Source organism: Pseudomonas sp. DF5, assembly GCF_058148225.1.
Map to the genome: position 1 here is coordinate 1 of NZ_JBYVYM010000033.1, position 57,671 is coordinate 57,671.

Here is a 57,671-nt window from a genome sequence, read left to right on the forward strand (position 1 = left end):
GTACGATTGTCCTTCAGGGCATAGCTACCGACCATCAACGTTAAGGGGTGCGTACCGAGCACAGCAGCAATGTCGTCGAGTTTCTCGATAGTCGGAGCGTACAAACCTCGCTCCAATGTGCTGATGTAAGTTCGACTGCTTAGGGTGGAAAAGTCCTCCTACGTCCGGCCTTGTTTCACACGAAGCCACCGAAGAACTGTCCCGAAAGCACTTTTCAATTCCACTTTGCATGCCCTGCAAAAGGAACGATAAGGCGCTTTCGAACAGTATATGACTACAATGTATACTGTTCACGCTGAGGGTTCGCCATGTTCATAACCAATAAACAGGCAGAAGTGAAAGGCTCTCAAGCAATGCTGGAGCCTGGCCACCAAGGTTGGCATTTTATTCAACAACACCTGATGTCACCTTGGTTTCATACAACGATAGTCAGATGCGAGGACGGCCTAGAACTCCACGATGTAGTGTTTGTGGATGGCTTGCAAGCGCTAACGTCCCTTCTGGAGCTAACGGATACGGGAGTCCAAGTCAGGTCGGTACAGCTGGTGTCACCTGGGTGGCTCAACGGCACCGGTGACTGGCACATGGATATACTGTTGGAAATCGCACGAAGCCAGGATGGGGCCTCGCTGCGGTATACCCTCCATGATGGCCGCCATTTCTATTTCCCTGAGGCTCTGCCTGAGGCCTCACTGAAATACAGTGTGCTGGTATTTCCAACACGGGAGGACGATGGATCGTAGCCTTCAGATTTAAATGTTGCTGATCGACGCATGAAGAATCTTAGCGGTACCCACTCAACCCAATCCTGAAAATCAAAGCCTCGGGGGCCCAAACTGTGGTGTACTAAGACCTTCCTCCTGGGCGTAATTGAAGAACATCCTCAGGAGGCGCCGGCGAAACTATGAATTGACGCTACAGAACCATGATCACAACCAATATCGACCTAAGAGCTGCTGACTTCGAATGTTGCTTTCAATACGGTTCCGCAGAAAAAATTGAACCGAACGCCTTGACGGCGACATATAGAAATCGTGCTTGAGCGAGCGCCCCCCCTTCAGCAAGAAGCGCTTGGTAGAATACTTGGCTCTCAAGGTTGGACTACAGCTCTCGGCGAAGCCTTCATAATTAATCTCTAGCATATGCTAGATTAATTCGGCAGACGCTTACCTAGTTTTTCGGGGAAATGCATGACAACAGAGCACCATAGCGGTAACGACGCTAAAACCCTAGCTTCGGGAATAGCCTCTGGGATTTTAGAGAAAGTTTGGGACTTTAGCTGGTGTTTAAAAGCAATCTACGTGGGGCTTTTTGCCGACACAGCATTGATTTTTTTAACGGGCCAAGGACTAGCCAATTCCTCGTTTAATTCCGAAGCTGCACTTGCCAATGCAGGCAAAATACTTTGCACATTGCTCGCATTCGTGTCCTTCGTTTCCCTAATCATCCCAGTCGTTATCCATATCCTCAACGTCGTCGCTCAGCGTCCTTCTGAGTACCATCAGTTGCCTCCAGATTGCGTATCCCCCAACGATTTAAAGAGACTAGCGCTAGAGGAGAAAGATGATTTCCTGTTAAAACTCTACCTTCAGCACAACCAAGACGTTAAAGAACTGCAGAACAAAAAATTCAATGCAAGAACGCTGCTCGTCGGCCTGACAGGCTTGGTTGTGACAGACCACTTCGTTGGATGTATCTATCAAACTGCGTCAATTATGACACAGCTCCAGTCACATCTAACCTGGGGCGTGATCGTCATATTGCTACTCGCTCTCTATTACGGAATTACGTGGACGTATGAAGAAGACGTAAAGAACAGGTGGATTTTCTATCCTCCACTTGCTACTCAACAACGCAACGCAGAGAAGGAAGCCGAAGATCGCTTGCAGGAATGTCGCCGGAGATATGAAGAACAACAACGGGTTATACGTCAGTCAGATGATTAACACTGGGTGCAGTTAGATGGATGAGCTATTCCCCAGAGCCTTGCTTTCTCTTTGGCAGGACGCAATTTGTCAAAATTTCGTAAGCGTCCAGCCAACTCACCTTGCGTAAATTCAGCCCAGTGGCAGACTCCCCAGAGTTTTAAAGCGAACGCAATCACTTTATCCCCGCACTAGACCGGGTCAGCTTCATGTAGCGGCTTGAGTACGATTGCACCGTTGATCAATCCAAAGCGCATTAAAAAATGTTGTTATGCATTCCATACTTCGTGCTGCGAGGGCATTCTAGCTGAAGCAGATACACCGAATAGCCATGGTCGGGGTTAGCCATAGTCTATATCGGTGCGTCCGATTGGCAATGGGGAGCTTAGAAGGATACTCTCTGAAGACGAGGATCGAGTCGGATAGACCAATATTCACTATTACCGAGTGAGAAGGTAGTTTGGTGTTCCATCTCAAAATCTTCGGAAAAAGCTTCAGACGCACCTTCGATAAATTTTCCCAAGGCGCGATAGGGCTTCATTAATTTCTTAATTTTCGGATGTGAGTCATTAAGCGAGCAAGCCCCTCGATCATCAATGTGAATCAGTTGCTGGCCAGCAGCCTTCTCCAGATCGTCAGCCAAATCGGGGTCTTTAAAGCTGTTTATTACTACGCTTTGTCCAAGACCTATTTCCTTGCATGCTACGTAAGAAACACACCTCGGGAGCTCTTCTAACTGAATTCCCACCTCAGTTTCAAGCTCTTCAAGGACTTCCGCTTCGCCGGAATACATACGCTTAATATCAGCCACCTCCTTCTTGTCCTTAGCCTTTTCAAGCTTGGCAACCAGAGCTTTTAGCTTATCCAGCTCTGCTTCTTGATCTACCATATACTGCTTCACGTCGACCAGCTCACTCACGACTTTAGCATGAGCCATGGCTGTAACTTGATCAACTTTTGGTAGTTTTTTAAGGATTTTCGGGAGCTTTAGAAGGAACGCATTGCGCTTGACCTCCCAGCGTGCTGACTTGTCACCTTTTAGTCCCAATGCTTTGTTGAACTGATCTCGCAACTCCGATAGGGACATCGCGCTGTTAATTTCCGTGAGCTGCACCCCGGTAAGCACACCTTTGACGTCTTCGAAAGTTAGCGGCTGTACTAAGAGCGGGAATAGCTGGTGATACATGGCCCAAGCAGCACCCAACTCGCACAGGCAAAACTGCGACGCAAGATAATTCGGAGTAATCAGAGCCAGAACTGCCTTAGGAGATTGAATCTCATTTTTTATGTGATCGACAAAACTCACCCCGCTCGGTATACCTAGGCTTTCTAAAGAGGAACAGAAGATTTGGTCTGAGTTAACGCCAAAGCCTGTCTGAAGCAAATCAACAAGAGCATCTGCTAGTTGCTTATCTTTAACGGCATGACTGATAAAAACTTCTTTCGACATAGTTCTCCCTTACGCTTCCATGGTGAATTTCAGGCTCAGATCTAAAGCTAAGACCGTTAACTGACACGAATGTCACTCGAGAAAGTAACATGCAGCCAATGCAATGAGTCTTTGAGATTCATTTCAATATAAAGTTGCTCCGCAGCATTAAAACTCTTTTGCATTTTATCGCGCTCACCCTGCGCTCTATAAGCCAATGCCAGGTTAGCCAATATATTTGCTCTAAGCTTAGGAAAATTCCAACCTTCGATAAGAAGAGCTTTCTCCAAATAACTTTGAGCAGAGTCAAATTTATTATCGTCGTTATCCACAGACCCAAGATTCGTTAGCGCTGCTAATTGCCCGCGTATATCTTCAAGTTCAACAGCTATCTCATATGCTTTCATACCAAATTCACGAGCACGGCCATAATCGCTCTCATTTTGATAAGAGTTAGCTAGATTCCCATAATTGCGATATAGAGCTTGAGAGTCACCCATAGAACGCGCTAGATCGATGCCTTGCCTGTAAAAATCACGCGCTTTCTCAGGCTCATTTGTGTATTTGGAAAATATCCCCAAATTCGTCAGCAGGTTTGCTTTTAATGACCGATAGATTTTGAGCGTCGCCTCATCTTCAGAAATCAGCATCTCCTCATCTAGGAGATCACGAGCTTCATACAGGTGAGCACGAGCATCATCATACTGTTGCATATTTATGTAGCAGCTACCCAAGCCATTTAAGTTCTTGACCATACCTAACAAATCATTTGAATTGCGCGCAATCGAAATCGACTGCTTGAAATAATCCACTGATTGCTCATAGCGGCTATTATTTTTACATAGAAACCCTAAGTTACCTAAAAAGCCTGCACGGTCGCGCACGCTCAACTCTGGCTCTCTAAGCCACTCTTTGTATATTGATTCCGCCTTTACAAACTGGCCTTGCTGCATAAGTCCTATAGCGTAGAGATTTGCTTTAGTGGCGCTCCTTGGCTCCAAACTCATCGCACGTAAATAGTAGATATCCGCCTTATCAGACTTCAACAAAGAGTATAGACTCGCGATATCATAGAAATGTTGAGCCACAACCGTCGTGTATGATGCTGCATATTCATCAAGTAGCCGCCGCGCCTCACCAGCTTCATTTTTCTCAATTAAAAGAATTACTCTAGCTTTGATTGACTCTCCTTCTCCGAAGGATCGCTCTAACAATCGATTACTCTCAGCACTTGCTAATTCAGCATATGCTTCACGCCCCCCAAAAGCTGCTTTAGAGGTTTCCGAGATCCAATTCTTACCTGGCCAGTCCCCGAAGCTTTTGACAACAACAGCATGAACACTTTCGAGAAGCTCTGGTCCTGTGGAGCTATTACTAGCTAAATTCAATACCGTGTCATAGTCCCAGATATTTTCTTCAGAAAAGCTGATCCCTGGACAATCAGCATTAATCGTGTAGCTTTTCTGCTTTGACTGCAGCAAAAAAATTATGAGCTTATCAATACTTGACCTAAGCGAGCTTTTCAAAAGCTTTTTTATAGTTGAATTAATCTTGCAGCTTGTTTTATCTGAAGAGACTTGAACACCGATTCTGCATTCGCTATCAAGGAGATCAATACCCGCTATATTTGACACTTCACTATTTACATTTTTCAGTTTCCATCCATAGAGGGCATTTAGAATGGAGGCTACAAAGTCTTCACTGTGCACATGAGCATCGTATCGTCCACGCCTACCACTTTTGGCGACAATATAATCTAACACGCCGAAATAAGCTTCGAGCTCTGAAATCAATCGCTTCCGTTCTAACATCGCCACTCCTTAGGTAACATATATGCGTCCGGCCAACCCATATTACGTGACTAAGCCTGACGCCACCGATGCGGTAGCAGCTCCGCAATCTCACTGGCCCGCTGCATCGACAGACGCGTCAGCACATCTTTGAGATAGGCATACGGATCATGCCCATTGTTACGGGCCGACTGGATCAAGCTCATGATTGCAGCCTCGAGTTTGCCACTGCGTAACGATCCAGAAAAGAGCCAGTTCTTTCGGCCCAGTGCCCACGGACGGATCTGGTTCTCACACCAATTATTATCAATGGGTACCGCCCCGTCATCGAGGTAGCGCGATAGCGCCGTCCAGCGTTTCAGGCTGTAATCCAGAGCTTTGCCGATCACAGAGCCGTTGTGCACGATATCGCGCTGGGCAACCATCCAAGCATGCAGTGCATCCATCACTGGCACCGCCTTTTCCTGGCGTACTCAACGGCGTAGATCGGGTTCCAGATCTTTAATTTCACTTTCGATTTCGTACAGCGGCTGGATGTAGCTCAGGGCCTGCTCAGCCAGCGTGCTCTTGATGGTCGCATGCAACTCAAAAAACTTGCGCCGCGCATGGGCCATGCAGCCGATTTCTGTCACGCCGAGTTCGAAGCTGGCCTTGTAACCGCCAAAATCATCGCAGACTAGCTTGCCCTTCCAGTCTTACAGGAAGTTGCGTGCATGAGGGCGACACTGGAAACGGAGGCTCCGGGTTGCAGGCATTCCTGAACGACCTGGGCCTTGAATGGTTTTGGGTCAGAGCTTCTTTGGCGCATGGAAATCCTGGCGATAAGGATGATCGCGTCCGCTTAAAAATACGCGGACACCATCGGCCTTAATGCTGGAGTTCGGAAGGCGGGTTTGCCGGACGCTTACAAAGTTTCTCCTCAAACGAAACTTTGGCCAAGTGTCACGTAGTTATCTATGACACTGCCCCGCACGTCGCCGGGTGATTACAAGTCATATACAGGGGCTTCGGTAGGGAAGCTGGTCACGTTAGGGATGACAATTACCTGCCCCGCTCAGATCCGTACGTGCTGAACTACGGTATCCGCCTCGGGTACCCAACCCAGAAAAGCCAGGACATGGTGCACACTCATTTTAGGTGGACACCATCGTCTAAATCGGAAGGTGTGTTGCCCGGACGGTTACCTTTCTTTTCGATGGCGACAAGCTAGACAAACATGGCACCCACCTTCAGCGTTTCGCTGAACCTGTCAAAGGTGTTATCTCTGTGCAGCGCTCTCACCTGCCAAAGATAAAACGATCGCACCACCCCTTCCGTCAAGAAAATCCCTTTCCGGTACCCCGTGCCTCGCGAAGTGAGGGCGGTACCGCAGTTACCACCGAACTGCATCGGGCGCGCGACTCCCCAGCCCGCATTCCAATAACAAAAGTCCGCTACCACCTGCTCGTTCACCTTGATCTCCAACTGCCCGTCACGAGGGGTCAGCTCGGCTTGGTCGGAACCTGGTAGCGTTGGAAGGAAGAGCCGCCCAGGATATAGGTCGTGCTGAAGATAGCCTAAACGGTCGAAATCAAGCGGCGCGGCTAGCGGCCAGGCCTTGCTCCGTCCCTCCATTAGTCCGCCAAGTTGGGGGGCGGCCAAGAAGGTCGTCGTGCTCAATGGTTCGGGAGCAGCACTGCGGAGCATCCGCCCGTGGGCCCAGAAGTTCTCCAGATGTGCAGCCAAGTCCACATCGGCGATGCTGCTGCCCGCCGCTTGCGACCATCGGACAATCGAAATTTCCACACACCGCACCATCGACATGACGATTGGTGAACTGAATGCGATCAGTTCGTCACCCGGCCGTGCTGTTTGTACTCTGCCAACCAGAGCTCGCAAGGATGTTTCGATCGCCTCGTTATCGCCCTCGAAGTCGTTTGTCGCAGGAAACCAAACCGGGCGCTGAGGCCTGAGCAAGGCTAAGGTCGGATGGACAGGCAATGCCAAGAGTGCCCTTTCTTCCGCCCGATCCGTTGGCATGCCCCAGAACTCCTCAGCCACCGCCAACGTGCGCAGGTATGCAGAGATAGCGCGAAGGGCTGTCCGCGAGGAGAGGTGTCCGACAAAACCATCGCCCAAGGGGCGCGAGAAGTGCCAGGGGTCTCCTTGGAACGGGGCGTCTGGGTAGACGGACCGATTCGCCGTCCACTCAAAAGCCATCTGCCGGACAAATGGTAGCCCAGTATGGTTCTCGAGCTCGCCCATGGATGTCCGAAAGATCCTGGGCAGATCTGAGCCTTGCACGCCGTCAAAGTCTTGGGGGATCACGAACTCCTCGGACACCTCCTCCAGTTCTTCATCGTCGCCTTCGGCAAACATACTAAAGCTTTCCAGTAGCAGGTCCGAAAGGATGGATGACCTCGGGATGCTCTCAGCCAGCTTAGGAGTGGGTGAGTAGCCGTAGGCTTGTGCCGCCATCCAGTAGATACACAGGACCTCGATTACTTCAGCCTCAAGCTTGCGCGTAGTCAGCAGTTGGAGCAGTGCGGACTCGGTTTCGGCCCTCGAAGCTGGCTCATTTAGACGAGCGGCCAGTTCCTGCATGGTCCACCACCTTGTAGACGTCGACGGCCAACCAAGCCGGGCAATGAGGATGCGAAGTTCGTCCATCAAGCCTCCAATCCCGTTGAGGAGTTCAATTCCGCCGCCCAGCGCGGCCGCTCCAGTGGCAGGGTTCGGGTGTCTTCAATGACGCAGTTGACCATCGTCTCGGTGAACTTCACGGCCTCCGCGATCCGCTTTTGTCGTGCATAGAAGTAGACCATCAACTCCGTAGGCGCCACACGCGGCGGTTCGGGGTTGCCGAACATGCCGTAAGTTGTCGCAGCCACGAATTCGTCGCAGCGTTGTGGATAATGCTTGACGGCGAGATCGAGCCTTCTGCAGGTAGCCTCTTCTCTCTCCACAAATCCGACCCAGGCACCGTTATGGATGTGCGCTTGGACGAGGTACTTCCATGCCGCCTTCGCGCCACTCAGCTTGCGTCTTGTCTGAAATGCCAAGTCAGACAGCTCCAAGACGCCTTGGCGCCTGCCCTCTCCCGATAGAAGCAATCCGTCGAGTGCCGCGAGCAGTCGTTTTCCTTGCCCAGCCTTGTCCCAATGTTGATACCAGTCGCGAAGAAGCCTCAATTTCTCGTTGTAGCTGGTCGATAGACTGTCGAGCAGGTCGCCGAGTTGTTCGGGTGCAAAGGTCGTGACATCTCCCGTGTACGGTTTGCTCTCGCTATTGCTGCCAGGACGTTCCGTTCGCTGTAGCAGGCCGATGTCCCAACCAACGTGCTCCCGAAGTACGCGAAGTCGCTCCACAGCGCTGGAGTTGCCCTCCCGAGCAATTCGATTCAGCGCGTCATGGATCTCCGGATGCAGACCGGTTCGCATCAACGCGTCAAGAGGCCAACCATCCCTGACGCCCTGCTCCACGTATTCCCGCAGACTGTCTTCTGCCTGCGACCAGTCGCCTGCATGCACATGCTCCTCGTACTTGGTCACCAAAGCTGACGGTTTCAGCTTCGCAAGCAGCCGATCGACGGCCGCCAGAACATGTCTAGTGCCCTTCCCATCGGTGTAGTCCAGGACGTGGTGGACCTGCGGCGCGATAAGGCCGAGCAACCGGCGGGCGTCGTTCGGTGCGAAATCGACCAGGTAGCCGATGGCGTCGACCGTGTTGTTCAGCGTAGGGTCCTTGCGATGCGCATAGCCGGTTGTCAGCTCCCACGTCTGCTTGCACAACTCGCGAGCACTGGTACTCAACTCATGGGCTAACGCAATGGCGCAGAGCTGGAGCGGCGTCTGAAGATGTACGCTGGTTTCCTGGCGGATCTCTGCATCAAGCAGGCTACGCTGGGACTGGACGAACGCCGCCGCCGCATCGTCGCTCATCCTCGTCAACGTTCCGGTCGCGTACTGGGTGCGGAAGGACGCGCTGTCAAACCAATCCTGTTGCCCGGCCGCCTCCATGGTTTCTTCGGTCAGGACCACATCGTCGAAGTTGTCTAGTAGGATGCTCCCAAGACGAATGTCGCAGGCAATGCGATGTAGCGCGCTCCTGAAGTCTTCGGCCGCGGAGCTCGCGTCATGGCTTTGCCTGAAACGCCTGAACTCAACCGTCTTGAGCAACTCGAACAGCTGATGGAAATCCACGAACTCTCCCCGCCACCAATGATGCGCAACCTTCGCCGCGGCCACAGAGAGCGCGTTGAGGAAGTCGGTGATGTTCTTCCTGTCTTCGTAGACGGGGGCCCGCACGAACTCAAAGGCAGTTTGACCTTCCGCAGCCATGCACAGGCTCAGTTGAACGGCGCTGAAAAACCAGTGGTGCGCGAGTGTCGCCAGATCTTCCTTGCGCTCGTAGTAGTCGCCCTTGAGCCACTTAATGGGGATAGGCGCTGTCAACGATTTGGAGGCCCGCGTGCTAGCCGCTTCTACGGCAGCGACGAATGGGGTTCGCTCAAGCTCGTTGAAGTCATCGCGTTCCGCGATATTCACTCCAGCGGTCGCCGCCGCACGGACGCACGCATCGCTGATGATGTTCTTGCTTTCACCAGAGGCGAGCGAAGCAGCGACCGCCATCAAGTCATCTAAATTGCCTTCTTCAACAAGCATCTGGACTCGCGGCAGCCAAACGACTGGCCCGTTTTCGGAAACTAGCTGGGCCAGCGCTGTCGGGGTTGCACCGATGGCACCAAGCCGCGCAAATGCGTCGATGAGGAACTGGAACTCATCTGAGCCGGCGCTCGACGAGTACCTGTCGGAGAACCGGCTCAGGCCTCTGAACCGTCGCAGCGCCTCTTCTCCACACGCTTCGGCCACAATCTCGTCGCCCCGAGCACGCAGGGCCAATCCGAGCGCGGCAAGCCGCAAGATGTCCGCCTCATGCCTAGAGGCCACAGCCTCTCGCACGACCCCCTCCTCTTCGGTCAGGATCAACGTGAACGAGATCAGCCTGGCCATGTCGTCGTTCTGCATCTGGTACTGACTGCCACCGACCATTCGCGCTTTAAGGTGCTCTAGGCGAAAGGCTTCAGCGAACTCGTTAGTGTCCAGCGCTGCGACCAGAGCATCGGACAGCAGCGTATCAAAGAGCGGCTCTGGATATCCCTCTTCCAGGCGGAGCATGATCCAATCGCGGGTGAGACCCGCGATAAGATTCTTGGGGTCACCCAACCTCGCCTGAACCGTCCAGAGCCAGTTCACGCGTAGCGAGGTGGGCGCAGTGCTCTCCAACCAGCTTGCAACAGCAGGCATCAGTTCGTTGATACGGTCGGCGTAGCCTGCGGTTGCACGCACGAAGACTGCCAAACTCTCGTGGAAAACCTTCAAACCAGCCGCCGAAGAGTGAAGCAGATGCTCCACTTTGGCGACGTCCGGCTCCGCCGCGCCGACTTTCGCGGCGATCTCTCCGAATGCAGCCCTAGGCCAGAAGAACGAGAAGGCACATACGAGCCGCAGCGTGTCCTTAAGACTTGGAGGAAGGCCTTCCCAAAGCGATGCGTAGTAGAACTTTGCATCCTTGCTCAAGTCGCCCTTCAGTTTCTCGACATCCCACTTCGACAGGCTGCGACCGGCATGCTCAAGCTCCGCGGCAGCATAGATGACGTGCAGAGGATGGCCATTAGTCTTCGTGCGAAGCGCGGTTGCGGTCTCTTGCAGTTGCGCTTCCTCCCCATCCTTGCCCTCGAAGTCGGTGGTAAGCCTGCCTTCCTGAAACGCCTTACGTAAATAGGACAGGACTGCGTTCTCAGACATCGCCGGTAGCGTACGCCACTCGGCCTTGGGCGCGAAGGCAAGCAGGTCCGTCGGCAATTGGGCGTCGTCCACAGGTTGGGTGCCAACCAGCAACACCATGTTGTCCGGGCATGGGATTACCTGGGAAAACACATCGTCCAGCGGCCGCTTGTCCTCAGCGTTAATGCGCCAGACGTGGTCTAGGCCGTCCAGGACCAGAACGAATGGCTTGGCCAGTTTCTTATAGTGGGAAGCACACGCGTCGAGGAGCGAGCGCAGGTCGCCCGCTGGGGCCTGAACATCAGGATGGAACCGTTTGACCTGTGCTTCGATCGACTGCTCGACCATGTAGCTGTTCACCCGGTCGCGCCCCCGCTCCGTCGTAGAGAGGAAGTAGTGGTGTCGGACTGTGGGAATATCCCGCTCGGCGAGCGTGTCGCACAGCGCGCTCAGATAAGTGCTCTTTCCACGGCCTGGCGGTCCCGTGAGCACGATCGCGCTCCCGGTAGCACCGACGGCGTCACGGACGAACTCCCGATGAAATGTCTCGTCGGGCACCTCGTAACCCAAGGGGACAACGAAGTCCTCAGGTAAAGGTGCCGGCGGTGTCGACCGCAGGATGGTGCGGACCTGCTCCAGCGTGATCCAACCGTCCGGAGGCGGGAAGTTCTTACGCGTTGCCCAGTTCAACGCAACGTTCTTGAGGGTAGCAATACCCTCAAGAGTGCCGTGCTTGCGAAGTCTTGAATCAACCTCTTGCTCCAGCGTGTCGAACCCCTTGTCGCTGTGAAGAATTTTCAGTTGGCTGAAGAACTCCTCACAGTCTTTCTCACCACCAAGTTCGGCAATGACCTCAGAGCGCCGGGGCTCAGGGATCTTGGCGAAGGAGATCCTACCGCCGTCCAGGCAAGCTTCAATATCGGCGTCCGGCCGGCGGTTAGTCGTCAACGAGAGCACGCCAGTACGCGCCGGGGCTAGCGCCTTGAAGGCATCGAACCACTTGCGCAGCATCGACCTTGATCGCGCCGTCTTGCCGGTTTTCTCAAGCATCCAATTCCAGCAGAGCAAATGCACGTTTGGGGCTGGGGTGAACTTGACCTGCTGGAGGTCAAACATGCCATCTGAGCGCTCAACAACAATGTCATCCAGCCCCGTCGGCGCGACGGCCTCGTCGTCGCACTCAAACCTCACCTGGGTGTAGCGGGCCGGTGCGTCAAGCCAATCGCAGAGGACTCGGAGTCCTTGCCGGTTCTGGTAGATGTAACCTGCGGCGGTGATCGCGGTGTTCTTAATGTCTTCAGACATGGGCGGACTCACCCTCAGAGGCAGCCACGATACCGTCAGCCCGTACCGCGAACTCGGTTATGCGACTGAAGACAACAATACGCGGGTTGTCCGTTACCACCGGGAAGCACGAGATCAACATGTGCTGCACAAACTCGACGCCCAACTTCATCCTCAGAAGGTGCTCCCGATTTTGCTCTTTCATCAAAGCTCTCTCATATGCTCGCACGAGACCGCGATTGTAGCGGGCAAAAGCGGACGCAGGGACGAGGATCGTTGCGGCCGAGAGCGAAGTCATTCAAGCCTCGACGCAGTAGAGGCGACCGCTGGAGCGCCTACGACCTGTTGTGTGGGCCAGGCATCGAATACATCGATTCGGGGAACGATTATGTAAAAATCCGGCTACGTTTTCATCGCAGAAAAGAACGCGTCTGAGATTGAAAGCCATGTTTTGTGCAGGAAGATCACGACTAAGACTTGACGTGGCAGCGTGTAAAAAAGACGCCGTCACTGCTCAAGGCTAGGGCAGCCAGACTGGGCCGATATTTTCAACACAATCGTCCAAACGCGTCTAGCTTGCGAAGAATATGGCTCAGGGTGTTGATACCAATCTTCACGGACGCTAGCCTGAGCAAGCTCGAATCGGCACCCACGAAGGGCTGAGTGGTTAACACATCGATCTGTGCCGCCCCACACACAAAAGGATATTGTTATGGCAACTACCATGTACTTTGAAGAAACGATCAAGGATCAAGGTAACAGAACCTCGATGGACGTAGAAATCGGTCGATCTTCTTTCTACCCAGAAGACAGCATCTACATTAATGTCGATGGAAAATTGGTAATAATGGATCGAGCTACTGCCAAACGATTTGTTGGAGCGGTCGTATCAGTCGGTTTTTATCATGGATTTACTGAGTAATCAGTGGCTAGTCTCCCTGTTCTAGCTATTAGCTACGTCTACTGGGGTGAGGCATGCCTTTCTCTCGGTCACGTTGCTGGGGTTTGGGGAGCAATGGAGCAGAAAGAGCACTTAAGCCCAGCGCCTGCCCACAAACCCTTGATGCGTAGGCAGCTTGACGTGTTTGGCCTGTAGCCTTATGATCTCCGCAACAGGTGATACGCTACCTTTAAGTGCGAACTTGAAATCAGGTGATACGCTACCTTAAATGCGAGCTTGAAATCGGGTGATACGCTACCCTAAGTGCGAACTTGAAATCAGGCTCTCGCCGCCTCAAAGGCGAGTAAAAAAGTGGCGAAAGCCACTTTTTTTTTGCCTTGGCGAGGGGATTTATGAGGTTTTACACGGTAACGGACGACTACATCGCCTTCTTGCAGCAGTTCGATGGAAAGGTCCCCAACAATGGCGGTGCAGGGTACAAAGGCAAAAAGGTCTACGTCGGTGTAGTGCTGGAGATAGGCAATCACAAATTCTTAGCCCCTCTGACCTCTTACAAGCCCGCCCAGGATCGCATCCAGTCGTCGTCCTGCTCTGCTTTCAAGCTGCATGAGCGTACCAATCCAGACAACAAGCTCGGCCTCATCGCCCTGAACTACATGGTTCCTGTGCTGGATAGCGAGCTAGTCGAACTAGACATTGACGCCCAGGAAGGGCGCTACAAGCAGATGCTTTACCGCCAGTACGAATTCATCAAGGCGAACCGCCAGGAAATCATCGACCGCGCATCCAAGCTCTACGAGCATGTGGTCATCAAACGCAGCGACTTCTTCGTCAAAATTTCCTGCGACATCCCGAAGCTCGTGGACGAGCACAAGAACTACAAGAAGCCAGAATAAGCCGGTTAAAGTTCGTAAAGGCCTGCGAGTAATCGCTTGGCTTAAGTGCTCTTTCTGCTCCATTGCTCCCCAAACCTCACGCTTGAATCGCCCAGGATTTCTAGATGCGCATAAACGGCTGCTTCTGGCCGATTGCTTTCAGGGAAACAGGCAGAAATCGGCTGAAGCGGGCATGCGTATCCAGTAAAGAACTTACTGTGCATCTAGTGATGCAGTGAACGGCCATTCCCCCATAAGATATACATATGCCAATTGAGGCTTTCCCCAAATCCCCTGAGCTCCCAGCAGGGGTCAAAGCCCCTCATCTGTTTGTTCGGGCGAGTGCCTTTCGAGAAACGCCCGATACAGTTCATCGTAATCTGGAAGTAGTTCGTTGTGCCGAGCTACCCGTTCATCAGGCAGGTCAGCAATCGCGCGGAACCTGTGATAAAGGTTTCGCGATTGGTTCGAATCAAGCTTTTGGAGAGCTTTTTTGGCTTGTCGCGAAAGGCGTTGTGGCGACCAAATCTGGCCCCGCTCGTCTATTACGACCACCAGCGAACGATAAGTGAAGGCGCTGGTGTCACCCATGCGTCCGCTAGACTTTCCTCTATGATACTTTTGCAACTTGAGCGCAACGACAAGACTACTGTCGGTCTGCTTGAGCAATGAAAGCAGCGTGCAACGGGTGACAAGCAATCGGTATCCAGTGTCACTCCAAGCATGCTCACCCCGTCCACCCTCGGCCCCCCAGGCCTCGGCACGATATGCTTCTTTCCCATCGATCCACCAGTGACGGGTCACCTCATCATTCGCGACTGTTCCCAGCAGGTCTCGCGTCCAATCCGATGGGAAAGGCCGGCAGAGGGCGGTAGTGGAACCGTAGGGATCATGCCGATCTAGCTGCAGCTCGGGGTTCGGTGTCGTTGTGATCCATGACTGAATCGTATGACCATCGCAGCCGAATTCACGGGTAATCTCTTCTTGATCGCCGGGTAGCCATCGAAAAAATGCTTCGTCTGACAAAATCGCCATGACCACCGATTGCGCATCGCGTTCATTCGCCAGCACGCTTTGAAGCGTAATAGTTGTGTCTGGGCCGATCGACCAGCGTCCTGCAGCCGGGATCCAATTTGCTACGACCTTGCCCTCCAATAAGCCCACTAACGGACCTAGCAGATTGCCGTCTTCGCGGATGGTGCTGGTCTTACCACTCTCCGGCATGGGTATCTCCGCTTCCTTGGTAAGGTCGAGCGGAAACAGATCGGTGAGATCCGCAAGCCAGAGACCGTCGTCTCGTGACAGCGTATATTCCCTCAGGAATGCCGCCCAAGCATCGCCGCTCCAGTCCTCTCCGACAACCGTACGTGTTGCCAGTAGATCACCGGCAACAAGCATGAGGGCATGCCAGCCGAGGTATCCACCATACCGATCTCGGTCGGGAACGGATCCCGACGACCAGGATTCGTCATGACTACTGCTACGTGGACAGTCGTGCATTGCTCGAACGTTTGTGTCCCATCGCCGCACCCATGCGTTGATTTGGTCTGCCACATCCCAGCCTGGACAGCCGAAAACACGGCACAAGCCTTCAACATGATATTTGTTGAAGTCGTAGTCGAGGTAAAAGCTATCCTCCGGTTGTGGTGATACGTCTGGCCTAGGCGCATATCGAAGCTCGCGATGATCAGTACTCGGAGCGTATGGAAAAGGCGACCGGTTCGCTGGGGCAAGTTTAGCGATAAGCTTTTCCTGCTCTTCGGATGCCATTGTCTGCGCGAGCTCACGAAGTATGTCGATCGCGAAGGCGCGCATAACGATATGCGGAAACTCAGTAGAAAAGGCGACTCGCTCGAAGAAAGCGCGATGAGGGACTAATGCAAAAGCAACGTCTTTTGCCACGCGAGCGAGAGCTATCAACAGCCAGAGCTGCGCATGCATTACATAGAAAGGGAGCTTCGCATCACCAAAAGGTAAGCTCCATACAGACTCAAAGCGCTCAATCAGTCTTTCAACTACATCAAACCGTCCGGCTGCCACGAAGCGCCTTACCGCATGAGCAGCGCGCCAGCGCATTGCCGCAACTGGATGGCCAAGCCTCGCCCACACTAGCCCCGATACGAATGTCGCCTCGTCGAGCGGAACCGCAAAACGAGCGTCCCACGGTCCGTCGCCAACTTCGGACGGCAGCTTTTCACCTGTATTCGCTAGAAACCGTTCGAGACCTTCCGAAATTGCACTGGGACTAACGTCAGGCGCAAGCCTCGCGGCGAGCGCAAGCCACGCATTACCTCCAAGGCTATTCGCAGTGCTCCGAAGGGCCGCAACTACGTTCTCGACAAGAGTTGCCCGGTTGACATGAAAACATTGCTCCAGCCCCCTCCAGTCGCCCCATGCGTCGGTGCTAGAACTGGCGAGCTCGGCAGCGTGCTTGGTCGCCAATCTCACCCCTAAGTCAGGGAGCGCATCGCGCATCGCTGCCGACGAATGACTCCACGCTTCCAAGTTACCGTCCAGCGCCCGGATTTTGTCGGCAAGTGTAGCAGCCGTTGCTTCAACGACAGCGCGTACGAACCCAAGACGGTCAGCAGGAGAGTTTGCTTGCTTGGCCAAGTCAATCAGTGTTCGAACCGGCCATCGTCGTCCAAATCGGTCAACCTCCTCGTTAAGTATCTGACGGTCGATATCATCTGGATCTGTGAGGTCAATCGGGAAGACAAGTGGCGGTTCTATCGGAGTCGCTGGAGACGGGACCGACTGCGTTGCGAGCTTAGAGCCGACGCGAGCGAGTAACTCCTGGATTCGTATTCGCGCTAGGGAGGAGACAGGGAGATTGTGCTCAGCTAAGTCATGTAGACCTTCGATCGTTTTTCTTTGAGGCGACAATTGATCATCGCGATCAAGCTCGACTAGGAGCAGATTGAAGAACCATTCCCTTAGCTCTTGTGGCAGGCGGCGAATGACCTCTGATGCGAAGTCCGAGATATACCACGTCCAGGTTTCGATTGGAGCAGCCAAACCAAACAAAGCGGCGGCAGACTCAACCGATATCTTCGATTCGTGAATGAGGAAAGTTAGCGCTGGGCCGAGTGACAGTCCGAGTCGAGCTACGTCACGATCATCTAAACGCGCCAGAATTGCCAACGTGGCTCGACCGGCAGTCGGCACCATAGATTTGGCATATTCGGCCCAAGGGAGTTTGCTGTCCTCATTCAGATTCAATTCGAGAATGCGGGCTAGGGTATGCGCCGCCGCCGGCGAAAGTTCGCCCCCAGAATAGTGGCCCGTCAGCTCAAGCAAATGGTTAGTACGATCGAAATCATCCGATCCAATCGCTTCCGTAAGGTCGAGTGCACGACGAAAATAGGCTGCGGCCTCTTCAGTGCTGACTCGCCAGACTGCGCGAGCAAGCCCTCCGTAGGATGAAACCTTGCTCCCAACATCGGTATCGAGCTGAATTTTGCGCTCGATATAACCGGCAAGGACGAGCGCCGCATCGTGACAATCGAGGATGCGTGACAGTCGAGCGACCGTATTGGTTAGTTCCGGCGTGAACAAGCCCGGGGCGCTTGCTGCCCACTCGACCATTCGCCTCGCAAGCGTAGCGTTCAGCTCACCTAATATGTCGGCGAGATCAAAAAACACTCGAAAACCGATTCGTGCAAGATAGGCTTTCCCGTCGCGATAGGGGTAGTTGGATGACTGCTCGACATCGCGAACAAGTCTATCAAACGCAGCGGTTACCACCTCGCTTCGCGTCTTTCCACGTGGTGGGCGAATGATGTCGGTAACATCCTGCGCGTAGTTCAGCAGCGGTAAGACCCGGCCGCTAAGCGTACGTGAATAGCGAGATCGCTGCTCCTCATCCAGGCCATTGCGCCTCTTTCGGCGAGAGCGAGTTCCATCGAACTTCGGAGCCTCCAGCTTCTGGTTTAGCACCCGACCGAAGGTTACACCACCCCGTGACCGCGCACTCGCTGGAACTAACTCAATAAGTTCGGTCGGCGCTATATCGATCAAGGCGGGATGTTTCCGGTTCAAGGAGGCTCGAACTCCCGCAGCCAGCACGGTCACATGGATTATGGGCGCGATCGGATACTGACTTGAATAGTCATAAATGGTCGGCGGTGTAAGTGCAGCTGCGGCAAGGATGGTTGCTGCTTCTTTCTCCAAGCCAAGATCAATTGCCAGCGCCGACGCCAACACGCTGGCCATTTCCAAACCATTGTTTTTTCCATTTTCAGGAATGACGGCCGCCAGCGCTTGTACGAGCCTGCGGGCATGGGATGGGTCACGACCGACGAATGGAAGCGCGGCAGCGTAGAGCGCTGGAGATGGGAGTCGGCAACGCAACAATCGGGTTGCAATGCGAGTACTGGGTGGGTGCGGCGAACATTGGTGTCGATCCAGAAGGTCGAATAAGTCCTGAAATTTGGCGAAGGCATCGCCATCGGCTCGACGAGCGAAAAACTCCGCAACGCGCACGTCATTACCCGCCAGCATTTCGACATAGGCGAAGCCAATATCGTCCCATTGCCCTGAAGTGGTCGATTTTTTTAAACGGTCGCTGCGTTTGGTCTGCGCCGCCCAATTGTGCCAATCGATTGATCGCCGAGCGTGCCGACGAGCCTCCTCTCGGTCGCCTAGGAATACATTCGCAAGTGCAAGAGCAGAGTGTTTCCCCCCAGGCCAACCAACATTTGTCGCGGACAGCCGTCGTAGGGCTTCGGCGTCGCCAGCTACGGCTGCAAGATCGGGATGCTCGTACAGAAAGCGGTCGGATCGTTCATGTCCCGCAGCAACGAGCGATGCCTCCAGTAACAGGCGCATTAGATCATCGCGCCGGTTTAGTTCTCCCGCCAGTCCTATCGCAGCTGTAATCCGCGACAAGCGGATGTCGCGTACGCTTACTTGTGAAGCACCCCGTGGAGCACGTGGATCATAGGCCAATTGAATGAGTTGATCGGCATCTCGTAGAGAGGTAAGTAACGCTGGCAGGGCTCGCGCTGCATAGTTTGAGGTGAGCTGGCGCTCTTGGAGGGCGGCGATAACGCGATCTCGACCGGCTTGGCTAGCGCCGTAGTTGGATCGGATCAAGGTCTCGGTCGGTTCATCGCGGAACATCAAGCCGTGTGACGTTCGTTCAAGTAAGGGAGCAAGGTCGGCGGCAAAACTTTCAACCTGCTCCGCGACCAAGCCATGTGCCGCAGCAAGCTCTTCGATAGGAACTGGTGGGGCCAGCAAGGCGATGCCTGTGAGTAGAAGATCGATGTCTGCATCGCTTGCACCGCGAGTGCGTGCAGTTTCACGCGCATCGTTGAGTCGCTTGCGAATCAGGACGTCGAGCAGATCCTGCGGCTCATCAAGGGCGTCAGGAAAAATCACTGGATCAAAAGGCCGCCCGGTGGTGATCAGGTTGTCGAGACAGCGTGGGTTGCGACCTGAGCGGGTCAGCAGAGCAGCAATCTCGTCGGCAGAGGAATCCGGCACCCGCCGCTCGACAAGGGAGCGTACTTCCGTGTCAGTAAACAATGGAAGTGCGAAAGGGCGATGCGAGGTATCGCCGGTTGCCAGCCTGAGCCGCTCAGTCCGGCAGGATGCAATAAGGCGAACACCATCGATAGGGTCGACGCTGATGCTGCGCATTAGAAGATGTGCGAATGAAGATGTCGCGGTTTCCTGCGCGGCAAGCCCTGCATGGTCTATCGCGTCAAGCACCAGTGAAACACATGCGTTGCTGCGAGTTCGCCGCGCTGCTTCTACCGATTGGGCAAGCCTTCGGCGGAATGCCCTCATCAAACCCGTCACGTCCGACACTGGTAGCAGAATGTCGCACAGGCCTTGTCCTGCCATGAGATTGGCAAGATGGACTAGCGTCCTTTCCGGAAGGTACCGGCCGTCGGCTGGATCCCGCCAACGACCTGCGCCGAAACCATCAAATAGCACGATGGGCCCATCGGCTCGCAATCGGTCGGCGAGGCCTTGCATTAATACAGTCTTACCCATGCCACCTGCAGCATGAACGACGAGAGGAAGACCTGGTTCGCGGGCGAGCATTGCAATGTCGTCAAGAACGTTGCGCTGAATGACTACCTCAACCTCGGGGAACGCGTCAGGCGTGGGATACAGACGGTCCTCGTGCTCCACTTCCAGCTCAGCCAAGACCGCTACCCGATCAACACGCTTGTCCGTCTCGCTACCGGGACCCGCCTTAATCCTGATGAGATTTCGTAACTTGAGCAGGCGTTTCTCTGCATCTGGATCGCTAGGTTCGCTCCATGCGGCCAGCATTACTGAAACTGCACGCTCCGCCTCGGCCAAACTTCCCTTGCTGCCGACCAACTCCAATCGTCCCAGCAAGTCAGCAAGGGGGTGGGGATATTCTTTCAGAGCTTGTGCTATCTGGCCTGCTTGTCGACCTATATCACCGCTTTCTTGTGTACCCGCCACAACCGCTGAGATTGCTTTCCCTAAGTTCTCGTGGATAGGCCTGTTCGTGGCAAACTCATACCTGACCACGGCGATAACGTGGTCATCGCCATACATTGCCCGGAGCTCGGCATCGGTCGTGGCAAACTTGGCGAGAGTTGATGCAAAGTCAGCAGCTCGAACTGCAGTTTCGGCACTCGCGATCGAGTATTTGAACTGAACGACCGTAACCAGGTGCGCTCCGGCAACATCAGTGGCGCCGTGGTATCGAACAAGGTCGGCGATCTCGACTGCACCGGTTCCCAAACACTGCTCGTCTCGCTCATCGAATCCTTCGAGCGTTATGGCAGTAAGGTCGGTTGACGGCGGCAGAAGTTCAAGGGCTGTCCGCGCGGCCCAAGCCTCATGAAAAGCATGCCCCGCCTTTGATGCGCGAACTTTGTCGATTGCAATCGTTGCTGTACCAGTTTCGTCGTCACTCATGATTGGCTGATGCATCCCGTCTATCATCCTGATTTCATACGCCAGCCTAGTCGCCTGCGGCATCAACGGCAGATCGTATAGGACTGGTTAAAAGTCCCATTGGCTTGGTATCGACAATACCACGCAGTGTGGCGGTAGATCAGAGGCAAGAGCTTAAGCCGTCGAGTGGAGTGATGAGCTTGGGCGTCCAAGCGCAGATCATCAAGTCTGGGCAATACGTTGCCTAAACAGCATTTCATGGCTTGCCCGCCGGGTCCGCTTTTGGCCGATTTTGTTGAAAAAGCCGGCCATTGTTTCCGCAGGCAATCAGCCGTTCTCTCCCGGTCGTGGTTACGACGCGCCCTGGTCAAATCCGATGCAAATGACGGGGCAAGTCAAATGCAAGTGGGTGGGCAAGTCCGTTCGATTAACTAACGTTAGAACGACCCTTACCACTACTGTGGTATCAGTGTAAAAGTGATCCTGTGACTACGTATTCACTGCATTCGAGTGCTCAGCTCAGCACTCAGGCTCTGACCTTACCTTATGGATGACGCATCGAAGCTACGGCGTCGCTGAGCTGCATCCGAGTTGTACCTATGGACTAGCAAAAGGAAGATTGCATGCACATTGAACGTCTTGAATTAGAGAATTTTCGATGCTTCGGCCCTCAAAGAACTCAGGTTACTCTTGACCCTTCTCTCGTCGCATTTGTGGGGGATAACGGAACTGGTAAGACAGCGCTGATGCAAGCCCTGCAGAGAATGTTCGGCATAGCCTCCGAGCAGCGACGAATACGCAAACAAGACTTCCATGTTCCGTGCGATGAAGTTGAACGGCCTGCGGCACGTACGTTCGTGATCGAAGCCATCATCGGGTTCCCCGAATTGGATGCAGACGCTGAGAACGTTGCAGTGCCAGCATTCTTCAGAAACATGGCTGCAGTAGAAAATGGCGAGCTTAAGGTGCGGCTCAGACTGCAGGCGAGCTGGGTGGATGACGGAACCTTGGATGGTGCAATTGAAGAGTCTTATTGCGCTATCCAAACGTTCGGCGACTTCGATGAAAACGACATGCAACAGATTCGCGGAGCAGACAGGTCTCGAATCCAACTCATCTACATTCCCGCGACAAGAGATGGGTCATCACAGGTCACAGCCTTCGTTCGCGGTCGTTTGTGGAGGGCCATCAACTGGTCGCAGGAAGTCAAAGAGTCGTTGGCTGGTGCGGGCGAGGAGGTCAATCAGGCATTCCTAGCAGAAACTGCCGTATCAAGTATTAGCACCGCAGTGACTCAGCGCTGGCAACAGCTTCATTCGGCTGGTACGGATTCAGTCCCCATCTTTCGTCCTGTCGACACTCGGTGGCAAGAGTTCATCCGCAGAGTTGAGGTTGTATTTCACCCCACGGAAGATGGCCATGACCGTGCACTCGAGGATCTCAGCGACGGTCAGCGCTCCTTGTTTCATATGGCGATGGCTGCCGCAACGCTAGACATTGAGGCCAGGCTAGCGGGTGCTGATGCTCCTCAGGGGTTTACTCAGGCAGGAGTTCCTCTTCCTGCGCTCACCATCGTGGCCTTGGAGGAGCCTGAAAACAATCTGGCACCGTTCTACCTGTCCCGCATCATCAAGCAGGTGCAGGAAATCGCATCCGGCAGCAACGCCCAAGCTATCGTCTCAAGCCATTCACCCAGCATCCTCGCCAGGGTCGATCCTTCGAGTGTCCGGCACTTTCGCCTCAACCCTCAAAATCGTTGTTCGGAGGTGCGACAAATTGATCTTCCGATAGGTGATGAAGAGGCTTCGAAGTTTATCCGAGAAGCTGTCAGGGCCTACCCAGAACTGTACTTTGCGCGTTACGTGATTCTAGGTGAGGGGGCTACGGAAGAGGTTGTGCTGCCACTGCTGGCCAAAGCGATGGATTTTCCCATCGACCGATCTTTTGTCGCCGTCGTGCCGCTGGGCGGTCGACATGTCAACCACCTATGGCGGTTGCTATCAAATCTTCAAGTGCCCTATGCGACCCTCTTGGATCTCGATTGGGGGCGCAGCGGTGGTGGCTTTGGCCGTATAAAAACTGTGTGCGAGCAGTTGCTGAGCGTAGGTAAGACACCTGAACAAATTTTTGGTACTGCTTTGTCGTCAAGTACGTCCGAAGCAATTCTCACTGGTTTTCCAAGTCGCAATCAGGCAGATATCCAGAGCCTTCGTAAATGGACAACTTGGCTAGAACGTTTCCAAATCTACTTCTCCGATCCGCTCGATCTGGACTTTACGATGCTGATGGCATATCCGACTGCGTATCGGACGCTCGAAACTGAGATGAGAGGGCCCTCGGCAAGGGGGGAGCCGAGAGAGGCCGTGCTTGGCGAAGAAGGTAACCCCGCGTTCTACGACACAACCGCAGACGATGCGCTACGTTGGTATCGATATCTCTTCCTGGGTCGCGGTAAACCAAGCACGCACGTGAGGGTTTTGAGTCGCCTTCCTCAGGAGCAATTGGCTGGTGCCATTCCACAGCCTTTGCAACGCATGCTGGCTGATATCCGTGAAACTCTAGAGGGAGGTATAGTGCTATGAGCTGGCGGCCTGTCTCGCCAGAGGACTGGCTGCCTCGCGGCATAGCCAACCTTGAACCTAACGCTTGGGAAGCCCTACGTCGAGAGGGGGCGACGTCAGTTGTCGCAGGCCCGGGGGCCGGCAAATCTGAGTTTCTGGCGCAACGCGCGGCGTATCTGTTGGAGACTGGGTTATGTAAGCCACCGCAGCAGATTCTTGCAATCTCGTTCAAAACAGATGCGGCCGCCAACCTCGCGGCGCGCGTGCGCAAGCGTTGCCCTCCGGAGCTAGCTGGGCGTTTTACGTCCCTTACATTTGACGCTTTCACCAAGAGCCTCGTTGACCGCTTTCATGCGTCCATTCCTCCGCATTGGCGTCCCACTCGACCCTATGATATCGATTTCCCAACTCGGCGCGACGTCGAGGACGAGTTGCACCGTATTCGTGCTATGGGGCAGCCTGCTTGGCAGGCAAGGCTTGCGGACTTTTCCCCTGGTACTTTTGAAGCCCAATACATCGGAGGAAATCGCCTCGCCTTGGAGGTTCCACAGCAGCTCACGACAGCAGACGATTTTGCCCGCTATCATTGGTTGCATCAGCAACTGTTCGGCACTGAGCCGTCAAAGCTGACGTTCGTCACCCTCAATCGTCTGGCCGAGTTGATTGTGCGAGCAAATCCAAAGATCGCTCGCGCGCTGCGCATGACCTATCCCTATGTGTTTGTTGATGAGTTTCAGGACACTTCTTTTGCTCAATATGACTTCCTGCTCTCTACCTTTGGTCAGGGTGGAGCGGTCGTCACCGCCGTCGGTGATCATAAGCAGCGCATCATGGGCTGGGCTGGCGCGCGTCAGGATGCTTTTGAGCAATTCGAAGCTGACTTCGATGCGCGGCGGATAAATCTGCTTTTCAATTACAGGTCCTCTCCGGAGTTGGTGCGCGTTCAGCACTTCGTTGCGCAAGCCCTGGATCCGCATTCGCCACAAATACAATCTCAAGCGCCAAGTCAGCTGGACAGCGATGTCGTACAGGTGTGGAACTCTCGGTCCACTGATGTGGAAGGGCGACATCTTGCTCAGTGGGTCAAGACAGATATGGCAACGCGTCAGTTACAGCCACGAGACTATGTACTCCTCGTTCGTCAACGCCCAGACCAGTTCGAGGAGGAGCTTCAGCCTATATTTGCTTCGGTCGAACTGAGCATACGCAATGAAAGCCGTAGCATTGGACGCACCAACGTCCAGGACTTGATGGTGGACGAGGCGTCGTGTGTAGCATTGGCAGCATTGCGCTTGGCCACCGGGCAGCGCAGCGCAGCAGCATGGTTGACACTTTCCGGGGCCGTCTATGCGATCCGTGAAATCGACGAGGAAGATGAGCTCCAGCGAGGACGGGCTGATAGAGATCTCGAGGGCTTCTTGGAAGAGTTGAAACTGACTGTCCGCGCTCAAGCCCCCACATCCGAATCGGCCGTACAGATCGCCTATCAAGTTTTTGAATTCCTGGATGTTTCTGCGATAAAGCGCGCTTTTCCTGCTTACCTTCGCAATGACCTGCTTGAAATCATGATAGAGGGCTTCTCATTACACCTTCAGAGTGCTGCGTCGGAGACTGCCACTTGGTTGGACTGTATCGACCGATATCTGGGAACGAATGACATACCTTTAATGACGGTGCACAAAAGTAAAGGCTTGGAGTACGACACCGTGTTCTTCCTCGGACTTGATGATCGATCTTGGTGGAGTCATACGCCGCGCAATCCGGAAGGTATCGCAACGTTTTTTGTCGCCTTGTCGCGCGCCAAGCAACGCGCAATCTTTATGTTCTGTCCGCATCGAGGCGCAAGACGGAATGTCTCCGAGCTCTATCAGTTGCTGACTGACGCCGGTGTTGAGGAGATCGCAATCAGATGAGCTAAAACGCTTCGCATTTCGAAATGCGGATTACGTTTTGAGCCTATGTCGTCAGGCTGTAGGCCATCGAAACCGCTTTTATGCGTAATGGCATAGCGCCGGTGTGGGAGTTCGTTTTCCTTAAGGATTGAGGATCACTACCTCCAAACATTCGTAGCCGTCATGGCCTAAACTCCACCTCAGACGAACGCTCAAAGGAGGGGGTTGCCATGGAATTGCAATGAGGCAGATTGGCATTCACTCACTCGCTCCACGCGTAAAAAATACTTGAAAAAAGTTAGATTAGGTAAGTAACTGATTTATGGAAGATAAAACACATTTAACTGTTAGCAAGGCTCCAGAAGCGATTAGTACATCTATTTGCCCTTGTGGCAGCGGCACACTGCTCGATGCCTGCTGCGGCCATTACCATGCCGGCCATCCGGCCCCCAGCGCCGAAGTCCTGATGCGTTCGCGCTACAGCGCCTATGTGCTGGGGCTGGTCGACTATCTGGTGGCGACCACCCTGCCCGCGCAACAGGCCGGCCTGGATCGCCAGTCGATCAGCGACTGGAGCGCCCAAAGCACCTGGCTTGGCCTGGAGGTGGAGAGCGCCGAGGTCTTCGGCGGTCAGCCGGAGCATGCCTTCGTCACCTTTACTGCTCGCTGGCACGACGGCGGCGGTGAACACAGCCATCGCGAACGTTCGTCATTCGTGCAGAACGCCGGCCGCTGGTACTTCATCGACCCTACGGTGCCACTCAAGGCCGGGCGCAACGATGCATGCCCGTGCGCCAGCGGGCAGAAGTTCAAGAAGTGCTGCGCGAGTTATTTCGGCGCTTGAGGTGCCCCCTGTAGCAGCTGCCGAAGGCTGCGTTCGCTGTAGCAGCTGTCGAGCCTTGGCGAGGCTGCGTTCGGCGGCGCAGCAGTCGTGAATCCGGCTGACGCGGTGTGCCTGATGCACCGCAAGTTCTGGTTTGACGACTGCTGCGCAGTCGAACGCAGCCTCGCAGGCTCGACAGCTGCTACAGCTGCTACAGCGAACGCAGGCTCGGCAGCGGCTACAAAGGGAGAAACACGACCATGACCAACGGACGACTCGCGCTCTATCTGTTCACTTTGCTGCTTCTGTTTTCAGGACTCAGCGGCTGCGCTTCATGGTTCAGCAACGACTTGCCAGACCCACAAGTGCATCTGGTCAAGGTCGAGGTGGTCCGGGCCAAACTTCTGGAACAGAAATTCCTGCTGCATTTTCGCGTCGACAATCCCAATGACGAAGACCTGACGGTGCGCGCCCTGGAATATCGCATTCACTTGGGCGACATATTGCTGGCCGAAGGCGAGCACGAACATTGGTTCACTGTCGGCCCCAAGCACAGCACCTATTTCAAGGTGCCGATCCGCACCAACCTGTGGCCCAAAGTCCGGGATCTGGTGAAACTGCTGAAAAAACCCGATCAACCGATTCCCTATCGTCTGGAAGGTGAACTGAAAACCGGAATATTCATCCCGCACTACGTGCACCTGGCGCGCAATGGCGTGATAATCGCCGCCGATTTAATTCCGGAGTGACCCCGATGACCCAGCAACCTCACGTCCATGGCCCTGACTGCAACCACGATCATGACCATCACGACCACCATGATCACGACCATGGCCATGTCCACGGTCCGAACTGCGGCCACGCTCACCAGGAACCGGTGCGCAACGCCCTGAAAGACGTCGGCCGCAATGACCCTTGCCCATGCGGCAACGGCAAGAAATTCAAGAAGTGCCACGGGGCTTGATGCTTCGGGCGGATAACTTCTTCGCCTGTTGAATCGCAAATCCCTGTAGGAGCGAGGCTTGCCCGCGAAAAGGGCGCCACGATCAATCAGAAAAACCGCGTCATCGTTCTTCGCGGGCAAGCCTCGCTCCTACAAGTTGATCTGCACCCCAAAAGTTGGACACCAATCCTAATTTTGGGGTCAGTTCAAGGTTTCAGTCGTTCATGAGGATGTTTGCGGCGCTGACGACCGTCGCATATTCCCCATGCAGATTCCCCAGCGACATCGCATGCACTTCTTCAGCTGAATGGGCATTACCGAAAAAGTCCGCCTTGTCGAAGGTAAAGCACGCATCCTCCACAACCCACGCCTCAAACCCCAGATTCCCAGCCGTTCGTGCCGTGGACTCCACCGAGTTGTGAGTCGCCACGCCAACGATGATCAACTGATCGATCCCCGCCTCGCGCAAACGCGCCTCCAGCCCCGTCGAACAAAACGCATCCGGCACTTGTTTCTGTATCAGCCACTCACCGATCGATGGCTGGAAGCGCTCCTGAAACTCCACCCCCGATTGCTGCGGCCAGAACACCGAATCCACAGAGCGGGACAGGTGCTGCACATGAATCACCGGCCGCCCGGTACGACGCCAGAGCCCCAGCAATTCCAGAATGCGCTCTTCGGCCTGAGGGTTGTTTCGACGCCCCAACCTGGGATGCAGGATGCCTTTTTGTTGATCGATGATGATCAGCGCCGTATTTGTCTTAAGCTCCATGCCGACTTTTCCCATGCGAGGTCATTGAATTTGCCGCACTTCAGCATCGCCTCTTGCTACTGGCAAGCCATCAAACGCAAACAGGATGACCTGATGCCGGCGATCACCGAAAAGAAATAACCCAGCCGCCGCTTGCGCGTCCACCTCCTGCTCACTAACGTAGCGCCTTTGTCGCGTCACTACCCCCGCAGGAGCTTTGCCATGGCCTCGCCAGCCCTTACACATTTTCTTCCCCGGTTCGGCGTTGCCGCAGCAGTGGCCGGTGTTTTGAGCCTGACCGGTTGTCAGACCTGGAACGCCCAGGACACCCTCCCGCCCACCTCCGGCGTGCAACCGCTCAAGGGCTTGGCGCAAAACGTTTCGGTTCGCCGCAACGCCATGGGCATGCCGCTGATCGAGAGCAACAGCTTCCACGATGCGCTGTTCACCCTCGGCTACGTGCACGCCAGCGACCGCATCAGCCAAATGGTCACTCTGCGCCTGCTAGCCCAGGGCCGTCTGGCGGAGATGTCCGGCGCGGACCTGCTCGATGCCGACCGCTACATGCGTGCGGTCAATCTGAAGAAGAGCGCGGATGAGCTGTATAAGGCCTCGTCGCCACGCCTCAAGCGTTTCTTCGAAGTCTATGCCCGCGGGGTCAACGCCTACCTGTTCCGCTACCGCGACAAGCTGCCGGCGGACCTCGCGGCCACCGGCTACAAGCCTGAGTACTGGAAACCGGAAGATTCGGCACTGATGTTCTGCCTGCTGAACTTCAGCCAGTCGGCGAACCTGCCGGAAGAAATTTCCTCGCTGATGCTGGCTCAAACGGTCAGCACCGACAAACTGGCGTGGCTGACACCTTCAGCCCCGGATGAAAAACTGCCGGTGGCTGAAGCGGACAAACTTCAGGGCATCAAACTCAGCGGGCAAATCCCGGGGCTGAATGAAATCAGCAAGGCCATGGGCCAACTGTCGGATCTGAATCTGCTGGGCGCCACCTCTTCGAACAACTGGGCGATCGCCCCGCAACGCAGCCGCAGCGGCAAGAGCCTGCTGGCCAGCGACAGTCATGGACCGCTGGGCGTCCCGTCGTTGTTCAGTTACGTGCAGATTCGCGCACCGAAATACCAGGCCTCCGGCGTAACCATTGCCGGGTTGCCGATGGTGCTCGGTGGTTTCAACGGCAAAGTGGCGTGGAGCATGACCACGGTCATGGGCGACAACCAGGACGTGTTCCTGGAAAAAATCAAACGCCAGGGCAATGGTCTTTCCTACGAAGTGGGCGGCAAATGGCAGCCGGCGATCGTGCGCAACGAAACCTATTTCGTCAAAGGCCAGCGGCCGATTCGCGAAGCGGTGTACGAAACTCGCCATGGGCCACTGCTCAACAGCGCCCAGGGCACGGCACTGGCGAATGGTTTCGGCCTGGCCCTGCAGGCGCCGGACTTCACCGATGACAAAACCCTGGACGCCTTTTTCGACCTGTCCCGGGCGCAGAGTACCGAGAGAGCGTCGGACGCTAGCCGTGAAATCCGCGCCATCGCCCTGAATCTGGTGTTTGCCGATGCCAGCAATATCGGCTGGCAAGTCACCGGTCGCTACCCGAACCGTCGCGAAGGCGAAGGCTTGCTGCCGTCGCCAGGCTGGGAAGGTCGCTACGACTGGGACGGTTACGCCGACCCGATGCTCCATCCATATGACCAGGACCCGGCGCAGGGCTGGCTCGGCACCGCCAACCAGCGGGTCATTCCCCATGGCTACGGCATGCAGCTGTCCAATTCCTGGGCGGCGCCGGAGCGTGGCGAACGCATGGCCGAACTGGCGGGCGCGGGCAAACACGACACCCGCAGCCTGATCGCCATGCAATACGACCAGACCACCACCTTCGCCGCCAAGCTGAAGAAGATGTTTGAAGCGCCGGGCATGGCCCAGCCACTCAAGCAGGCCATCGAAGCGTTGCCGGTGGCCGATCGCGGCAAGGCTCGCGAGGCATATACCCGCTTGATGGCCTTCGACGGCAAACTCAGCCCGACTTCCGCCGACGCAACGATTTACGAGTTGTTCCTGCAGGAAAGTACCAAACAGATTTTCCTCGACGAACTGGGCCCGGAAAGCGGCCCGGCATGGAAAGCCTTTATCGCCAACGGCAAGTTGTCTTATGCCGCTCAGGCCGATCACCTGCTTGGGCGTGAGGACAGTCCGTTCTGGGATGACGTGCGCACTGCACAGAAAGAAGACAAACCGGCGATCCTCGCCCGGAGCCTGGCAGCTGCGATCAGCGCGGGCGACAGCCAGTTGGGCGGTGATCACAAAGCCTGGCAGTGGGGCAAGCTGCACCGCTACGAGTGGAAAAACGCCAGCGGCCAGACCGTGCGCGGTCCACTGGCGGCCGGCGGCGATCACACCACACTCAACACTGCCTCATTCGCCTGGGGTCAGGACTTCAACACCACACAGGCCCCGGCCATGCGCTTTATCGTCGACTTCGGCCAGGCCGAACCGCTGATGGGCCAGAACGCTACCGGTCAATCCGGCAACCCGGCCAGCCCGCACTATCTGGACAGCGTCGATCCATGGCTCAAAGGGCAATACATGAGCCTGCCGATGCAGCCGCAGAACTTTGACAAGGTGTATGGCAAGACGCGGTTGACCTTGACGCCTGGCAAGTAATTCCCTCCTCGCGATTGCGGCCTCTCGTTCGTTTTTACAGCGAACCGGACACCGTCATCGCGAGCAGGCTCGCTCCCACAAATTGGCCGGACCAGGCGCAAATTTTGTGCATGACACCTACTAAATGTGGGAGCGAACCTGCTCGCGAAAGCGGCCGGATTAACGCCTTCATTTCTCCTTGAAAATAAATAGAACTTCTCGTCTCGCGCGAACCTCCTAGCTAACAGGCCTCTCCATTCTGGTAACAATATGGACCTTGTTATCGCGCGTCCCGAAGGTTTGTACTGCCCGCCCGGGGATTTTTATATCGACCCGTGGCACCCGGTCGAGCGTTCGGTCATCACCCACGCCCACGGCGATCATGCTCGCCGTGGCAATCAACACTATCTGGCTGCGGCGCCGGGTGCGGGCGTTCTGCGCGCGCAGCTGGGCCAGGGCATCAACCTGCAAACGCTGCCCTATGGCGAGCATTTGCTGCACCATGGCGTAAAACTGAGTTTTCACCCCGCAGGCCACGTGCTCGGCTCAGCCCAGGTGCGGCTGGAATACGGCGGCGAGGTCTGGGTCGCCTCAGGTGATTACAAAACAGAGCCCGACGGCACCTGTGCACCCTTCGAACCGGTGCGCTGTCACACCTTCATCACAGAATCGACGTTCGGCCTGCCGATTTACCGCTGGCAACCCCAGGCGCAGATCCTTGCCGAGATCAATCAGTGGTGGCAGGCAAACGCCGCAGTCGGCAAAACCAGCGTGCTGCTCTGCCATGCCTTCGGCAAGGCTCAGCGGATTCTTCATGGCATCGATGCCAGCCTGGGCCCCATCCTGGTGCATGGTGCGATTGAACCGCTCAATCAGCTTTATCGCCAGAGCGGTATTTATTTACCGCCAACGATTTATGCCGGCGAAGTAAAAAAGCACGATCCGTTGATGCGCAAAGCTCTGGTCCTCGCGCCACCTGCAACTGGCACCAGCAATTGGGTACGGCGCTTCGGCGACTACAGCGATGCCCTCGCCAATGGTTGGATGCGTTTGCGCGACACGCGACGGCGGCACAGCGTGGATCGTGGTTTCGCGCTGTCCGATCACGCCGATTGGCCCGGCCTGCTCTGGGCTATCGAGCAGTCCGGAGCCGAGCGGGTGAAGGTCACCCATGGATCGATCGGAGTGCTGGTGCGGCATCTGCGCGAAAAGGGCCTCGATGCCATGGGATTCAGCACCAAATTCGGCGACGACGAGAACAACGCAACCTTTGAATCCGAGAGCGCCGAGGTGCAGGCATGAAAGCCTTCGCCGAGCTGTATGCCGAACTCGATGCCGCCACCTCAAGCAACGCCAAACTCGCGGCGATGCAGCACTATTTCGCCCAGGCCACGCCCGAAGATGCCGCCTGGGCGGTGTACTTGCTAGCCGGCGGGCGGACTCGGCAATGGGTGCCGGTACGGGTGGTGCGCGACATTGCAATCACATGCTCCGGGCTCTCGCCCTGGTTATTCGAGGAAAGCTACCAGGTGGTTGGTGATCTGGCTGAAACCATTTCGCTGGTGCTGCCAGAAACGCCTCACACGTCTACCGACAGACTGACGGTGTGGATTGAAAACAAACTGCTGCCGCTGCGCAGCGCGCCCCCGCGAGCCCTCGCCGAACGCCTGCCTGCGCTGTGGGCGCAACTGAATCGCCAGAGCCTGATGCTGTGCATCAAACTGATCACCGGCAGTTTCCGTGTCGGTGTCTCAAAATCGCTGGTCATCCGCGCCGTGGCAGCCATGGCTGGGCTCGACAGCAAACGAGTAGCCCAGCGGCTGGAGGGTTACACCGCCCTGTCGCACCGCCCGAACGCCGCCAGTTACCTGAAGCTGATTGCCCCCGAAGCACCCGATGAACACGCCCAACGAGGTGGCCAGCCCTACCCGTTTTTCCTTGCCCATGCGTTGTCGCAATCGGTTGAGCAGTTCGAAGCCCTGCTCGGCCCCGCCAGCCAATGGCAGGTGGAGTGGAAATGGGACGGCATCCGCGCCCAAGTGGTCAAGCGCGATGGGTGCTTGTGGGTCTGGTCACGAGGCGACGAACTGGTGACCGAACGTTTCCCAGAACTGGGCAGCCTGGTTCACGATTTGCCCGACGGCACGGTGATCGACGGTGAAATCGTCGCCTGGAAAACCGCGCCCTCGGGCTCTGGGAACGCTTCGCCAACATCGCCGGCTGTGCAGCCTTACGCCCTGCTGCAAAAACGCAGCAGCCGTAACACGCTGGACAAGAAAATCCTCAATGAGGTGCCCGTGGTCCTCCAGGCCTTTGACCTTCTGGAATGGCAGGGCCAGGATTTGCGGAACCAGACTCAGGCCGTGCGCCGCGCTCAGTTGGAACACCTGGTCACCACCTGCGCAAACCCGGTGTTACTTGCCTCGCCCTTATTGATCGGCGAAGACTGGTTCGACCTCGCCCGCCAACGGGACGCCTCTCGTCAACTGAGGGTCGAAGGCATGATGCTCAAGGCCCGCGACGCGCAGTATGGCGTCGGGCGAAACAAAGACATGGGTGTGTGGTGGAAATGGAAAGTCGACCCGTTCTGCGTCGATGCAGTGCTGATCCATGCTCAGCAGGGTCATGGCCGCCAGGCCAGTCTCTACACTGATTACACCTTCGCCGTGTGGGACGGCCCACCCTCTGCCCGGGAACGAACACTGGTGCCTTTTGCCAAAGCCTATTCCGGCTTGACCAACGAAGAAATCCGCCAGATAGACAGCATCGTACGCGAGACCATGGTGGAAAAATCCGGACCGGTGATCCGTGTAAAACCGAGCCTGGTGTTTGAACTGGGATTCGAGAGCATTGCACCGTCGAAACGACAGCCAAGCGGAATTGCGGTGCGGTTTCCGCGGATGTTGCGCTGGCGGCAGGACAAGTCGGTGGAGGAAGCTGACAGCCTGGCGACGTTGCAGGATTTACTGGCCTGACCTGACGCGAATCCCGTAGGAGCAAGGCTTGCCCGCGAAGAACGATGACACGTAATACCTGAAAAACCGCAGTGCATTCTTCGCGGGCAAGCCTCGCTCCTACAAGTTCTGCGCCAGCACTGCGCACCATTCAGGTGCGGAGATCTGGCGATGCCCGTTTTCGTGCACAAATCCCGCTTTACCATTTCCTGAACCATCTTTTAAAACGCTTGTTCGGGACTCTGGTTCGGAAATTGCTACTTTTAATAGGTCTTACGCTTTTCAGTAACAGTACTTCTGCGCCACAAGCGCTCATATTGGTTCTTAGGGATTGAATAATGAAAAAAGCATTGCTGACCCTTTCTGCACTGGCGTTGTGCATGGCTGCCGGCTCCGCGCTGGCAAAGGAATACAAGGAATTGCGTTTTGGTGTTGACCCTTCCTACGCGCCGTTCGAGTCCAAGGCAGCCGATGGCAGCCTGGTAGGCTTCGACATTGACCTGGGCAATGCGATCTGCGCCGAGCTGAAGGTCAAGTGCAAATGGGTCGAAAGCGATTTCGACGGCATGATTCCAGGCCTCAAGGCCAATAAATTCGACGGTGTAATCTCTTCGATGACCGTCACGCCGGCTCGCGAAAAAGTCATCGACTTCTCCAGTGAGCTGTTCTCCGGCCCTACCGCCTACGTGTTCAAGAAAGGCTCCGGCCTGACCACGGACGTCGCCACGCTGAAGGGTAAAACCGTCGGTTACGAGCAAGGCACCATTCAGGAAGCCTATGCCAAAGCCGTGCTGGACAAGGCTGGTGTGAAAACCCAGGCCTACGCCAACCAGGATCAGGTGTATTCCGACCTGACTTCCGGCCGTCTCGACGCCGCCATCCAGGACATGCTGCAAGCCGAACTGGGCTTCCTGAAGTCGCCAAAAGGCGCCGATTACGAAGTCAGCAAGCCTGTCGACAGCGAATTGCTGCCAGCCAAAACTGCTGTCGGTATCTCGAAAGGTAACAAAGACCTCAAGGCACTTCTGGATAAAGGTATCAAAGCGTTACACGACGATGGCACCTACGCCACCATTCAGAAGAAACACTTTGGCGATCTGAATCTGTACAGCGGCAAATAATGCCCGGCGCCCATCTTGCGATGGGCGCTTTTTTCACCCGATCAGGTTGCTGATTTATGTTTGAAAACCTATTACAAAACCTGGGGCTCTCAGCCTTCAGCCTTCAGGGCTTCGGTCCGTTGCTGTTGGAAGGCACCTGGATGACTATCAAATTATCGGTGTTGTCGCTGTTGGTGGCCGTATTGCTCGGCCTGCTGGGCGCCAGTGCCAAGCTGTCAAAAGTCAAACTGCTGCGGGTGCCGGCGCAGATCTACACCACGCTGATTCGCGGGGTACCGGACCTGGTGCTGATGCTGCTGATCTTCTACAGCCTGCAAACCTGGCTGACCTCATTTACCGATTTCATGGAATGGGAATACATCGAGATCAACCCGTTCAGCGCCGGGGTCATCACCCTGGGCTTCATTTATGGCGCGTACTTCACCGAAACCTTCCGCGGGGCGATCCTCGCCGTGCCACGGGGCCAGGTCGAAGCCGCCACTGCCTACGGTCTAAAACGCGGACAGCGCTTTCGTTTCGTGGTGTTCCCGCAAATGATGCGCTTCGCCCTGCCGGGCATCGGCAACAACTGGATGGTGATGCTCAAGGCCACCGCGCTGGTCTCGATCATCGGCCTCGCCGACCTGGTCAAGGCTGCGCAGGACGCCGGTAAAAGCACCTATCAACTGTTCTACTTCCTGGTGCTGGCTGCATTGATCTACTTGCTGATCACCAGCGCCTCCAACGTTGTCCTGCGCTGGCTCGAACGCCGCTACGCCGCCGGTGCCCGGGAGACCGTACGATGATCGAACTCTTGCAGGAATACTGGAAACCCTTCCTTTATACCGACGGCTACAACATCACCGGCCTGGCCATGACCATGTGGCTGCTCAGTGCGTCGATCTTCATCGGCTTTCTGGTGTCGATCCCGCTGTCCATTGCCCGGGTTTCCCCCAAGCTCTACCTGCGCTGGCCGGTGCAGTTCTACACCTATCTGTTTCGGGGTACGCCGCTCTATATTCAGCTGCTGATCTGTTACACCGGCATCTACAGCCTGGCGGCCGTGCGCGCGCAGCCCGTCCTTGATGCGTTCTTTCGCGATGCGATGAACTGCACGATCCTGGCCTTTGCCCTGAACACCTGCGCCTACACCACGGAAATCTTCGCCGGGGCGATTCGCAGCATGGCTCACGGCGAAGTCGAGGCGGCCAAGGCTTACGGTCTGTCAGGCTGGAAGCTCTATGCCTACATCATCATGCCGTCGGCGCTGCGTCGCTCGTTGCCTTATTACAGCAACGAAGTGATCCTGATGCTCCATTCGACCACCGTGGCGTTCACCGCGACCATCCCGGATGTCCTGAAAGTCGCTCGCGACGCCAACTCGGCGACCTTCCTGACGTTCCAGTCATTCGGTATCGCCGCGCTGATCTATCTGACCGTTACCTTTGCGCTGGTCGGCCTGTTCCGTCTCGCCGAACGCCGATGGCTGGCCTTCCTCGGGCCGACTCACTAGGACAATTCGTACATGCGCCACCAGATTCATGACCTGCTGGCCCCGCTGCCGGGGACCGTGCGACAGATCCACAGCTTCCACTTCGGCCCCCAGGCGGCCAAAGGCAAGATCTACATCCAGTCCTCCCTGCATGCCGACGAACTGCCCGGCATGCTGGTGGCCTGGCACCTCAAACAGCGTCTGGCGGAGCTGGAAGCCGCCGGCCGGCTGCGCAGCGAAATCGTGCTGGTGCCCGTGGCCAACCCGGTCGGCCTGGAACAAGTGTTGATGGACGTTCCATTGGGCCGCTACGAGCTGGAAAGCGGGCAGAACTTCAATCGCTGGTTCATCGATTTGAGTGAAGAGGTCGGCAATGAGATCGAAGGCCTGCTGGGCGACGATCCGCAACGCAACCTCGAACTGATCCGCAGCAGTCTGCGCGACGCATTGGCGCGCCATACTGCTGGCACGCAACTGCAATCCCAACGCCTGACCCTGCAACGACTGGCTTGCGACGCAGACATGGTGCTGGACCTGCATTGCGATTTCGAAGCCGTGGCGCACCTCTACACCACGCCTGAAGCCTGGCCTCAGGTCGAACCGCTGGCGCGCTACATCGGTGCCGAAGCCAGCCTGTTGGCCACCGACTCTGGCGGCCAGTCGTTCGATGAATGCTTCACCCTGCTCTGGTGGCAGTTGAAAGAACGCTTCGGCGAGCATTTCGATATTCCGCTGGGCAGCTTTTCGGTGACCGTCGAATTGCGCGGCCAGGGCGATGTCAATCACCCACTGGCCAGCCTCGATTGCCAGGCACTGATCGATTATCTGATTCACTTCGGCGCGATTGCCGGTGAGCCGGCTCCCTTACCGGAACTGCCCTACCCGGCCACGCCGCTGGCCGGTGTCGAACCGGTGGCGACACCCGTGGGCGGACTGCTGGTGTTCACGGCCCTGTCCGGGGAATACCTGGAGGCCGGGCAACTGATCGCCGAAGTCATCGACCCGATCAATGATCGCGTCACCCCAGTTCATTGCACCGTCGCCGGACTGATGTACGCCCGTTCGCTACGGCGCATGGCCACTGCCGGCATGGTAATCGCCCACGTCGCGGGTACTGAAGCCTATCGCAGCGGCTATCTACTTTCGCCTTGAGGATGCATGCCCCATGTACAAACTGACCATCGAAGGCCTGCATAAAAGCTATGGCGATCATCAGGTGCTCAAAGGCGTTTCGCTCAAGGCCAAAACCGGCGACGTCATCAGCCTGATCGGCGCCAGCGGCTCGGGCAAGAGCACCTTTTTACGCTGCATCAATTTTCTCGAACAACCCAACGACGGCACCATGAGCCTGGACGGCCAGAACATCCGCATGGCCAAGGACCGTCACGGCATCCATGTGGCCGACCCCGATGAGCTCCAACGGATCCGCACCCGCCTGGCCATGGTGTTCCAGCACTTCAACCTGTGGAGCCACATGACGGTGCTGGAAAACATCACCATGGCCCCGCGGCGGGTGCTCGGTTGCAGCAAGGCAGAAGCCGAGGACCGTGCCCGACGTTACCTCGACAAGGTTGGCCTGGCGCCGCGTGTGGCGGATCAGTACCCGGCTTTTCTGTCGGGCGGTCAGCAACAACGGGTAGCCATCGCCCGCGCACTGGCCATGGAACCGGAAGTGATGCTGTTCGACGAACCGACCTCGGCACTCGACCCGGAACTGGTCGGCGAAGTGCTCAAGGTGATCCAGGGCCTGGCCGAAGAAGGCCGGACCATGATCATGGTGACCCACGAAATGAGCTTCGCCCGCAAAGTGTCGAGCCAGGTGCTGTTCCTGCATCAGGGGCTGGTGGAAGAAGAAGGCGCGCCGGAAGACGTGCTGGGCAATCCGCAGAGTGAGCGGTTGAAGCAGTTCCTGAGCGGCAACCTCAAGTAAAACGCCACCTTCCCGTGGGAGCGAGCGATGCTCGCTCCCTCAAAAGCGGGTATCAGACCACAGGCGCAGGAGGCGGTTCATCCGGCAGGGTGGGCTCTCCGGGCTCTGTCGGATCTTCATTGGGGGTGTCGGGATCAGGCTGATGGGGGATGCCCCCTGCCATGCTGACTGGCGGATGCGCCAACAAGGACCAGGCCAGCACGCCAACCTGATTGGGCTCGAGCCTTGCCAGTTCGGCACTTATTCGCGGATCGATCTTCATGAAGCACTCCTGAGCGATGGCCCGATCCGCCTTGCGCGAATCGGAGCAGTACACCCCATAGAGTGTACGCCCGCCCAGGAATTCCAACGGTTTGTCAGACGGTTGACTCAGGTACGCGGCAGGGTCACGCCACGCTGGCCCTGATACTTGCCGCCACGGTCCTTGTAGGACACTTCACATTCCTCGTCGGACTCGAGGAACAGCATCTGCGCCACGCCTTCGTTGGCGTAGATCTTCGCCGGCAGGTTGGTGGTGTTCGAGAACTCCAGGGTCACATGGCCTTCCCACTCGGGCTCGAGCGGGGTCACGTTGACGATGATGCCGCAGCGGGCGTAGGTGCTCTTGCCCAGACAGATGGTCAATACGTTGCGCGGAATGCGGAAGTATTCGACGGTACTGGCCAAGGCGAAGGAGTTTGGCGGGATGATGCACACGTCGCTGTGGATGTCGACGAAACTGCCAGCGTCGAAGTTTTTCGGATCGACGATGGCCGAATTGATGTTGGTGAACACCTTGAAATGATTGGTGCAACGCACATCGTACCCGTAGCTCGACACACCGTAGGAGATCACACGACTGTCGTCACTGCCGCGCATCTGACGTTCCACGAAGGGCTCGATCATGCCGTGCTCTTGCGCCATGCGGCGAATCCACTTGTCCGATTTGATGCTCATGGCGGGTGTCCTGAATAGCGAGGTGGAAAAATTCTGTCCGGCATCTTACCGGGCAGCGCTCCGGGTTCAAAGTCCGGGAGACAATTCTCGCCGATCCCCCGTGAATTCCGGGGCCTTACCGCCTTACGATGCACCGTCAGTCATTAAAAAAGAGAAACCTTCGCAAGAATCATTGGCACGTTCCGGAAAAAGGGTTAAGGTGGCGCCACTGTGCTGCTTGTGTCACTGAGAATCTCTACACGATATGTTGAATTTCGATCCAACCATCTACAAGAATTTTTCCTGCTCTTTGCACTCAGTCTCGGCCAGGGTTCTTCCTGAGTCGCAGTTATCTTTGTTCAAGGAGTTACACCATGTCTAATCGCCAAACCGGTACCGTTAAGTGGTTCAACGATGAAAAAGGCTTCGGCTTCATCACTCCACAATCCGGTGACGACCTGTTCGTTCACTTCAAAGCTATCCAATCCGACGGCTTCAAAAGCCTGAAAGAAGGCCAACAGGTTTCTTTCATCGCTACCCGCGGTCAGAAAGGCATGCAAGCTGAAGAAGTTCAAGTTATCTAACTTGTACTTGCTTTAGTAAAAAGCCCCGCCCTTAAAAGCGGGGCTTTTTTGTGGGCGTCTGTTTTCCCCTTACGCCGACCATCTGTCATCTATATGATTCGCCGCCTGGAAAATCACATGGAAGCAGCAGGATGCAATTCAAGCAATGGAAGTCGCTGGGCGCAGCACTGATCACACTCACTCTCTCCTTCGCGACTCACGCCAATACCCCCCACTCCGATCATCCGACAATCATTATCGGCATGAACCCTAACGCAACGTATATCGGCAAAGACCCGGAAATACAGGGCGCTCAGCAGGCCCAGCTGAGAGCCGCGGCATTGCTGACCCTCTCCACGGCACATGCCTGCGGCAGCAATGAGGTCTACCTCACACCCGCATCGGTGGGCGTTCCCAATGAATCGTTTGGCAGGCTCCTCGACGAAGTGCAGCAACTGATCGACGATGAAACCCCACTGCTGCTGACGCTTTCTGAGTGCGACGGAAAACGGGCCTTTTTCGAAAAGGTGCGCGCCTGCACGCCAGAAGAGTGCAGCGCACTGACAGCATCACTGGTGGACGGCAAGCTGTATCTGGACGAGCAATACGCACCAACAACAAAGGGTCAGGCTTCTTATTTCTTGCCGATGCCGTTGACCTACGACAGCAAGCGCAAGGCCTGGCATGCCAAAGTCTTTTACATCGAATCGGGCACCGTACGCCGCGACTACTTCGTCGACGCCAAGGATTTCGTTTCAGGCAAGCCCGTGATTGAGTCGAAAACTTACTACCCGGACGCAAAGATCGGCCAAACCATCAAGTACGACATGAAGGGCCTGCGTCAGGGTGAAATGCTGACCTACTCGGACAGCGGCATTGTCACCAAACGCACCCATTACTTGAACGATGAGCTGGAAGGCTGGGAAACCACCTACCACGATAACGGCAAAAAATCAGAGTCCTATAACTGGCATTCGGGTCGGCGGGTTGACGGTGAATACCTGGAATATGACGAAAACGGCGCATTGATCGGCCGCGTCAGCTATCGCAACGATGTACCGGACGGCCCGATTTTCGGTTATTACCCCGATGGCAAGATCAAGTCACGCGGTCAGTTTGTCGACGGCAAAAAGGTTGGCCCAAGCCCCTCTTACTACCCGGACGGCACGCTACAAAGCAGCGGGGACTACGTCGACAACAAACCCCTGGGCTGGCATATCGATTACCACCCCAACGGAAAGGTGAAACAGAAGATCTTCAACGACGAACAAAACGTGCAGCGTAGTTACGCAACGTGGACTGACCAGGGCGTGCAAACCGTGCAATGGCAGTGGGATGAACAACACCGCGAACAGGGCGACTTCAAAGAGTGGTATGGCACCGGCCAACTCAAGGATCACAAGATCTACAAAGATGGCAAACTTGAGGGTACCGCCCTCACCTGGTACGAAAGTGGCCAGATGAATTCGTCGGTGGAATACAAGGCCGGCCTTGAGCAGGGAGTCAGCCGCTTCTGGGCGCCGGACGGTAAAGCGACCATGGAATGTCACTACGACGCTGGTGTCCGCCAAGGCGAATGCACATAACCCAAGGCATAAACCGAGGACAAGACCCGACTTACCAGGCCACGCCAAACCCTGCGGTGTATCGGGTCTTGCTCAGATCAGCCTTCTCGCTGCCGCTGATGATGTCTCTTTCGGCCTTCAGGTTCAGCGACGCCCAATCGGTGACCTTGTAGCGCAGGCCGACTTCGGCATCGAGGGCATAATCGGCCACGTCCGACAAAGGCTTGCCCACTTCACCGCTGGTGAAGAACTCAACCTTCTTGCCAACCAGATAACGGTTGTAGTTCCACTTCATGGCCAGGGAATAGAAGTTTTCCTTGCTGCCATTGGAATACTCGTAATCAGTGTTGTTCAGGAGGGAGCCCAAGGAGAAGGCGCCCAGCTCGTTATCCCAGAATTGATAACCGGGGCCGGTACCGACGGTGCGTTGCCGGGACAGCTCTTCGACCTTGTCGCGCTTGTAATTCAAACGGCCTTGCCAGAACCAGTTATCGGTAAGGAATCGGTCGAGAGAATACTCGGCACGCCAGTTGTCAGTGGTCACCACGTCATCCTGGAACTCGCGGTTGTACTCGCCTTCCGCCGTATGACGCCACCGACCATGACGCGCACTGGTTTTGAAGCCGACATCATAATCATCGGTATCCTTTTCGGCCCGCCGATAATCCAGTGCCATGTCGACATTACCCTTCCACACCAAATCTTCGACCACCGGCTTGGGCTTGAGCATCTGCTGAATACTGGCCAACTCCACAGTCTTGGGACCATCGCCGTTAGCCAGAGTGACTTTGCCGTCCTCGGCCGCGTGCAGCGACTTGGCCTTCTCGCCAGTGTAGGCATCTTGCTTGACCAGCATTTGCTGATCGCTTTCCAGGGTTTTGACCTCTTTCCAGTCAATCGGGACCGCCCCGGCATATTGGGTCTGGATCAACAGCTTGCCGCCATCGAAGAGCGTAATCTTGCCGCTGAGCTTGTCGCCGTTCTTCAACCAGACCGTATCGGCGAGCAAGGGAGTGGAAGTACTGACGACAGCGAGGCACAGCAAGGTTCTGGACAACATAAGCGAATCAAAAGCTCAACTTTGCGAAGAAAAGTCGGCATCATTCCTGGAAATAAGGCCCTGGCAAGGACTGACCCGACTATTTCTATTGAGTTCATTTCTCAACTGACAATCCAGGATTTACTCTACAGACGGTCAATGCGCATTTTTTTCAGGAAACCCGGACGTGACCGACTCAACCGCTGAAACCGAAAGCGCGGCGCAAATCCGACGCACGGCGCTCTACCTGACCCTGGCACAAGTGCCCGAGGGCAAAGTCGTGAGTTACGGTCAGCTCGCAGAACTGGCGGGACTGGGTCGCGCCGCCCGCTGGGTCGGGCGAACATTGAGCCAACTGCCCGGCGATACTAAATTGCCCTGGCACCGCGTACTGGGTGCCGGTGGTCGGATCAGCCTGCCCGCAGGCAGCCCTTCGGGGGATGAACAGCGGGCCCGATTGCGCATGGAAGGCATCAGCGTTCTGAACAATCGTGTTGATATTCAGCGCCATGGCTGGCGCCCGGTAGAGCACAGCGGTTAGAGTGCGCGCTTTGTTTCCGTAATTCTTGAGGCAGACTTCAGCCCATGCCCCGTAAAACCTGGCGCGCCGCGCTCGCCGCCTATGCCAGCCCCTCGACGCTCGTGCTGTTGCTGCTTGGTTTCGCCGCCGGCTTGCCCTACATGCTGGTGTTTTCGACGCTTTCAGTCTGGCTGCGCGAGGCCGGTGTTGCTCGCGAAACCATCGGCTATGCAAGCCTGATCGGCCTGGCCTACGCCTTTAAATGGGTCTGGTCCCCGCTGCTCGACCAATGGCGCCTGCCACTGCTCGGCAAGCTTGGTCGCCGACGCTCCTGGCTGGTGCTTGCCCAGGCTCTGGTGATCCTCGGCCTGATCGGCATGGGGTTCTGCGACCCGCAGAAACACCTGTCCTGGCTGATCGCCATCGCTGTGGTCGTCGCCTTCGCCTCGGCGACGCAAGACATCGCCGTTGATGCCTATCGCCTGGAAATCGTCGACGACACCCGCCAGGCCGCGCTGGCGGCCAGCTACATGGCCGGTTATCGGGTCGCGGCCCTGTTGGCAACGGCGGGCGCACTGTTTTTTGCCGAAGGTTTCGGCTCCACCGGTTTCAACTACAAACATGCGGCGTGGACTGGCACCTACCTACTGTTCGGCATCTTGATGATACCGGCGCTGCTGACCTCCCTCTTCATGCGCGAACCGCCGGTGCCCCTGCGTACTCAGCTTCAGGCAGGACGCTACAGCTTCGTGCACCAATTGGCGTCAGTGTTCGTGCTGATCGTACTGCTGGTGTCCGTCCCGGCCATGTTCACCCAGCTCTACAACACTGACTTCGCCAGCGTACTGTTCAATGGCGTCAGCCTGCTCGATCTGTTACTCGAAGACCGCGCCTTCCTGCGCGCAATCCTCTATACCACGCTCACTGCCCTGTGTTTGTCGGCCATTGGCCGCCGCGGCCTGGCGCCGGTGCTGACGCCGGTCAACGACTTCATTCTGCGTTACCGCTGGCAAGCCCTGTTGCTACTCGGGCTGATCGCCACCTACCGGATGTCCGATACGGTCATGGGTGTCATGGCTAACGTGTTCTACATCGACCAAGGGTTCACCAAAGATCAGATCGCCAGTGTCAGCAAGGTTTTCGGCCTGATCATGACGTTGGTCGGCGCCGGCATGGGCGGCTTGCTGATCGTGCGCTTCGGCATTCTGCCCATTCTGTTCATCGGTGGTGCCGCCTCGGCGGCCACTAACCTGCTGTTCCTGATGCTCACCGACATGGGCGCCAATCTGCAGATGCTGATCGTCACCATTTCCCTGGACAACTTCAGTTCGGGCCTGGCGACTTCGGCGTTCGTCGCCTACCTGTCGAGTCTGACCAACCTCAAATTCTCCGCGACCCAGTACGCCCTGCTCAGCTCGATCATGCTCTTGTTGCCACGCCTGATCGGCGGCTACTCCGGAGTCATGGTGGAAAAGTTCGGCTACCACAACTTCTTCCTGATCACCGCTCTGCTGGGTGTTCCGACGCTGCTATTGATCGCCCTGCACTGGTTCCAGGAAAACCGCCGCGCCGGTCCGACTCCGACACCTGAACCGGCTCAGACCCCGGTCACGGAAGAATCGCAGCCTCTTTGATGTAGGAAGCATCGCAGAGGGCGAGCGGATTATCGCCCTCCAGCCACACAGCCGGCCGCACGCCTGTACGCCAGCAGATCTCGCCCGTACAATGCCCCATCACTTCTCGTTATCAGCAACCGACAACGGCCAACCATGCGCACCAGTCAATTTTTGCTCGCCACACAGAAAGAAACGCCTTCCGACGCGGTCGTCATCAGCCATCAGCTGATGCTGCGCGCCGGCATGATCCGCAAACTCGCCTCGGGCCTGTACACCTGGCTGCCGATGGGCTTGCGAGTGATGCGCAAGGTCGAAGCCATCGTGCGTGAAGAAATGAACGCCGCCGGTTCTCTCGAAGTGTTGATGCCGAGCACTCAACCGGCTGAGCTGTGGCAGGAATCGGGTCGCTGGGAGGAATACGGCCCTGAATTGCTGCGCTTCAAGGATCGCCACGGTCGCGACTTCTGTGCCGGCCCGACTCACGAAGAGGTCATTACCGACCTGATGCGCAACGAGTTGAGCAGCTACAAACAGCTGCCGATCAACCTGTATCAGATCCAGACCAAATTCCGCGACGAAATCCGCCCACGCTTCGGTTTGATGCGCGGCCGCGAATTCATCATGAAGGATGCCTACTCGTTCCACGCCGACCAGGCATCGCTGCAGGTCACCTATGACCGCATGCACCAGGCGTACTGCAACGTCTTCACCCGCCTGGGCCTGAAATTCCGTCCGGTTGAAGCTGACAACGGCTCGATCGGTGGCGCCGGTTCCCACGAGTTCCACGTGCTGGCCGAGTCCGGCGAAGACGACATCGTCTTCAGCAACGGCTCCGACTACGCCGCGAACATCGAGAAAGCTGAAGCCGTACCACGGGAAACCTCTCGCGCCGCGCCAACTGAAGAGCTGCGCCTGGTCGACACGCCGAACGCCAAGACCATTGCGCAACTGGTCGAAGGCTTCGACCTGCCGATCGAAAAAACCATCAAGACCCTGGTGGTGCACGCAGAAGAGAAAGGCAAGCTGATTGCCCTGATCATCCGTGGCGACCACGAGCTGAACGAAATCAAGGCCGCCAACCAGCCTGGCGTTGCCAGCCCGCTGGTCATGGCTTCCGAAGCCGAACTGCGCGATGCCATTGGCGCCGGCGCCGGCTCCCTCGGCCCGCTGAACCTGCCGCTGCCGATCATCATCGACCGTTCGGTCGAGCTGATGAGCGACTTCGGCATCGGTGCCAACATCGACGACAAGCACTACTTCGGCGTGAACTGGGAGCGCGACCTGCCGGTTCCGACCGTCGCCGACCTGCGCAACGTCGTGGCCGGTGACCCAAGCCCTGACGGCAAAGGCACCCTGGAAATCAAGCGCGGCATTGAAGTCGGGCACATCTTCCAGCTGGGCAACAAGTACAGCAAGGCGATGAAGTGCGAAGTGCTGGGCGAGAACGGCAAACCAGTGACCCTGGAAATGGGTTGCTACGGCATTGGCGTGTCCCGCGTGGTGGCCGCTGCCATCGAACAGAACAACGATGAGAACGGGATCATCTGGAGCGACGCCCTCGCTCCGTTCCAGATTGCTCTGGTGCCGCTGCGCTACGAGACTGAACAGGTCCGCGAAGCCACTGACAAGCTCTATGCAGAACTGACTGCGGCCGGCTTCGACGTGTTGCTGGACGACCGTGACAAGAAAACCAGCCCGGGCATCAAGTTCGCGGACATGGAGCTGATCGGCATTCCACACCGGATCGTGGTCAGTGACCGCGGCCTCGCCGACGGCAATCTGGAATACAAGAGCCGTACCGAAGCCGAGGCGCAAGCGCTGCCAGTCGCTGACGTGCTGTCTTTCCTCCAGGCCCGTATCCGCCGCTGACACCAGATAGAGACGTCATGTTCAAGCGAAACACCTTAGGCCTCGGTGGTGCCGCCCTGTGCGGCACCCTGCTGGTCAGCGGCTGTGCCAATCACATGTCACAACGCAGCGAGCACGAAGAGCGGGTCGAGCGTAAATTGCTCGATCACAGCCTGCAGATCGATGTCGGCGAGCCCAAAGTGCTGGAGCTGCCGCAACGTCGGGTGAAAATCCACGAGCAGAAGACCTTCGAAGTCACCGAGTTCGAAGTCACACGCCACTATGATCGCTATACGCCTTACCAACCCTGGAGGGAGATCTATGAGATCCCGCTGGGCGCGGTGGCCGTGGTGGCAGGTGTCGGTGCGAACGTGGTCAACGTGTTCGCCCTCGGCAATCTGCCGGACAGCGTGACGAAGGACTGGCTCAGCTATGGTTTTGCCGGGCTCAACCCGTTCATGAACGTGCAGTCTCACGGCCGGGCGCAGCAAAACCTGGCGGGCATCGACGAAGTCCAGCGTGACAAGCGCACGGAATACTCGAGCCTGCCCTGGAGCGAGCGTCCGGTGCAGGTCAAGGCTGGCAAGGACACGTTCGAGCTGAGCACCGACCGCAACGGTGTGTTGCGCCTGAACCTGCTGGACAGCCCGTTCGCCGAACATGACCTCAATCATCTGGGCAAACTGCAGATCAGTGTCGAGGACAACAAGGACGACGTGCACACTGACTCGTCCCTGGCCATCAGCAGCAACTTGCGCGGCAAGCTGCTCGAAGCCCATGAGCTGATTTACGACGACCTCGAAGACGACGAAGTGAGCCAGTGGGTGCACCGGGTCAAACGGCTGTCGGAACTGGGCCTGGAAGAAGAAGCCAGCGAACTGGAACAGAGCCTGATCGAACTGACCCGCAACGATCCCGAGTTGCAGGCTGAGTTCCTCAAGTCACTGACCAAGGATGCCGGGCGACTGGTGGCGGATCCGGGGCCAAATTAAGGCTTAATAGCATCGCGAGCAGGCTCGCTCCCACAGGGGATTTGAGGTGTTCACAAATTATGTGCTCACCAACAACCCTCAAGTGGGAGCGAGCCTGCTCGCGATGAGGCCTTTGCATCCACTGAAAAACTACCGTTCAAACAACTCCAATTGCTCAAACCCGCCCCGCAAATCCTCCAGCCTCACCCCAATCCCCAACAACCGCACCGGTTTCCCACCGCGATTGAAGGCCTGGGTCAGCAGCAACTGATAACTTCCCAGATCCCGCCCTGCCCCGGCCTGCTCCAACGTAGTCTGGGTAAAATCGTGGAATTTCACTTTGACGAACGGTTTGCCCGGACGATAGCTGCTGTCGATCCGCGCCATGCGGCCATTCAGGGACTCCAGCAGCTCAGGCAATTTATCCAGACAACTCACCAGATCCGGCAGGTCCACGTCGTAGGTATTTTCGACACTGATCGACTGTCGGCGACTGTCGTTGTGCACCAACCGCTCATCGATCCCACGTGCCAGACTCCAGAGTCGCTCGCCGAAGCTGCCGAACTCACGTACCAACGCCAATTTGTTCCATTCGCGTAATTGCGCGCAATCGACAATGCCGAGCTTGCCCAGCTTGTCGGCAGTCACTTTGCCAACACCGTGCAACTTGCTCACCGGCAAGCCGCTGACAAAGTCGTCCACTTGATCGGGTGTGATCACGAACAAGCCGTTGGGCTTCTTCCAGTCACTGGCGATCTTGGCGAGGAACTTGTTCGGCGCCACGCCGGCCGATACGGTGATATGCAACTGGTTGGACACCCGGCGGCGAATGTCCTGGGCGATTCTCGTGGCGCTGCCGCCAAAATGCGCACTGTCCGACACGTCGAGGTAAGCCTCATCCAAAGACAGTGGTTCGATCAGGTCGGTGTAGTCGCGAAAGATCGTATGTATTTCCTTCGACGCTTCTCTATAGGCCTCCATGCGCGGCTTGACGATGGTCAGGTCCGGACACAGTTTCAAGGCATGTCCGGAAGACATGGCCGAGCGCACGCCATACGCCCGCGCTTCATAGTTACAGGTAGCAATCACCCCACGCCGATCCGCCGAGCCGCCCACCGCCAAAGGCTTACCAGCCAGGCGCGGGTCGTCACGCATCTCGATGGCGGCGTAGAAGCAGTCACAATCGACGTGGATGATTTTTCGCTGCGTCATATAAAAGCGGTGTTCATGGCAAAGAAATGAAGTATTGGCGTGTTGTACCGGCAGTATCTCACTGACACCTGTATATAGCACCAGTAGTCTGAATCTTCTTTTCAAGCGGTAGGAAAAGTACCGGAGGAATTTATTTTCTCAATCGAAAGCCACCCACCGATAGAGCCGAAAGCCTTGCCCTGCCTGCGTTTCAGCCCGATCTTCGGCCCTTGGTTTCACCTAAGCGATTGAACAGGAACAGGTTTTACCGAGATTGAAGGTTGACAGCCTGGCGATCCTCTGTAGAATGCCGACACACAGACGCGGGATGGAGCAGTCTGGTAGCTCGTCGGGCTCATAACCCGAAGGTCGTCGGTTCAAATCCGGCTCCCGCAACCAAACATCGAAAAAGGCTACTCGAAAGAGTGGCCTTTTTTGTGCGCGCCTGTTTTATAAAAAATCAGCGCCTCATGGTTTACCGAGCAGAAACGAGAAATCGTTCTGATTCCGAAACTTAGCGTCCCCAAGCGACCGTTCGCCGCTGATTCCAGTTTATTTGATCCATACTTGGATTAACGGTTGACACTCCGGCGTTCGCCTGTAGAATGCCGCCACACAGACGCGGGATGGAGCAGTCTGGTAGCTCGTCGGGCTCATAACCCGAAGGTCGTCGGTTCAAATCCGGCTCCCGCAACCAAACATCAAAAAAGGCTACTCGAAAGAGTGGCCTTTTTTGTATCTGTTGAAAAAGTCCTTTCGCAACAATGATCTGTCACTGTGCAGTGAGCCGTTCGGGGTCGCCAGACTGTGAGTTCAGACCTAGGCTGAACCGCAAGGAAAACCCTCGACGACTGGTGATGCGCCATCGCCGATACCCGGTGAGACGCGTTAATATTTGTGATTATTTTTTTCTACAGGGATTGGTAACTTGGCTGGATACCCCCATCCTGTCGCGCACAATCCAAGAGGTGATTGATGCGCGCCAACTCGTCTGATCCACAAGACACCGTCACAGCGACACAACCGATCAAAGCAGAGCGACTACGCTTGCTGGATCGAATCAGCAAATACCGTCAACCCATCGGTCTGGCGGTCACTTTGCTGTTGTTCGCCATCGCGTTGATTGCCTGTCGTCACCTGCTGAGCGAACTCGATCTGTACGCGCTGCACGACTCGATCCTGGACGTTCCCAGACCGGCCTTGTTGGGCGCGTTAGGCGCGACCATCATCGGCTTCGTCATTTTGCTGGGTTACGAATGGTCGGCCAGCCGATATGCCGGCGTGGCGTTGGCCCCGCGAATCGTCGCACTGGGCGGCTTCACCGCGTTCGCCATCGGCAATGCCATCGGGCTGTCGCTGCTGTCGGGGGGCTCGGTTCGCTATCGTTTATATGCACGGCATGGCGTGGGGGCTTCGGAAGTCGCGCACATGACGCTGTTTGCCAGCCTCTCGCTCGGCTGTGCCCTCCCGCCCCTGGCTGCCCTCGCCACCCTCAGCAACCTGCCCGCCGCCTCACTGGCCCTGGGATTCTCCGAGACGTTGCTGGGGGCCATTGCAGGGGCCGTGCTGCTGCTCACCGCGGTATTGGCAATCGGTATCTACCGCCGTCGCTTGCCGGAACAGCCTTACCCGGACAACCTGCTGGTCAAGGTCGGCCGCCGGACATTGCGCTTGCCGGGCCGCCGCCTGACCTTCCTGCAACTGGTCATCACCGCCCTGGACGTGGCCGCTGCCGCGACCGTGCTCTATCTGCTGCTGCCGGAAGCACCACCCTTCGGTGCGTTCCTGCTGGTCTATCTACTGGCCCTGGCCGCTGGCGTGCTCAGCCATGTACCCGGCGGTGTCGGGGTGTTCGAAGCGATTTTGCTGGCGGCCTTCGCCGACAAGCTCGGTGCCGCGCCACTGGCCGCCGCCCTGCTGCTCTACCGCCTGATCTACGTGATATTGCCGCTGCTGGTGGCTTGCTTACTGCTGCTGATCAACGAAGGCCAGCGCCTGTTTCAGACTCGCCAGACGCTACGCGCAGCCTCGGGCCTGGCCGCGCCGATTCTGGCGGTGCTGGTATTCCTGTCCGGCGTGGTGCTGCTGTTCTCCGGCGTGACACCGGAGATCGATACGCGCCTTGAACACATCGGTTTTCTGATCCCGCATCGACTGGTCGACGCCTCGCACTTCGGCGCCAGCCTGGTGGGGGTTCTCTGCCTGCTGCTGGCTCAGGGCTTGCGTCGCCGCCTTTCGGCCGCATGGATGCTGACCACCATTCTGTTGTTGGTCGGCGCCGTGCTCTCTCTGCTCAAAGGCTTCGATTGGGAAGAAGCCAGCCTGATGACCCTGACAGCAAGTTTGCTGGGGGTTTTCCGGCGGTCGTTCTACCGCCCCAGCCGCCTGACCGAGCTGCCGTTTTCGCCGCTGTATCTGGTGTCGAGTCTTTGCGTACTCGGCGCCTCGATCTGGTTGCTGCTGTTCGCCTATCAGGACGTCCCGTACAGCCATCAACTCTGGTGGCAGTTCACCCTCGACGCCGACGCCCCGCGAGGCTTGCGCTCATTGCTAGGTGCTGCAGTCCTGCTGGTGGTGGTATCGCTGACGTGGCTGCTGCGCACCGCGCGTCCGATAATCCATCTGCCAACCTCCGATGAACTGGAGCGCGCGGCAAAGATCCTCATGGCTTCAAACCAACCGGATGGCGGCCTGGCCCTGACCGGTGACAAGGCGCTGCTGTTTCACCCCAACGACGAAGCGTTCCTGATGTACGCCCGCCGTGGCCGCAGCCTGGTGGCGCTGTATGACCCGATTGGCCCGACCCAGCAACGGGCGGAAATGATCTGGCAGTTCCGTGACCTGTGCGATATCCATCACGCCCGCCCTGTGTTTTATCAAGTACGCGCTGAGAACCTGCCGTACTACATGGACATCGGCCTGACCGCGATCAAGCTCGGCGAAGAAGCCCGGGTCGATCTCAAGCGTTTCGATCTCGAAGCCAAAGGCAAAGAGATGAAGGACCTGCGCTACACCTGGAACCGTGGCACCCGTGACGGCCTGTCGCTGGAGATCCATGAGCCGGGACAAGCGCCGATGGACGAGCTCAAGGTGATTTCCGATGCCTGGCTGACCGGCAAGAATGTGCGCGAGAAAGGCTTCTCGCTCGGACGTTTCAGTGATGACTACCTCAAGCACTTCCGTGTCGCGGTGATTCGTTTCGAAGGGCGCCCGGTGGCGTTCGCCAACCTGCTCGAGACCTACGGCCATGAACTGGCCAGCCTCGACCTGATGCGCGCACACCCCGACGCCCCTAAGCTGACCATGGAGTTCATGATGGTCGGCCTGATTCAACATTATAAAAATCATGGATACGCGCGCTTCAGCCTGGGCATGGTGCCATTGTCGGGGTTGCAACCCCGGCGCGGCGCACCACTGACCCAGCGGTTGGGCTCGATGGTGTTCCGCCGTGGTGAGCAGTTGTATAACTTCCAAGGTTTGCGCCGCTTCAAAGACAAGTTCCAGCCTGACTGGGAACCCCGTTATATGGCCGTGCCCGCCGGACTCGATCCGCTGGTGGCCCTGGCCGACACTGCCGCCCTGATTGCGGGCGGCTTGACTGGATTGGTGAAACGCTGATGATTCAACGCTCCCTGCGGTACGTACTGGCCACACTGGTAGTGCTGGCCCTGATTGTCGGTGGCGGTTACTGGTACCTCAAACGCCCGGCGCCAGAACCGACCCTCGAACTGCTGACGCCGGCCGATGGCGCCGTGATGACCCGCGTCATCCCCGGCACCACGCCGCGCGCGCAGGTGCTGGTGGCGGTCAATGAAGAGCAGAAGCTCAGCGATAAACAATTGATGACCCTGAGCCGCAGCGGCTCGGCGCAGATCGTCCAGGTAATCCTGCCCAAGGACTGCATCCAGCAAAGTCGTACCCTGCAAGCAGGCCTCAGAGAACTCAAAGGCCCGGCAACCCTGGTCAGCGGCATCGGCCCCGGCGCGGTGCTGGCATGGCGCTGGCTGTCCGAGCAGAAGGACGACAAGGCCCAGGCCATTTCGGTTGACCTGGCCCTGGAAAAGCCCGGCTGTACCCACCTGCTGCCAAAAAGTGCCGCCCATGGTCACTGGCTGGTGGCCTGGAACGACAACCCGGACGACACCAGCGCCGGCTTCGTGCGTGACCAGCCCAACGCCGAAACCAGCATCAGCGACTACGACATCAACCTGCCGCAAGTGCTGAACAACGAACTGCGCAAAACCCTCGTCGGTGGTGATAAAGCCGCCGGCGGCCTGCAGATTCCGGTGGTCGAAGTGCCGGCCGGCCAGGCCAAGGACACCGTCACCCTATTCCTCTCCGGCGACGGCGGCTGGCGCGACCTGGACCGCGACGTGGCCGGCGAGATGGCCAAGATCGGCTACCCAGTGGTCGGCATCGACACCCTGCGCTACTACTGGCAGCACAAGAGCCCGGAACAAAGCGCCCTGGACCTGACCGAACTGATGCAGCACTACCGCCAGAAATGGGGCACCAAGCGTTTCATCCTGACCGGCTACTCATTCGGCGCCGACGTTCTGCCGGCCATCTACAACCGCCTGCCGGAAGCCGAACAGCAGCGGGTCGACGCAATCATCCTGCTGGCCTTCGCCCGCACCGGCAGCTTCGAGATCGAAGTCGAAGGCTGGCTCGGCAACGCCGGCAAAGAAGCCGCCACCGGCCCGGAAATGGCCAAGCTGCCGCCGGCGAAAGTGGTGTGCATCTACGGCGAGGAAGAAGTCGACGAAAGCGGCTGCACCGACAAGACCGCCGTGGGCGAAGCGATGAAACTGCCTGGCGGCCATCACTTCGACGAGAACTACCCGGCGTTGGCGCAGCGGTTGGTGGATGCCATCGTGAAGCGTCAAGCGAAGGAGACGGCGGCTCAGGAGTGATCTGAGTCCCCGGACACAAAAAAGCCCCCGACACCTTATGGTTGCGGGGGCTTTTTCATTAGCACGCAATTTAACCGCACCACAGATCCCTGTGGGAGCGGGCTTGCTCGCGAAGACGGACTAACATTCAACATTGATGTCGACTGACAACCGCTTTCGCGAGCAAGCCTGCTCCCACAGTATCCGCGTGTCGCCTGTGCGTATGCGTCTACCGCCCGCGAGACTGGCTCTTAGTCTTTCCTGGCGTACCGTGCTCGCATGTCGTCGTGACTAACTGCCCTGGTCTGATCAAAACCGATCAATCGCTCTCCAGCTGCTGCTTCAACGCGAAGATCCTCAAGCTCATCGATCATTTGCTGGGACACATCAACGTTACTAATGACCACTGTCATTCTATTTCCCCCTTACTCGCTATCGTGCGCGTACACATGTTTTGTGCGCAAACATTGCGTCGAATTGAACATAGATCAAGCTAGCGACCAACAGGAGAAGCCCCCAGACACAAAAAAAGCTCAATGCAGTGGGCGCTTGGACTAAGCCCCGCCAAGCCATAGGCAAACCTAGTCAATCTTGAGTAAGCTCAACACAATATTGCGCAAACCAAGTTCAACTAGGCGCAATCAAGGGATGAGCATGCATAGGATTGAACATGGCCGCGAACAGTAACTTCTCCTTTCTCCAGGAACACGACCCCGTTTTCCTTCAGCTTGCGAGCACGGCCGAACAGATCTTTGCCAGCGATCCCAACACCACCCTGATGAAGCTGCGGCAGTTGGGCGAGGCTTTGGCTCAAGACCTGGCCAGTCGTGCCGGTATTGAATTCGATGCAACTACCACGCAGTCCGACCTACTCTACAAATTAGGTCGGGACATCCAGCTGGACCAAAACATCCGCGATCTGTTTCGAACGCTTCGCGTCGAAGGCAATAGAGCCACACACCAATTCCGTACTCAACACCGTGAGGCCATGGACGGACTCAAGGTCGCCCGCGCTCTAGCCATTTGGTACCACCAATCGTTCGGTAAAAATGGCGACAAGTTCCAACCTGGTCCCTTCGTAAAACCGGATGACCCCAGCGCCCCGCTGCGCGATCTACAAAACCAGATTGAGCAGCTGAAAGCGCAATTGAGCGAGTCTAGCCAGAAGCTTGAAAGCAACCAGCAGTTGACTGAGTTGAAGAAGCGCGAGGCCGAAGAGTATTCCGTTCTAGCAGAGCAAATGGATGCTGAATCGCGCCTTTATCAGCAGCAAGCCAAACAGCATGAAGCCGAGCTGGAGAAGTTGCGCGCTGAGCACGAGAAGCGCATTAAAGCTTTGCAAATTCAACTTTTGACTCAGCCTCAAGCTTCGTCACAGGTCATGCATCACACAATGCAGGCCACTCATAAGTTCGATCTGAGTGAAGACCTCACCCGCATCCTCATCGACCAGCAGCTGCTCGACGCGGGCTGGGAAGCCGACTCCCTAGACCTGACTTTTGGAAAAGGCGCCCGTCCCGAGAAGGGCAAGAATAGAGCGATTGCTGAATGGCCTACGAGCAGCCCAAAAGCCTGTGCCGACTATGTCTTGTTCGCAGGTTTGACGCCGGTAGCCATCGTTGAGGCCAAACGTAAACGTATCAACATTGCAGACCGCATCCCTCAGGCTGAGCGCTACTCTCGCGAATTCAAGTTCACCCCGGAACATCAGCAGCCATGGCTACTCGCCGGCCTCTACGCCCCTTGGAATGATGGTGAAGGAGCAGATTTCAAAGTGCCCTTTGCCTTTGCCTGCAATGGTCGCCCTTACATCAAGCAGCTCGCCGAACATTCCGGGACCTGGTTCCGAGATCTGCGTAGCCCGGCCAACACTGCCCGCCCCCTGCAAGATTTCCATACGCCCAATGACTTACTGGATCTGCTCAAACGCAGTCAGGCAGAGGCCGAAGCCAAGCTTAAGGAAGAAGGCTTCGCCTACCTAAAATTGCGCGATTATCAGGAAAAGGCCATCCATGCAGTAGAACAAGCGCTAGCCAACAACCAACGCGACTGCTTGCTTGCCATGGCCACTGGCACAGGTAAAACCCGCACCATCATCGGCTTGATGTATCGCTTCCTGAAAGCTGAGCGCTTCAAGCGCATTCTGTTTCTGGTCGACCGCAGCGCCCTCGGTCTTCAGGCCATCGACTCGTTCAACGACACCACCCTTGAACAAAACCACACACTTGCTCAGATCTACGACATCAAAGAGCTGGGTGACATGGCGGCCGAAGCGGAAACCCGCATCCAGGTGGCCACCGTGCAGGCGATGGTTAGCCGCATTTTCCGCTCTGACACACCACCGTCGGTAGGCGAGTTCGACTGCATCATCGTTGACGAAGCCCACCGTGGTTACACCCTCGATCAAGAAATGAGCGAGGGTGAGCTGGCTGTCCGTGATCACAATCAGTACCTCTCACAGTACCGCCGTGTGCTGGATTATTTCGACGCATGCAAAATCGGCCTGACCGCCACCCCAGCCAAACACACCAGTGAGATTTTCGGTAAGCCGGTATTTACCTACAGCTACCGAGAAGCCGTGGCGGATGACTGGTTGATCGACCATGAACCACCGATCCGCTACGAAACCCAACTCAGCAAAAACGGCATCCGATTTGAAAAGGGAGAAAAGGTCAGCATCATCGATACCCAGACCGGTGAAATTGATGTCGCCGAACTGGAGGACGAACTTAACTTCAATATCGAATCGTTCAACCGCCGGGTGATCACGCCTGCTTTTGACAAAGTGATCTGCGATGCCCTAGCCAATGAGCTGGACCCTTTCGGCGAAGAAAAAACCATGATTTTCTGCGTCAACCAAGCCCATGCCGAACGGGTAAAAAACCTTTTGAACGCTGCCTTCAAAGACGCCTACGGTGAGCAATACAACCAAGCGACAGTTCAAATCATCACCGGCCAGAGCGACAAAGTTGAACAACTGATTCGTAAGTACAAGAACGAACCACACCCCAGCATCGCGATCACAGTCGACCTGCTGACCACCGGCATCGACGTACCGAAAATCTGCAACCTGGTGTTTATGCGCCGGGTGCGCTCACGCATTCTCTATGAACAGATGAAAGGGCGCGCTACCCGCCGTTGCGATGAAATTGGCAAAACGGTTTTCCGCATCTACGACCCCGTCGACCTCTACGCCAGCCTGGAAGCTGTCGACACCATGAAGCCTCTGGTGAAGAACCCGAATGTTTCGCTAGAGCAATTGGTCAGCGAACTCACCAGTGATGCGAGTCATGACGCTCCCGGCAATCAGGACGACAGTAGCCACGCACATGATGTACTCGACGTACTCAGCCAGCGCATCATGCGAATTCTGCGCAAAGCTGACCATAAAGCGGAAACCAAGCCCTCGTTGAAGAAAAAGCTCGAAGAGCTTGAAGATATTTGGGGGGTAGAACCCGCCAAACTGCACAAGCATCTGCACGAACTGGGACCCATGCAGGCGGCCCAGTTTATTAGCCAGCATAGCCAGTTGCTGACCCAACTGGATGCCGTCAGCAACCTGATGGGCTCGGACAACTATCCGATTATTTCCACCCATCGTGACGAACTGATGGTGCGCGAGCAAAGCTACGGTACCTACCACAAACCCCAGGACTATCTCGAAAGCTTTCACGATTTCGTCCACAGCCAGCTCAACCAATCCGCAGCTCTGGGCGTGGTAGTCAATCGACCGAGAGACCTTACTCGCGAACAACTGCGCAATGTCCGCTTGCTGCTGGATCAACATGGGTTCAGCGAAGTCAGCCTCAAAAGCGCGTGGCGCAATCAGACCAACCAGGAAATCGCTGCCAGCATCATTGGTTACATCCGCCAAGCCGCTATCGGCGAAGCTTTGCTGCCCTTCGACCAGCGCGTGGCCAACGCCATGCAAAAAATCTACGCACTTGAGCAGTGGACGCCAGTACAACGCAAATGGCTTGATCGCTTGGCAAAACAATTGGTGCACGAGGTGATCATCGACACACAACAGGTCAACGAAGCCTTTCAGAACGATGGCGGCATCAAAAGCCTGAATCGGCACCTCGGCGGCAAACTAGATAAAGTACTGGAAGCTTTGAATGACAATCTTTGGCCAGAAGTCGGCTGAGCCTGTTGACAGGCGCCAAACATAAATGGCTACACTGTCCTCAGTCCTAGGACAGAGGACGGTAGATAGCCGAGGCCACATGAAGAGTCAAGACGTAGTTTTACTGATCAAACTGATTTGCCTGGAACAGCGTGAGCGTTCGCAGCGCACGCTCGACAGCGAAACGGCACAACTGATCAAGCTCAGCGATACCGACGAAGTAAAACAATGGCAAGGCTGGGAAGACGACTCGGAACAAGATCCGCCAGTCCATCACGAGAGCTACTCTGTTCGCGCCCTGGAAGCCTCACTTGGCATTAGCAAAACCGAGGTCGGCGCGGCATTGAAACGCTGCCTGGAGATCGGATTATTACGCGTCGACCCAAGCTCCCATTTCATTCGAGTCAACAGCAAAGCATTGCTAGGCTTTATCGAGCACGGTTTGCGTTATGTCTTTCCAGTGAAAC

At 56.4% G+C, this 57,671-nt stretch carries 36 protein-coding genes, 2 tRNA genes and 2 pseudogenes (1 of these 40 running past the window's edge); 28 read left to right on the forward strand and 12 right to left on the reverse strand.

What is annotated here, in order from left to right; genetic code table 11:
* Positions 1–125: pseudogene (locus AC30D7_RS25020) on the reverse strand (helix-turn-helix domain-containing protein); the annotation flags it as partial.
* 1,065 nt (positions 126–1,190) lie between these two features.
* Between AC30D7_RS25020 and AC30D7_RS25025 the strand changes: the two are divergent.
* Entirely contained in the window at positions 1,191–1,946 is a 756-nt protein-coding gene (locus tag AC30D7_RS25025) for a hypothetical protein (protein WP_490135872.1), read from the forward strand.
* 364 nt (positions 1,947–2,310) lie between these two features.
* On the opposite strand, the gene AC30D7_RS25030 is transcribed toward AC30D7_RS25025, so the two are convergent.
* The 5 genes and pseudogenes from AC30D7_RS25030 to AC30D7_RS25050 all read right to left on the reverse strand — a co-directional run bounded on the left by AC30D7_RS25030 (position 2,311) and on the right by AC30D7_RS25050 (position 12,214).
* On the reverse strand, positions 2,311–3,375 hold the full coding sequence (locus tag AC30D7_RS25030) for a toll/interleukin-1 receptor domain-containing protein (RefSeq protein WP_490135873.1): 1,065 nt from the start codon (positions 3,373–3,375) through the stop codon (positions 2,311–2,313).
* A gap of 56 nt (positions 3,376–3,431) precedes the next feature.
* Entirely contained in the window at positions 3,432–5,165 is a 1,734-nt protein-coding gene (locus tag AC30D7_RS25035; protein ID WP_490135874.1) for an SMEK domain-containing protein, read from the reverse strand.
* 50 nt (positions 5,166–5,215) lie between these two features.
* Positions 5,216–5,860, reverse strand: a pseudogene (gene tnpC / locus AC30D7_RS25040) (IS66 family transposase); the annotation flags it as partial.
* Positions 5,861–6,350: 490 nt separating this feature from the next.
* Positions 6,351–7,793 carry a multidrug DMT transporter permease gene (locus AC30D7_RS25045; protein ID WP_490135875.1) on the reverse strand — a complete coding sequence of 481 codons (1,443 nt, stop codon included), beginning with the start codon at positions 7,791–7,793 and terminating at the stop codon, positions 6,351–6,353.
* A complete protein-coding gene (locus AC30D7_RS25050; protein ID WP_490135876.1) occupies positions 7,793–12,214 on the reverse strand; it encodes an ATP-binding protein in 4,422 nt (1,473 codons plus the stop codon). The genes AC30D7_RS25045 and AC30D7_RS25050 overlap by 1 nt, the downstream gene beginning before the upstream one ends.
* Positions 12,215–12,905: 691 nt before the next feature.
* On the opposite strand from AC30D7_RS25050, the gene AC30D7_RS25055 reads away from it, so the two are divergent.
* Entirely contained in the window at positions 12,906–13,115 is a 210-nt protein-coding gene (locus AC30D7_RS25055; protein WP_490135877.1) for a hypothetical protein, read from the forward strand.
* Positions 13,116–13,486: 371 nt separating this feature from the next.
* Positions 13,487–13,990 (forward strand): type III toxin-antitoxin system ToxN/AbiQ family toxin, encoded by a 504-nt coding sequence (locus tag AC30D7_RS25060; RefSeq protein ID WP_490135878.1) that lies wholly within the window; start codon positions 13,487–13,489, stop codon positions 13,988–13,990.
* A 291-nt stretch (positions 13,991–14,281) separates the two neighbouring features.
* On the opposite strand, the gene AC30D7_RS25065 is transcribed toward AC30D7_RS25060, so the two are convergent.
* Positions 14,282–20,881 carry a hypothetical protein gene (locus AC30D7_RS25065; RefSeq protein WP_490135879.1) on the reverse strand — a complete coding sequence of 2,200 codons (6,600 nt, stop codon included), beginning with the start codon at positions 20,879–20,881 and terminating at the stop codon, positions 14,282–14,284.
* A 602-nt stretch (positions 20,882–21,483) separates the two neighbouring features.
* On the opposite strand from AC30D7_RS25065, the gene AC30D7_RS25070 reads away from it, so the two are divergent.
* The 5 genes from AC30D7_RS25070 (at position 21,484) to AC30D7_RS25090 (ending at position 27,100) form a co-directional block, all read left to right on the forward strand.
* Positions 21,484–23,442 (forward strand): ATP-dependent nuclease, encoded by a 1,959-nt coding sequence (locus AC30D7_RS25070; protein ID WP_490135880.1) that lies wholly within the window; start codon positions 21,484–21,486, stop codon positions 23,440–23,442.
* Entirely contained in the window at positions 23,439–25,334 is a 1,896-nt protein-coding gene (locus tag AC30D7_RS25075; RefSeq protein ID WP_490135881.1) for a UvrD-helicase domain-containing protein, read from the forward strand. Before AC30D7_RS25070 ends, AC30D7_RS25075 begins: the two co-directional genes overlap by 4 nt.
* A 346-nt stretch (positions 25,335–25,680) precedes the next feature.
* Positions 25,681–26,157 (forward strand): YchJ family protein, encoded by a 477-nt coding sequence (locus AC30D7_RS25080; RefSeq protein ID WP_490135910.1) that lies wholly within the window; start codon positions 25,681–25,683, stop codon positions 26,155–26,157.
* Between the two features lie 239 nt (positions 26,158–26,396).
* Complete coding sequence (locus AC30D7_RS25085; protein WP_490135882.1) at positions 26,397–26,885, forward strand: LEA/WHy family protein; 489 nt, start codon at positions 26,397–26,399, stop codon at positions 26,883–26,885.
* A gap of 5 nt (positions 26,886–26,890) precedes the next feature.
* A complete protein-coding gene (locus AC30D7_RS25090) occupies positions 26,891–27,100 on the forward strand; it encodes an SEC-C metal-binding domain-containing protein (RefSeq protein WP_007906737.1) in 210 nt (69 codons plus the stop codon).
* A gap of 193 nt (positions 27,101–27,293) precedes the next feature.
* Here the strand turns inward: AC30D7_RS25090 and AC30D7_RS25095 are convergent, their stop codons facing one another.
* Positions 27,294–27,851 carry a cysteine hydrolase family protein gene (locus tag AC30D7_RS25095; RefSeq protein WP_490135883.1) on the reverse strand — a complete coding sequence of 186 codons (558 nt, stop codon included), beginning with the start codon at positions 27,849–27,851 and terminating at the stop codon, positions 27,294–27,296.
* A gap of 201 nt (positions 27,852–28,052) precedes the next feature.
* Between AC30D7_RS25095 and AC30D7_RS25100 the strand changes: the two genes are divergently transcribed.
* The 8 genes from AC30D7_RS25100 (at position 28,053) to AC30D7_RS25135 (ending at position 37,958) form a co-directional block, all read left to right on the forward strand.
* Complete coding sequence (locus tag AC30D7_RS25100) at positions 28,053–30,503, forward strand: penicillin acylase family protein (protein WP_490135884.1); 2,451 nt, start codon at positions 28,053–28,055, stop codon at positions 30,501–30,503.
* Positions 30,504–30,752: 249 nt separating this feature from the next.
* A complete protein-coding gene (locus AC30D7_RS25105; RefSeq protein WP_490135885.1) occupies positions 30,753–31,784 on the forward strand; it encodes a ligase-associated DNA damage response exonuclease in 1,032 nt (343 codons plus the stop codon).
* Entirely contained in the window at positions 31,781–33,457 is a 1,677-nt protein-coding gene (locus AC30D7_RS25110) for an ATP-dependent DNA ligase (protein ID WP_490135886.1), read from the forward strand. The genes AC30D7_RS25105 and AC30D7_RS25110 overlap by 4 nt, the downstream gene beginning before the upstream one ends.
* Positions 33,458–33,774: 317 nt before the next feature.
* Positions 33,775–34,557 (forward strand): transporter substrate-binding domain-containing protein, encoded by a 783-nt coding sequence (locus AC30D7_RS25115; protein ID WP_018926930.1) that lies wholly within the window; start codon positions 33,775–33,777, stop codon positions 34,555–34,557.
* Positions 34,558–34,613: 56 nt separating this feature from the next.
* Entirely contained in the window at positions 34,614–35,342 is a 729-nt protein-coding gene (locus AC30D7_RS25120) for an ABC transporter permease (protein ID WP_490135887.1), read from the forward strand.
* Positions 35,339–36,049 (forward strand): ABC transporter permease, encoded by a 711-nt coding sequence (locus AC30D7_RS25125; RefSeq protein ID WP_204125325.1) that lies wholly within the window; start codon positions 35,339–35,341, stop codon positions 36,047–36,049. Before AC30D7_RS25120 ends, AC30D7_RS25125 begins: the two co-directional genes overlap by 4 nt.
* A gap of 12 nt (positions 36,050–36,061) precedes the next feature.
* A complete protein-coding gene (locus tag AC30D7_RS25130; protein ID WP_490135888.1) occupies positions 36,062–37,180 on the forward strand; it encodes a succinylglutamate desuccinylase/aspartoacylase family protein in 1,119 nt (372 codons plus the stop codon).
* 13 nt (positions 37,181–37,193) lie between these two features.
* The gene (locus AC30D7_RS25135; RefSeq protein ID WP_490135889.1) at positions 37,194–37,958 is read left to right on the forward strand and encodes an ABC transporter ATP-binding protein; all 765 of its coding nucleotides are present in this window, start codon (positions 37,194–37,196) and stop codon (positions 37,956–37,958) included.
* 52 nt (positions 37,959–38,010) lie between these two features.
* Here the strand turns inward: AC30D7_RS25135 and AC30D7_RS25140 are convergent, their stop codons facing one another.
* Positions 38,011–38,220, reverse strand: coding sequence for a hypothetical protein (locus AC30D7_RS25140; protein ID WP_019580966.1), 210 nt, complete (start codon positions 38,218–38,220; stop codon positions 38,011–38,013).
* 107 nt (positions 38,221–38,327) lie between these two features.
* Positions 38,328–38,894: a dCTP deaminase gene (gene dcd, locus AC30D7_RS25145; protein WP_007940589.1), complete on the reverse strand. Its 567-nt coding sequence runs from the start codon at positions 38,892–38,894 to the stop codon at positions 38,328–38,330.
* A gap of 353 nt (positions 38,895–39,247) precedes the next feature.
* Here dcd and AC30D7_RS25150 point away from each other — a divergent pair, with 353 nt between their 5' ends.
* Positions 39,248–39,457: a cold-shock protein gene (locus AC30D7_RS25150; RefSeq protein WP_002554837.1), complete on the forward strand. Its 210-nt coding sequence runs from the start codon at positions 39,248–39,250 to the stop codon at positions 39,455–39,457.
* Between the two features lie 131 nt (positions 39,458–39,588).
* Positions 39,589–41,022, forward strand: a complete 1,434-nt coding sequence (locus AC30D7_RS25155; protein WP_490135890.1) for a toxin-antitoxin system YwqK family antitoxin — start codon at positions 39,589–39,591, stop codon at positions 41,020–41,022.
* Between the two features lie 31 nt (positions 41,023–41,053).
* Here AC30D7_RS25155 and AC30D7_RS25160 read toward each other — a convergent pair whose 3' ends face one another.
* Positions 41,054–42,061, reverse strand: coding sequence for a DUF481 domain-containing protein (locus AC30D7_RS25160; RefSeq protein ID WP_490135891.1), 1,008 nt, complete (start codon positions 42,059–42,061; stop codon positions 41,054–41,056).
* 166 nt (positions 42,062–42,227) lie between these two features.
* Here AC30D7_RS25160 and AC30D7_RS25165 point away from each other — a divergent pair, with 166 nt between their 5' ends.
* From AC30D7_RS25165 to AC30D7_RS25180, 4 genes are all read left to right on the forward strand, one after another.
* Complete coding sequence (locus AC30D7_RS25165) at positions 42,228–42,581, forward strand: MGMT family protein (RefSeq protein ID WP_018926938.1); 354 nt, start codon at positions 42,228–42,230, stop codon at positions 42,579–42,581.
* A 44-nt stretch (positions 42,582–42,625) separates the two neighbouring features.
* A complete protein-coding gene (locus AC30D7_RS25170) occupies positions 42,626–44,194 on the forward strand; it encodes an AmpG family muropeptide MFS transporter (protein WP_490135892.1) in 1,569 nt (522 codons plus the stop codon).
* 135 nt (positions 44,195–44,329) lie between these two features.
* A complete protein-coding gene (locus AC30D7_RS25175) occupies positions 44,330–46,045 on the forward strand; it encodes a proline--tRNA ligase (protein ID WP_490135893.1) in 1,716 nt (571 codons plus the stop codon).
* A gap of 17 nt (positions 46,046–46,062) precedes the next feature.
* Positions 46,063–47,016, forward strand: a complete 954-nt coding sequence (locus AC30D7_RS25180) for a hypothetical protein (protein WP_490135894.1) — start codon at positions 46,063–46,065, stop codon at positions 47,014–47,016.
* 129 nt (positions 47,017–47,145) lie between these two features.
* Here AC30D7_RS25180 and dinB read toward each other — a convergent pair whose 3' ends face one another.
* Positions 47,146–48,207: a DNA polymerase IV gene (gene dinB / locus AC30D7_RS25185; protein ID WP_019647857.1), complete on the reverse strand. Its 1,062-nt coding sequence runs from the start codon at positions 48,205–48,207 to the stop codon at positions 47,146–47,148.
* Between the two features lie 301 nt (positions 48,208–48,508).
* On the opposite strand from dinB, the gene AC30D7_RS25190 reads away from it, so the two are divergent.
* The 6 genes from AC30D7_RS25190 to AC30D7_RS25215 all read left to right on the forward strand — a co-directional run.
* Positions 48,509–48,585: transfer RNA gene (locus AC30D7_RS25190), tRNA-Met, on the forward strand.
* 221 nt (positions 48,586–48,806) lie between these two features.
* Positions 48,807–48,883, forward strand: a tRNA-Met gene (locus AC30D7_RS25195).
* A 278-nt stretch (positions 48,884–49,161) separates the two neighbouring features.
* On the forward strand, positions 49,162–51,804 hold the full coding sequence (mprF, locus tag AC30D7_RS25200; protein ID WP_490135895.1) for a bifunctional lysylphosphatidylglycerol flippase/synthetase MprF: 2,643 nt from the start codon (positions 49,162–49,164) through the stop codon (positions 51,802–51,804).
* Complete coding sequence (locus AC30D7_RS25205; protein ID WP_490135896.1) at positions 51,804–53,099, forward strand: virulence factor family protein; 1,296 nt, start codon at positions 51,804–51,806, stop codon at positions 53,097–53,099. The genes mprF and AC30D7_RS25205 overlap by 1 nt, the downstream gene beginning before the upstream one ends.
* A gap of 649 nt (positions 53,100–53,748) precedes the next feature.
* Complete coding sequence (gene hsdR / locus AC30D7_RS25210; protein WP_490135897.1) at positions 53,749–57,225, forward strand: type I restriction-modification system endonuclease; 3,477 nt, start codon at positions 53,749–53,751, stop codon at positions 57,223–57,225.
* 79 nt (positions 57,226–57,304) lie between these two features.
* Positions 57,305–57,671, forward strand: partial view of a hypothetical protein gene (locus tag AC30D7_RS25215; protein ID WP_490135898.1) — the 5' portion only. It continues 272 nt past the right edge of the window; only the first 367 of its 639 coding nucleotides appear in the window; it begins with the start codon at positions 57,305–57,307; the stop codon falls past the right edge of the window.

Excerpts from the sequence above, each read along its gene's own strand:
- AC30D7_RS25025 (WP_490135872.1), top strand. The coding sequence starts at position 1,191 with ATGACAACAGAGCACCATAGCGGTAACGACGCTAAAACCCTAGCTTCG.
- AC30D7_RS25030 (WP_490135873.1), bottom strand. The coding sequence starts at position 3,375 with ATGTCGAAAGAAGTTTTTATCAGTCATGCCGTTAAAGATAAGCAACTA.
- AC30D7_RS25035 (WP_490135874.1), bottom strand. The coding sequence starts at position 5,165 with ATGTTAGAACGGAAGCGATTGATTTCAGAGCTCGAAGCTTATTTCGGC.
- AC30D7_RS25045 (WP_490135875.1), bottom strand. The coding sequence starts at position 7,793 with ATGGACGAACTTCGCATCCTCATTGCCCGGCTTGGTTGGCCGTCGACG.
- AC30D7_RS25050 (WP_490135876.1), bottom strand. The coding sequence starts at position 12,214 with ATGTCTGAAGACATTAAGAACACCGCGATCACCGCCGCAGGTTACATC.
- AC30D7_RS25055 (WP_490135877.1), top strand. The coding sequence starts at position 12,906 with ATGGCAACTACCATGTACTTTGAAGAAACGATCAAGGATCAAGGTAAC.
- AC30D7_RS25060 (WP_490135878.1), top strand. The coding sequence starts at position 13,487 with ATGAGGTTTTACACGGTAACGGACGACTACATCGCCTTCTTGCAGCAG.
- AC30D7_RS25065 (WP_490135879.1), bottom strand. The coding sequence starts at position 20,881 with ATGAGTGACGACGAAACTGGTACAGCAACGATTGCAATCGACAAAGTT.
- AC30D7_RS25070 (WP_490135880.1), top strand. The coding sequence starts at position 21,484 with ATGCACATTGAACGTCTTGAATTAGAGAATTTTCGATGCTTCGGCCCT.
- AC30D7_RS25075 (WP_490135881.1), top strand. The coding sequence starts at position 23,439 with ATGAGCTGGCGGCCTGTCTCGCCAGAGGACTGGCTGCCTCGCGGCATA.
- AC30D7_RS25085 (WP_490135882.1), top strand. The coding sequence starts at position 26,397 with ATGACCAACGGACGACTCGCGCTCTATCTGTTCACTTTGCTGCTTCTG.
- AC30D7_RS25090 (WP_007906737.1), top strand. The coding sequence starts at position 26,891 with ATGACCCAGCAACCTCACGTCCATGGCCCTGACTGCAACCACGATCAT.
- AC30D7_RS25095 (WP_490135883.1), bottom strand. The coding sequence starts at position 27,851 with ATGGAGCTTAAGACAAATACGGCGCTGATCATCATCGATCAACAAAAA.
- AC30D7_RS25100 (WP_490135884.1), top strand. The coding sequence starts at position 28,053 with ATGGCCTCGCCAGCCCTTACACATTTTCTTCCCCGGTTCGGCGTTGCC.
- AC30D7_RS25105 (WP_490135885.1), top strand. The coding sequence starts at position 30,753 with ATGGACCTTGTTATCGCGCGTCCCGAAGGTTTGTACTGCCCGCCCGGG.
- AC30D7_RS25110 (WP_490135886.1), top strand. The coding sequence starts at position 31,781 with ATGAAAGCCTTCGCCGAGCTGTATGCCGAACTCGATGCCGCCACCTCA.
- AC30D7_RS25115 (WP_018926930.1), top strand. The coding sequence starts at position 33,775 with ATGAAAAAAGCATTGCTGACCCTTTCTGCACTGGCGTTGTGCATGGCT.
- AC30D7_RS25120 (WP_490135887.1), top strand. The coding sequence starts at position 34,614 with ATGTTTGAAAACCTATTACAAAACCTGGGGCTCTCAGCCTTCAGCCTT.
- AC30D7_RS25125 (WP_204125325.1), top strand. The coding sequence starts at position 35,339 with ATGATCGAACTCTTGCAGGAATACTGGAAACCCTTCCTTTATACCGAC.
- AC30D7_RS25130 (WP_490135888.1), top strand. The coding sequence starts at position 36,062 with ATGCGCCACCAGATTCATGACCTGCTGGCCCCGCTGCCGGGGACCGTG.
- AC30D7_RS25135 (WP_490135889.1), top strand. The coding sequence starts at position 37,194 with ATGTACAAACTGACCATCGAAGGCCTGCATAAAAGCTATGGCGATCAT.
- AC30D7_RS25140 (WP_019580966.1), bottom strand. The coding sequence starts at position 38,220 with ATGAAGATCGATCCGCGAATAAGTGCCGAACTGGCAAGGCTCGAGCCC.
- dcd (WP_007940589.1), bottom strand. The coding sequence starts at position 38,894 with ATGAGCATCAAATCGGACAAGTGGATTCGCCGCATGGCGCAAGAGCAC.
- AC30D7_RS25150 (WP_002554837.1), top strand. The coding sequence starts at position 39,248 with ATGTCTAATCGCCAAACCGGTACCGTTAAGTGGTTCAACGATGAAAAA.
- AC30D7_RS25155 (WP_490135890.1), top strand. The coding sequence starts at position 39,589 with ATGCAATTCAAGCAATGGAAGTCGCTGGGCGCAGCACTGATCACACTC.
- AC30D7_RS25160 (WP_490135891.1), bottom strand. The coding sequence starts at position 42,061 with ATGTTGTCCAGAACCTTGCTGTGCCTCGCTGTCGTCAGTACTTCCACT.
- AC30D7_RS25170 (WP_490135892.1), top strand. The coding sequence starts at position 42,626 with ATGCCCCGTAAAACCTGGCGCGCCGCGCTCGCCGCCTATGCCAGCCCC.
- AC30D7_RS25175 (WP_490135893.1), top strand. The coding sequence starts at position 44,330 with ATGCGCACCAGTCAATTTTTGCTCGCCACACAGAAAGAAACGCCTTCC.
- AC30D7_RS25180 (WP_490135894.1), top strand. The coding sequence starts at position 46,063 with ATGTTCAAGCGAAACACCTTAGGCCTCGGTGGTGCCGCCCTGTGCGGC.
- dinB (WP_019647857.1), bottom strand. The coding sequence starts at position 48,207 with ATGACGCAGCGAAAAATCATCCACGTCGATTGTGACTGCTTCTACGCC.
- mprF (WP_490135895.1), top strand. The coding sequence starts at position 49,162 with ATGCGCGCCAACTCGTCTGATCCACAAGACACCGTCACAGCGACACAA.
- AC30D7_RS25205 (WP_490135896.1), top strand. The coding sequence starts at position 51,804 with ATGATTCAACGCTCCCTGCGGTACGTACTGGCCACACTGGTAGTGCTG.
- hsdR (WP_490135897.1), top strand. The coding sequence starts at position 53,749 with ATGGCCGCGAACAGTAACTTCTCCTTTCTCCAGGAACACGACCCCGTT.